Here is a 57671-nt window from a genome sequence, read left to right on the forward strand (position 1 = left end):
AGAAGCGCGCCCTTGCGGCGTTTGCGGAGGGCAAGCTCGACGTGCTGGTGGGCACGCATCGCCTGCTGTCGAGCGACGTGAACCCGGCGAATCTCGGTCTGGTGATTATCGACGAGGAGCAGCGCTTTGGCGTGCAGCACAAAGAGCAGCTCAAGAATCTGCGCGAGCAGATCGATGTGCTCACGCTCTCGGCGACGCCTATTCCGCGTACCATGCAGATGGCCATATCGGGCGTGCGCGATATGAGCCTCATCACCACGCCTCCCACGGGACGCCGTCCTGTGGCGGTACATGTGGGCGAGTACGATCCCGACGTGGTGAGCGCCGCCATTCGGTTGGAGCTTGGGCGCGGCGGGCAGGTCTACTACGTTTCCAACCGCGTGAAGACCATCGACGATGCGGTGGACCGCGTGCACGAGGCCGTTCCCGAGGCACGTGTGGCCGTGGCGCACGGCAAGATGAGCCCGCGCGAAGTCGAAGACGTCATGGTGCAGTTTGCGACGGGCAAGGTGGACGTGTTGGTGGCGACCACCATCATCGAGAGCGGCATCGACAACCCGCATACCAACACGCTCATCATCGAGGACTCGCAGCGTTTGGGCCTCGCGCAGCTCTACCAGCTCAAGGGGCGCGTGGGTCGTTCGGCGACACAGGCCTACGCCTACTTCATGTTCCCCGGCGAGATTCCTCTCACGCCGGAGGCGACCGAACGTCTGACGGCGCTCTCGGAGTTTCAGGACCTGGGCAGCGGCATGCGTATCGCCATGCGTGACCTCGAGATTCGCGGTGCCGGCTCGCTTGTGGGTGCCGAGCAGCATGGCAACCTGTCGAGTGTGGGCTTCGACCTGTTCACGCAGATGCTGGGGCAGGCCGTGGCCGAAGCGCGTGGCGATGCCGGGGCCGACGTCGAGGAGTCCGGTGTGACCATCAACCTGCCGGCCGACTTCTATTTGGACGAGGAGTATCTGCCGGCGGTGGACAAGCGCGTGCTCGTGTATCGAAAGCTTGCCGCGGCCGAGGACCTGGCGCAGGTGGATGAGGCGCAGGAAGAGCTGGAGCAGACCGCAGGCGCGTTGCCGTTGGCTGCGCAAAACCTGTTCGATCGCGCGCGCATTCGCATCCGCGGCGGGCGCCTGGGACTGGAGAGCGTGGCGCTTACCGGCGGACGGCTGGTCTTCCAGGGGGTCGACGTGCCTAAGAAGGTTGCGTTCGACCTGCGTGACCGTTTGGGAGCGGTGCATTTTCCCAAGACGCGGAAGCTCTCGATTCCCTACAAGGCCGGTGCCGGTGGAGGCTCCGGTGTAGGACGCGGGCTGAACGCCAACGACGAGCGCGGCCCGGTTGCGGCGGCGCTTATGGTGCTCGAGCAGCTTGGAGCTTCGGGCGACGATGACTAGCAACGAGGAGTAGCGCCGCGGCCGGCGCCGTCCCCTTGGCGCCTCATGGGCGTCTAGGGCGGTGTCGGTCGCAGCTGCTAGGGGCACGTGTCTGCGCGTGTCTGTTTGCTGTGGCGTGTCGATATGGGGCGGGCGGCGCCTTGCGAATGCTCTCGTTCGCAAGGCGCCGCCGTGCTCTAAAGAAAGATTTCGGCGATTTTGTTCCGATGTCTGCATATTGCCGATGCTAAAAGAAAGAATCAGCGATTTTTTTCTTTTAGACATGTCAAATTCAAACCTAAAAGAAAAAAATGGCGAATTCTTTCTTTTAGGGAGGATACAATGTGCGGTATCTGAAAAACGAGCAACAAGAGGCTCGCGATTAGGAGAAGGCCAATGGCGTACCGCACTCTTGAGAAAACGCTACATGCTGATCGTTCATCCGAGCGCTTTGAGCATCATGACGAACTGTTTCGACAGCGATTTACCAGTGAGTCGACGTTCAGGACGGGCATTTTGCTCGACACGGGAGAGCTTTTCCTTGCGGTGCCTCGTGAGTTGTCGGTCGTTAACGAGCAGGTACTTCGCCGAGAGCGTCGTGTCTCAGCACTTTGGCGTGGTCTGCCAACTGTGGCGCTCTGCCCATTCATTCGATCGCTCATTATGGACGAAGTTGTATACAGCAACGAAATCGAAGGGGTCCACAGTACACGTCGTGAAATAGAGCTGGCGCTCGACCAGGCGCAAAGAGACTCTTCTGTGTTAAAAAACGTTGCGACCAAAGAGCACGCGCCGTTTATAGAGTTTGCAAAGCTCTATTTGGGATTGACCGAGAATCCCAAGCCGCCGCAAACACTGCAGGATATTCGAAATATCTACGATGCGGTTGTGAGCGATGCTCTCGATTCGAGGGATCGGCTAGGCGACTCTTTGTTTCGTACGGGTCAGGTGGTAGTTGAGCGTGCAGATGGTAGAGTGCTCCATACGGGTGTTGCCCCCGAGCAGAAAATCGAGGACATGCTTACACAGTGGCTGGAGTTGTCTGAGCGCGACGATATGCCTGAAACCTACCGTGCGATTCTCTGCCACTTTCTCTTTGGGTACATTCATCCGTTCTACGATGGGAACGGGAGGACCGGCCGCTATCTGTTGTCGCTGCAGCTGAGTGAGCCGTTGTCACAGCCTACCGTTCTCTCGCTTTCACGGACTATTGCAGAAAATAAGGCTGCATATTATCGCGCTTTCGATACGACGGAAAGGCCGCTCAACCGCGCCGAAGGAACTCATTTTGTATTGACAATGCTGGGGCTTGTTGCCGAGGCCCAGGAAGACCTTATTGCCAATTTGGAGGAAAAACGCACGTTGCTGCAGCTGATCGAGGATAGGCTCAAAGCATGCGAGGGGAGGGTTTCTCAGCGAGCGCTGGACGTGCTGTATTACGCAGCGCAAATGGAGGTGTTCGACGCTTTTCAAGAGACGAGGATGTCTGAAGTTGTTACTTGGCTTGGCGTGAGCGTCCCGACCGTTCGTCGCGCATTTGACGAACTTGTCTCCGAAGGGTTGCTTGTTAGGGTGTCCAAGCGTCCGCCTGTGTTTCGTTTAACGGAACAAAGCAGGGGGCTGTTGGGACTTACGTCAAGGTAGCAGGGATCTATCCCGCGGCAAGCATGACCACGATAGGAATGGTTACGATTGCGCGCTCGATGCCGGAATGAGGGTACTGCGGCACATATGCTGAGGGCGTAGGCCCATTAATGCTTTCGCGCGCTTGACAGGCCGCTATTGGAGGACAGGATCAAATTCGGTACGGCGATTGGGCTGACGAGAATAAGGGCGCGGATGGCTGTCAGGAGGTCCGCGCCCTTCGGGAAAGGGGAGGTGTTAGATTTCGTCGATGGGGTACATGGGGCGCATGATGCGTTTGAACTTAATGAGCTTGGTGTTTTGCGGAGTGGCGCCGTCGGTAAGCGACATGACTGAAAGCGCGCCTGCTGCTTTAAGCTCGGGATGGATATAGCCCTGCTTCACCACAATCACCTCAAAGTCGCGCCAAGGAACGCCGCAGGCATCTAGTTGGTGCTCTTCAACAAAGGAATGATTGTTGTCGGTAATCACGATCCACACGGGTCGGTCAACTATTTTTACCGTGGCAAGTGGACCATAATCGCCATGCTCTCCGTACATGTGCGTGCCTTCTTGACGACCGTGTGCCACGATTTCCACGTCAAGTTCAATAGGGCTAGATAGCTCATCGAGCGCCATGCCCAGAGATATTTTGCAAGTTGTTCCAACCGCGAACTCACCGAGCTTATGGCAGGTGTTGTCATCATGAATTGCGGCGAATAGGACCTTTTGATCGAGGTTCTGAATTTCAAGTACCTGCTGCAGCACAAAGGTGTTTGCACCCATGGCTCCCGATGTTACGTTGTCCCCCGAATCGGTGATAAACGCGGGCCTCCCTTTGCAGGCAAGTGCCATGGCAAGGGCTTCGTCGGGTTCTGCGGTGGTGCCGGTGTAGTGGAACTCGTGACGGCGCTCCCATACAAAGGACGCGAGCTCATCCGCTGCATGTTCCGCCGTCTCGGCGTAACGCGGGTCGCTGGGGATTACTACGACACCGCAACCCGCTTCGGCACAGTCGTGACGCAGATATCCTACATGCCATGATGCCGAGAGGATGCGCGGGTCCTCTTCCAAATGGTTCATGAAATCGTTGATGGAGCGTACCGGTTCGTCCGTTGAAACGCTTTGCTCTCCTCCCAATATAAGGGGAAGCTTGCGATAGACAGGTGTCACGCGGCAGGGCTGTTCGATAAAGCGAATGAGCTCGCGGCAGGTGCGTTGGACGGTTTCGGCGATGTCGGTATGCGGAGCTTCACGATAGCTGCGGATGAAAGTGCAGTTGTGCACGTATTCCTCGGTAAGGTTGCCGTGCGGGTCACAGGCGACAGCTATGGGGAGATAGGGTCCTACCATCTGGCGAATGGCGGCAAGCAGGTGCATCTCTCCCGAGCCGATGCACTCAACGTAGCTCGCGCCGTGAAGGTGCAGGTAGATACCATCAAGGTCGGCGAGGTTCGTACGGATGCCATTTAGGATGGTCCCCTCGATATGGTCAAAGCAGCGTCGACGCATGACCCCAGAGCAGGCGGCGTCGGCGCAAATCGTGGGGACGACCTCGATGTCGTCACGATCGAAAACATCTCCCAGTTGCATGTGCGTGAGAGAATCTGCTCCATATGACATTGCCACGTCTTCGATATCACACATCATGGGTACGTGCTCGTTCGCTTCTAGGGTGAACTTTCCTACGAGAATTTTCATTTGCCGCCTTTCTCGCATGATTTCCAGCATGTTTGACATGATATAACAACAATTAACAAATTTGTGTTATCTCTCAAAGGTATTTTGATAGCCTTCTGTCTTGTTTGACGGGTACACTACACTTGAGCAACGGAATTCTGTACATCTCGGAGTATTGCGATGAAAATTGTTGAGCGTCGTCAAGCGATTATGCGCGAGCTGCGCGATAAAGGTCGGGCTGATATCGTTAAGCTGGCTGAAGAGCTCAATGTATCCAGCATGACGATCCGCCGAGACCTCAAACTTCTAGCAGAGAACGGCACGGTTTCGATATCGCAAGGTGAGGCCGTCTTGAGCGATGGGACGCTACAAGAATTCAATATGACCTTCAAGCATCAAATCAATCTTGAAGAAAAACGGCGGATAGCAAAAAAAGCAAGTGAATACGTTAAAGAGGGAGAGTCGGTGTTCCTTGATGCTGGTACGACCGTAAAGGAGTTGGCTCCGCATCTCAGTAGGTTTAAGAACATCAATATCGTGACAGACTCGCTACTCGCCGCTAATGCACTTACAAGAATTCACGACAGCTCAAGACTCATCATGTGTCCTGGTGAGTTTCGCGAGATGTCCATGGGTTTCTTTGGCCCGCTGACTGACGAATTCATTCGCAAATTCAAGATCGACGTCCTCTTCCTCAGTACCGAAGGGATTGATCTTGATGGGGGCATATCCCTGGTTGATGTTATAGATGGACATACAAAGCGCGTCTTGATTGAGCAGTCCAAGAAAGTGATTTGTCTTGCAGATAGCTGTAAGTTCGGGACGTCTTATTTCTATAGGGTGGTTCCACTCGATAAAATCGATGTCTTCATTACAGACTCTGCGCTCGACGACCATGTGTATGACGAATATGTCCAAGCTGGTCATGCCATTGTCCGTGTTTAAGAAACGTTGATGGATGTGACGAGTAACACCCTGAGAACAACCTAGAAACCGTTCACCGAGTTTTTCAAGTGCAATAAAAGCGCAGGTAATATCCAGTTGGCAACCGTTCGCCGACTTCATTAGCCATAGAGTTGAATTAACAAAATATAACAAGATAATAGTAAATGTCTGTTATAACCTGTTAATCATCAACGGGTTATTGGTCACAGATGTGGGGTGCTTGCGATATGCGGGCATCGGGCAACGGGACCTGTCAGAAAAGCTGGACAAGCTTGGAACGCGTCAATCCAGCGAAGGGCTACGAGAAGGGGGAGTGGCAGTTCCGAAATCGCAAGCAAGCTGCAACGCATCTAGATGTGACAGGAGGAATCATGGGCAAATATACCGAGATGTCCAAGCAAGTATTGGAAAAGGTTGGCGGCGTAGAGAACATCACGCTTGTGGAGCGGTGCACTACACGCCTGCGTATTCATTACGCCCAGAAGTCCAAGGTTGACGTTGAAGGTCTTAAGAAAATCGATGACGTATTGGGAGTAGTTGATAAGTCGGGCCAGGTTCAAATCATCATCGGTCCTAAAGTCAACGATGCCATGAACGACTTCCTTGAGGTGTCCGGTTGGCAGCCAGGTGAGGGTGGCGTGCGCGTTGTCGAGGACGAACCTGAAGATAAGAACTTCATGTACTACCTCAACAAGTTCGGTAATGCATGTGCGGCCGTTTTTATGCCCATCATTCCGGCGCTTATCACTGGCGGCTTGATTCTTGCCATCAAGAATCTTCTGGTTAACTATTTTGGCCTTGGAGTTGATTCGGGAACTGCGAAAGTCTGTCTTGCGATTTTCGATGCAGGCTTCTCAATGTTGCCGGTCTGGATTGGCTGGACGCTCGCCAACCAGCTTAAGATGGAGCCCATTATGGGCGGCTTCTTGGGCGCCGTGCTTGTCAATGCGTCGATTAGTGGCGTTGAGGGCTTGGATTTCTTGGGCATTTCAATTCCCACGGTGACATACACTTCAAGCGTTATGCCTGTCGTGCTCGGCGTAATTTTTATGTATTGGGTCGACAAGATTTTGAAGAAGATCATTCCCGAGATGTTCATCTTCTTCTTGAAGCCGCTCCTCACGATGATTATTGTCGTTCCGATTACCCTGATTGTTCTTGGTCCGCTGGGTACTGAGTTTTCTGGTGCGGTTGGCGCGGCCATTATGTGGCTTTTCAATACTGCTGGTATTATCGCTCTTCCAATTTGTTCTGCTCTGTATCCATACATGGTCATGCTCGGCCTCGACAAAGCTCTTACTCCGCTTATGGCCGAGAGCATCAACGTGCTTGGTTATGATCTGTTCGCTATGCCTATGGGTTTCATTTCGAACATTGCAATTGGCGGTACCGCTCTTGCTGTGGCATTGGCCCAGAAAGATAAGGGTATGCGTGGCATGATTGCTTCCTTTGGAGTCACGGCGCTCTGCGGAGTTACCGAACCTGCATTCTACGGATCGCTGATTATGCGTCCTCGCGTTCTTGTCGGTACGGCTATCGGCGCACTTGCCGGTGGCGTTGTCGGTGGCATTTTTGTTCTGAAGAATTATGTGGTCGGTGGCTGCCCTGGTTTCCTGTCCTTCCTGTATTTCCTGCCGCCAGACGGATCGATGAACAACGTGATTCTGGCGATTATCGCGGGAGTAATCGCCATGGTGGTGGCTTTCCTGGCAACAACGGTCATCATCAAGAAATTCGGCGGTGCTGAGGTCGCTAAGTAGCTTCTTCGGAATCTTTTTTTATTGAGTTACCTAGAGTTTTATCTAAGCCATCTATTTATACGATACACGGCATCTTCGGACAGGATGATGGTCATGAACGTGTTGGTTGCACAATTTGTTACTGAGTCAAACGAACACATTCCACAGATGACGACGCTTGATTCCTATGATTTGCGATTCGGTGCTGATGCAACTTCGCAAATGAATATGGGGTCAGTGTTTGAAGATGCCGGCGTCGGTGTCATTCAATCGGTGTATGCAAACGGTTTTTCCGGTGGGGTGGTTGAGCGCTGTGCTTTCGATTACATCGAAGGGAGAATTCTTGCAGATGTTCGAGAGCATATTCAGGAAATTGATGGCATGTTTCTTCACCTCCATGGAGCAAGTGAGGTTGAGGGGATAGGGTCCGGTGACCATCATATTCTGCATGCAATTAGGGATATCGTGGGGCCGTATCTTCCCATTGTGGTTGCGTGCGACCCCCATGGCAATCTTTGCAAAAGCTATGTATATGACGCCACGGTAATTCGCAGCTATCGTGAGAGCCCGCACACCGATCTTGCAGATACAGTTAAACGGTGCTGCAGCATTCTTGTTGACCTGTTGAATCACCGTCAAAATATTCGTCCAGCCTACCGTAAGCTTCCGCTTATCTTGGGCGGCGAGCAGAGTGTTTCAGCTGATGAGCCAGTGCGTTCGATCAATGCTTACATGGACGAGATGGAGCAGGACCCACGTGTACTTTCTGCTTCTTGGCATGTTGGCTATATTCGTCACGATACTGACGTTGCTGGCTGTGGGGTCGTAGTGGTGCCAGCAACCGAGGCAGACCAGGGATACGCTGAAGAAAAGGCCGACGAGCTTGCGGCATATGTATGGGATCGTCGGCACGTGTTTCATTACACTGGGCTTACCCAAGAACCCGGTGAAGCTCTTTCCACTGCCTGCTCATGTTTGACAGGGACAGCGTTCCTGACCGATTCCGGTGACAATGTGACTTCCGGCGCTATGGGAGCGAATACGCTAGTGCTCCGGCAGGTGCTTGCGAGCAAGGAAGCTGTTGGAAAGAAAGTTCTGTTCGGCGGTATCACCGATGCAAAAACAGCTGCCCAGATTGCTTTTGCAAATATTGGCGATCGAATGCACATTTCGCTCGGTGCAGGATATGACGAGCTTTCGGCACCTGTAGAGCTTGACATCCAAATTAGATCGCGTGGAAGGCTCGAGGGTTTCATGGGCTATATGGGCGATTACGGAGAGGGCGAGGTCGTATCCGTTGAAGGTGCCGACGGTCCCTCTATTGACATAATCGTGCTTCCCTATGGGCACACCATGGTTGAACTTCATCAATTTGCCTCGCTAGGGGTTGAGTGTTCAGATTATGACCTCGTGGTTGTCAAACAGGGGTACATTTTCCCTGAATTAAAGGAGCTGGCCGAGCGTAGTGGGGCTCTCAGTGTAATGTCGCTTACTGAAGGGGCTACGTATCAAAACACCGCGAAGCTTCCGCTTAAGCGCATCATGCGTCCAATGTTTCCCATAGATGACATGTAATTGAATGATAGTCCGCTGCGTGCCTCCCAATTCATTTGGGAGGCGTCGCTGGGGGCAACTTGGCTCCCCGTTGCTCGCTGAGTTGCCCCTATCGACGCCTTGTGTCGCAACGGTTTGCGAAAGCTTTAGAAGAAAGGAACCGCTATGTCTGCAGACGCATTTCTCTGGGGAGGCGCTACTGCTTCGTATCAGTGCGAGGGAGCATGGAACGAAGATGGTAAAGGCCTGGGTGAGTGGGATGTGTTCTCTCATGGGAATCCGCTGAATATTAACGGGGCAACGGGGGACGTTTCGTGCGACTTCTACCATCATTTTCGAGAGGATATCGATATGATGGCTTCAGGTTCCCAGAACACATTTCGTTTCTCCATCTCCTGGTCGCGCATCTTGCCGGAGGGAACCGGAAAGGTGAACGAGAAAGGGATCGATTTTTATAACAGCGTTATCGACTATTGCCTGGAGAAGGGTCTAGAGCCGAATGTAACGTTGTTCCACTACGATCTTCCCAATGCCATTGCCGAAAAAGGTGGTTTTGCGAACCGTGAGACCATCGATGATTTTGTGGCGTACGCAAGGGTGTGTTTTGAGGCGTTTGGCGATCGCGTGAAGCTTTGGGCAACTATCAACGAGCCACGCTACTACGCTTACTGTTCAAATATGGTCGGAAATTACCCGCCCAATCACAGCCTTGATTTTGATCGCTATTTTAAGGTGTGCTATCACGAGGCCGTGGCAAGCGCAAAGGCCGTTGCACTGTACCATTCTATGGGCCTTACGGGTCAGATTGGTATTGTAATTGATTCATGTAACGTAGAGACTTCTCCGGAGACGCGAGAGCCAGAGCTTATCAAGCTTAAGGCGGATCTGTTTTATGATCAGCTCGTTCTGGATACCTCCATTCGAGGCGAGCTTCCTGGAGCACTCGTTCCTTTCCTGCGTGAAAACGATATCGACACCTCGTATATCAAGTTTGAGGATATGCTCACCTTCCAGCGCGGCAAAATCGATTTCCTTGGTCTAAATGTTTACAACCGTATGTACCTCACCGATTACTCGGAAGGCGAGACAGAAGTCTTTCACAACAATCGAGGTGCCTGGTCCAAGAAAAAGGAAGGCATTCGAATTAAGGATTGGTTTGAAACGACAGACGATCCGAATACCAAGAGAAATCTTTGGGGCCGTGAAATTTATCCCAAGTGTATGTATAACGCTCTGATGGAGATAAGGGGTCGTTACGGCGACATCCCGGTCTATATCACCGAAAACGGACATGGCTGCTATGAGACGCCTGGTCCTGATGGTCGTGTAGAAGATGATGACCGCATTGATATGATGCAGGGCTACATAGATAACATGATTAAGGCGATGGATGACGGTTGTAATGTGAAGGGATATTACGCTTGGTCGCCCATGGATTTGTATAGTTGGGTCAATGGATATGAAAAGCGATACGGCCTGGTTTATGTTGACTTTGATGACCCGGCGCGTCCGCGAACTCCCAAGAAAAGTTATTACTGGTATAAGCAGCTCATTGAAGATTACCGTCATGATCGCGAATCGCAGTAAATAAACGAATCAAGCAAAGCGCCCGCCGGCTAATCTTTGCTTGTTGGTCGGCGGGCTTCTCAGGAGATGGCTGGTGGATGGAGGTGCGATGCGATGAAGGTGCTGGTCGGTCAGTTCATCACCGAATCGAACGCGAACATTCCTCTTAAGAATAATGTCGGCTCTTTCAAGATGCTGTTTGGAGACGATTGTATTGACGGAATGCATATTCGTGAGGTGTTTGAGCAAAGGGACGTTGAAATTGTCCCCTCTATCCTTGCCGATGCGGGCGCTTCTGGCGTGATCGAGCGGGCGGCTTTTGAATATATAGAGCATGAATTCGTAAATGCGGTGCGCACCCACATCCACGAGATTGATGGCATGCTGCTTATGCTGCATGGCGCGAGCGAGGTGGACGGTGTTGGTTCTGGCGACCATCACATCCTCAACGCTATTCGTGAGGTGGTTGGAGAGTACTTGCCTATTTTTGTGGTGTGTGACCCACATGGAAATTTGTGCGAGAGCTACGTTCGTCAGACCACGCTCATCAGAAGTTATCGTGAGAGTCCCCACACAGATAGCATTGCTACCTTACAGAAGGTGGCAGGCTGGCTCTGTGATTTCTTGCTCAATCGTCAGAATATCCATTCGGTCTACCGAAAGCTTCCTCTCATTCTGGGGGGCGAGCAGAGTGTTTCGACTGATGAGCCTGTTCGTTCTATTAATTCCTACATGGACAAGATGGAGAAAGATCCCCGAATCCGCAGTTGCTCATGGCATGTGGGTTATATTCGCCATGATTCAGATGTTGCGGGTTGTGGCATTGTAGTGGTTCCCCAGAACGAAGCGGACCAGGGATATGCCGAGCAGAAGGCAGATGAGCTTGCGGCATATGTGTGGGATCGTCGACACGAGTTTCATTACACTGGAGTGGCCGCAATGCCGGATAGAGCGTTCGAAATGGCGCTGGCATTCGGTGGCCAACCAGTGTTTATTACCGATTCTGGCGACAATGTGACTTCAGGCGCTACAGGATGGAATACATATATCCTCCGTCAAGCAATCGAGCGTGCAGAAAGCAATGTAGGCCTAAATAGGCGTTTGCTTTTTGCCAATATATGCGATCCAGTCTGCTATGACGTTTTGAGTGGGCTTGACGAAGGGGATTCGGCACACATCTCGCTTGGTGTGGGGTTTGATGACATGTCTCAGCCGGTCGAACTTGATGTTCACGTTAGGTCGCGCGGACCTTTGCGGGGATATCTGCATCACCCTCATGATGCCCACTACGGTGATGCGGTGGTGGTATCTGTTGACGGGATGCCGATTGATGTGTCTGTAGCCAGTACGCGTCAGGCAATGTGCGAGCGTCATCAGTTCGAGGCTGTTGGACTCAACTGGGGAGACTATGATGTCGTGGTAGTGAAGCAGGGATATTTGTTCCCAGAGCTCAAGGAGGCTGCAGCGTTTTCTGTAATGTCGCTTACCTTGGGCACCACGCCCCAGGATACGAAAATCATACCGTTCAAACGCATATTGCGTCCCATGTACCCAATAGACGATATCTGAGTTACGTCAGTGCCTGCTCCGCGATACCGGGAGAGATGCGGGCGTACGAGTGATAACAACCCGGCGTACTGCGTCGGCGAGTGCTGCACAGAAAGGAAACCTTATGGGAACGTATAACGTCGAGCTCAAAAAGGTCGAAGAGCCCGCGCGTGATTGCACGTTGCAGCCGGTGATGCTCACCGACGAAACGATGAACGAGCGTGTGGAAAAGGTTCTCGCCGGCATGCGCGAGCGCTCCCTTGATCAGCTGGTTGTGTATTGCGACGTTGAGCATTCTGGCAATTTCGCCTACCTTACCGGCTTTTTCTCGCGGTTCGAAGAGTCACTGCTGATCATTCGTGCCGACGGGACCATGAACCTTGTGCTGGGAAATGAGAACCTCAACAAGGCGTCGAAGGCACGTGTTTCTGCCTCGGCGACGCACGCGCCGATGCTGTCCTTGCCCAACCAGCCGGATTCCGTGCAGAGGCCTCTGAGCGATCTGCTGCGTGAGGCGGGCATAGCTCCAGGATGCCGCATGGGCGTTGTGGGATGGAAGCACTTCACGTCTCCCGCCGTAGACACCGACGAGGCGTTTGACGTGCCGGAATTCATCATGCGGGCCCTGCGCGACGCGGTCGGTCCAGAGGGTCGGCTGATTCCCGCATCCGATATCTTTATCGGCGAGGGTGGAGCGCGCACAACAAACAATGCCAACGAGATTGCGCATTACGAGTTCGGCGCGTCGCTTGCGTCCGACTGCATGCTGGATGCTCTGGATGCCCTTGAGCCCGGTGTGACCGAGATGCAGCTGGGCGATAAGCTCGCGCGGTTTGGCCAGCATACGAGTGTCGTGACCATCGCTGCGAGCGGTCCTCGCTTCGTGAAGGCAAACATGTTCCCAACCCAAAACGAGGTCAAGGTCGGCGACCCCATTTCGCTGACGGTTGGCTATGCCGGCGGGCTGTCCAGCCGTTCCGGCTTTGCCGTTGCGGACAACGATCAGCTGCCGGCGGACCAGGGCTCGTGGCTCGAGCGAGTAGCAAAGCCGTATTTCGCCGCCTACGCGCATTGGCTTAAGACCATTTGCATCGGCATGACGGGCGGCGAGCTGTTTGCCGAGGTCGACCGGGTATTGCCACGCTCGGAGTTCGGCTGGACGCTTTGCCCGGGGCACCTGACGGCCGAGGAGGAATGGCTCTCATCCCCGGTCTACGAAGGGTCCACCGAGACGCTGCGAAGCGGCATGCTGTTCCAGATCGATATCATCCCTTCGGTTCCGGGGCTTGGTGGCGTGAGTGCCGAGAGCACCGTCGCGCTGGCGGACGCGGGGCTGCAAGATAGCATTCGCGAGCAATACCCCGCCCTATGGGAGCGCATCCAGAGCCGTCGCCAGTATCTGGAGAGCGTTCTGGGTCTCACGCTTTCGGCCGACGTGCTGCCCCTTTGCTCGACGGTTGGATATCTGCGCCCCTTCATGCTCGATCACGAGAGGGCATTCGTTCTGAGCTAAAAACTACGGTACGATGTATTTTGACGCCGCCCGCCCGACACCAGCGTGACGTGCCGGACGGGTGGCGTCTAGGCATCGACGATGGATGAACGGGCGGTGTGACCGCCATATCGAAAGGATGTAGCCATGGGGCTGTTCGACAAATTGATGGGTAAGGCGAAGACCTCGGGCGCCCCACAGGCAAGCTCCGCGCCTGAGCCGGTGAGTACTCAGACGGCGCAGGACGTGTTGTGCGCTCCGGTGTCGGGACGACTCGTTGCGCTCGAAACCGTTCCTGACCCCGTGTTTGCCCAGGGCATGTTGGGCAAGGGGTGTGCAATCTGGCCGGACGGACATGTGGTGTATGCTCCTGCGGCGGGCGAAGTGACGGTCGCCATGGGCCACGCCATGGGACTCAAGACGGACGACGGCATCGAGGTGCTGGTGCACGTTGGCGTGGACACGGTGGGGCTGCAGGGCGAGGGTTTTACGGCCCATGTCTCGCAGGGTGATCACGTAGTTGCAGGCCAGCCGCTCTTCTCCTTCGACCGCAAGGTCATCGCCGACGCTGGTTACGAGGACTGCGTGATGCTTCTCGTCTCCAATACCGCAGAGTTCTCGGACGTTATCGTCACGGTGGACCTGGAGCCTTCCGTGGCCGCCGGTGACGCCGTGGTCAAGGTCGTTCGGTAGACGTCCTGCGCGCTGGTCGACAGCTGTAGCTGCGATCGCTTCCCGGCAGTTACGTGCGTCGAACGGAAGTTACGTGCGCCAGCTGGCAGTTACGAGCACCGGACGGAAGTTGCGTGCGCCGTTTTGAAGTTGATAGAGCTTTGGGGCCATTTTCAGGCCTTCAAAGGGTCAAAAATGGACGAATCCCTCTATCAACTTTCATTTGCCGTACGCAACTGCGATTCAACGTACGTAACTACAATTCGGCGCACGTAACTGATCGGTGCTCGCTCGGCCGATTGACACGGGCATAGTCGATGAACGTCCATATAGTCTGCCGCTGCGTTCCTAACCGACCTACGTTTGCTCAGCCGACCGATATCCACCCAGCCGACCCACCTTCGCTCAGCCGACCGATATTCACCCAGCCGACCTACGTTCACCCCGCCGGTTGACGTTCAGAATCCCGCGGGGAACATAACATGCTTGTTGCGACGCCCTCCCTGCCTCGGCGGGGAGGGCGCGCTGCGTATAATGGTGGACATTCTGATCAGACGGCAGGGGGAGTGACGGTACGAGCCCCTGCCTTGTAGCATGCAGGTCCGCCGCGCCCATGCGCTGCGGGCGAAAGGAGCGCCCATGGCACTCACCGAAACAGATGTGCGCGGTATTGCCGACTATGCGCGCATAGCCCTGGAAGGGGATGAGCTCGCCCAGATGACGTCGTATATGAACGACGCCGTGGACATGCTTGAGCCCATCCTTGCGTATAACCTTCCCGACGTGGACCCAACGTTTCATCCCATTGGCGGGCTGTCGAACGTGATGCGCGAGGACGTGTGCGATTCCGAGCGCGGTCTGTCCATCGACGCCGCCCTGGACAACGCGGGAAGCTCGCGCGATCGCTATTTCCGCGTCCCGTCGATCTTGGGAGAGGGGGATGAGGCGTAATGGCCAACATCGATACGCTTTCCGCCCGCCAGATCGCGAGCGCCGTCGCAAGCGGCGAGCTCTCTGCCCTCGAGGTTGCCCAGGCGGCGCTCGACGCCGTCGAGGCTCGCGAGGGCGAGGTCCAGGCGTTCCTGCAGGTGACGCCCGAGCTCGCGTTGGCGGCTGCCGACCGCGTAGACGCTGCGCGCGCCGCCGGGGAGGCCCTGCCGCCGCTCGCCGGCGTGCCGGTTGCCGTGAAGGACAACATGAACCTTGTGGGAACGCGCACCACCTGCGCATCCCGCATGCTCGAGTCCTATGAGTCTCCCTACACCGCAACCTGCGTGCAGCGCATGCTTGACGCCGGATGCGTTCCGGTGGGCAAGACCAACATGGACGAGTTCGCGTTCGGTTCATCGACCGACACCTCGGCATTCCATCCCACGAACAACCCGTGGAACACATCGTGCGTTCCCGGCGGTTCGTCGGGCGGCTCGGCTGCTGCAGTCGCAGCGGGCGAGGTGCCGCTTGCACTGGGTTCCGACACCGGTGGCTCTATCCGTCAGCCGGCGGCACTCTGCGGCGTGGTGGGCATGAAGCCGACCTATGGCGCCGTGTCGCGCTACGGCGTGGTGGCATTCGGCAGCTCGCTCGACCAGGTCGGCCCGTTTGGGCGTACGGTCGAGGACGTGGCGCTTGCCATGGACGCGCTCGTCACAGGTGGGCATGACCGCTGCGATTCGACTTCGCAGGAGGTCGCTCCCGTCTTCGCGCAGCATCTGGATGCAAGCATCGAGGGTCGTCGCGTGGGCATCATCCCCTCGTTTATGGAGGCTGAGGGCCTGTCTCCCGAGGTCCGCAGCGCCGTCGAGTCTGCAGCGAAGGCGCTCGAGGCCGCAGGTGCAGAGCTCGTCGAGGTCGATCTTCCTCACCTGGATGCGGCCATCGCCGCTTACTACGTCATCGGCCCTGCCGAGGCGTTCTCCAACCTTGCTCGCTTCGACGGCGTGCGTTACGGATACCAGGAGCCCAACTGCCGCAACCTTGCCGACCAAAGCTCGCTGTCGCGCGCGCATGGCTTTGGAGCCGAGGCGAAGCGCCGCCAGATGCTCGGCGCCTACCTGCTTTCAAGCGGCATCTACGACAAGTATTACTACGCGGCTCAGAAGGCACGCACCCTCATCACGGCCGATTACGCCGCCGCCTACGAGAAGGTCGATGTGATCATCATGCCGGCAAGTCCTCAGGTGGCTTTCGAGCATGGCGCCATTTCCGACCCTACGCAGATGTACCTTTCCGACATGTACACCATCTCGATCAACATCGCTGGCAACGGCGGCATGACGGTCCCGGTGGGGCTGGGGACGGACTCGGGCATGCCGGTGGCCGCCCAGCTGGTGGCGCCTGCGTTTAAAGACGAGCGCCTCATCACGTTCGGCGCCGCGCTCGAGCGCGCCTTTGCGTCCGACGGCGCGCCGATCATGGGCGTCGCCCCTGCATTTTCCGGGAAAGGGGGTGAGCTCGCATGAAAGAGCTCACAGAGGTCTTGCGCGATTGGGAGGCTGTAATCGGCCTCGAGATCCACACCGAGCTCACCACGCTCGATACCAAGATGTTCTGCGGCTGCAAGCTCAGCCATGACGACGAGCCCAACACGAATGTCTGCCCTGTGTGCCTGGGTCTTCCTGGCGCGCTGCCGGTACCCAACAAACGCGCCATCGAGTACATCGTGAAAGCGGGTCTTTCTACCAACTGCGAGATCCAGAAGCATTCGATGTTCTACCGTAAGCACTACTTCTATCCCGACATGGCTAAGAACTTCCAGACCACGCAGGGTCCGGTGGCATTTGCCATGCATGGGCGGCTTGACCTTGAGGTCACGGGCCGCGGTGCAGCCGAGCGACCGGAGTGTGCCTTTGGAGCTGCCGAGGCCGAAAGTCTCGCCAGTGCGAGCGCCGGTGCCGTGGGTCTATCCACCGAGATGGCGCGAAACCTCCCGGAGCACATGGCTCATGGTGGCACCGGGAAGGACGTGGCTCAAAACGGCTCCGACCCGGAGAGCGCCAAGACGTCGGCGCTGGCGGGGCTTTCGGGCTACGACACGCACGGCCTCGCTGTTCCCGAGCGCCACGACGACGGCTCATACACGGTGCCCATTCGCATCCTGCGCATCCACATGGAAGAGGACGCGGCCAAGATGGTGCACGTGGGCGGCGAAGAAGGCCGTATTGGCGGCGCTGCGGAATCGCTCATCGACTACAACCGCTGCGGCACCCCGCTTATCGAGCTCGTTACCGAGCCCGACCTGCGCACGCCCGAGGAGGCGCGCCTCTTCATGGAGAAGCTGCGCCGCATCTTCGTGACGCTCGGCATCTCCGACTGCTCCATGGAGAAGGGCTCGATGCGCTGCGACGGCAACGTAAGCCTGCGCCGCCGCGGTGAGACGCGCCTGGGCACCAAGACGGAGCTCAAGAACCTCAACTCCTTCAAGGCGCTGCACGACGGCCTCGCCTACGAGATCTGCCGTCAGGCAGAGGTGCTCGAGGAGGGCGGCATCATCTATCAGGAGACCCGCCACTGGGAGCCCAGCCGCAAGCGCACCGTGGTCATGCGTACCAAGGAGACGGCGGACGATTATCGCTTCTTCCCCGATCCCGACTTGGCTCCGTTTGACCTTACGGACGAGTTTATCGAGCACTGCCGCTCCGAGATTCCCGAGCTTCCCGACGCCAAGCGCGACCGCTATGAGCGTGACTTTGGCATCAAGCGTGCCGATGCCGAGCAGATTGCCGGCGATCCGGCGACGGCGGCCTTCTTCGAGAAAGCGGCTGCGGGCCTGTCTGGCAAGGAGGCCCAGACGGTAGCAAACCTGGTGGTAAACGAGCTGCCTGCCTACCTTAAGTCTGTCGCGGCGACGCTTGAGGACAGCGGGCTGACGCCCGAGCAGGTGACGACGCTGGCAAAGCTTTTGGCGAGCGACGCCATCAGCTCCAACCAGGGCCACGAGGTGTTTGTTGCCATGGCAGAGACGGGCGAAGACCCCGAGAAGATCGTCGACGAGCGCGGTATGCGTCAGGTGAGCGATACCGGCGCGCTGCAGCCCATCGTCGACGAGGTGCTTGCCGCCTGCGCCGACCAGGCTCAGCAGTATCGCGACGGCAACCAGAAGGTGCTTGGCTTTTTGGTGGGTCAGTGCATGAAGGCGAGTCGCGGCAAGGGCAACCCGAAGCTCTTTAACGAGCTGCTTCGTCAAGCGCTGTCATAGGCGATTCGTATAGTCGAGTAAGCAGGACCCGGGGCGCACGCGCGCTCCGGGCTCGCTTTGTCTTAAGAGGCGCCCATCTCTTAAAGGGTGCTCGCCCTCCTTCGGGGCTCGCGTCCATGTTCGAGTTGTGCGCGCACTTTCAAAGTTGATAGAGGATTTCGGCCAGAATCACTCTCAAAAGTGAGGGGTTTTGGACGAATCGCGCACGCAATTCCAGTCGGGCGTACGCAACTTTCGCCAGGTGCACGTAACCCGAAAACAGGGCACGTGTTCCGCACGCGGAAGGCAAACGACCCGTGCGGGGCTGTGATACAACGCGTTCAAGTTTCGTAACGTCCCTTGAGGCGGCGCTACCTTTGAGGGCCGGCAGCGACCCTCTCTAACGACGACTTCCTGTCGTTAGGGCGATTGAGCGGATTCTAACGACGGGAAAAACAGTTTTCCCGTCGTTAGAATGATATACTCCATGTTCAATTCACTGGTTGAAAAGGGGAGAGAGGATGCAGATTCAGGGGACACGTCAGGGAGTGCTCGTGGGCAATCTCAGCGGGAAGATGGCGTACAGGTCGTTTAAGCCGGCACGACTCGACTCCATCATGCCCCTTGCCCTTTCGAACGACTGTCAGCTTCTACTGTCCGCCTGCTCGCGCAAGTTCGGCGAGATATCGGGCATGGCCCGCTTCGTGCCTCATGCCGATATGTACCTGGCGATGTACGTTCGAAAGGAAGCGCTCCTATCGGCACAGATTGAGGGCACTCAGTGCACTTTTGACGACATCTTGGATCCAAACAACCAAGAGGCGGTCCATAAGGATATTTCCGAGGTGGTGAGCTATGTCGATGCGCTCGATTATGCGGTGAAGCGGCTGAACGATCTACCGCTGTGCACGCGCCTTCTTCGCGAAACGCATGCCCGGCTGCTGCGCGGTACGCGAGGCGAAGACAAGACCCCTGGAGAACTCCGCGTAACTCAAAACTGGATCGGCCCGCGAGGATGCACGCTCAACGAGGCGCCGTATGTTCCGCCCAATGTGGCCGACATGCAGGAGGCGCTGGCTGATCTCGATAAGTTCATCAACAACGGGGTGGGTCTCGACCCGATTGTCAAAGTGGCGCTTATTCACTATCAGTTCGAGACAATTCATCCATTCCTCGACGGAAACGGTAGGCTGGGGCGTCTGCTAATCACGCTGTCGCTTATCAACGACGGGGTGCTTTCAAGCGCGGTGTTCTATCCCTCGTATCAGCTGAAGATGCGTCGGAGCGAGTACTACCAAAAGCTCTCGGCAGTGCGAGAGCGAGGGGATTACGAGGGTTGGATTGAGTTTTTCTGCGAGTGTCTGCTGGTGAGTGCGGAGGATGCCATCGATTCGATGGATATGCTGGTCGAGGTTCATCAATCCGCAGAGCGTGCCCTGAGGGAACATATGGGCAAGAACCTCCAGAACGGCTACCGCATGCTTGAGCTCATCGAGGAGCATCCCATTGTGGATGTCGGTTTTGCCGTTCAGAGGCTGGGGTTGTCCCGCACCACGGTCGCGTCGCTCATAAAGGAGTTCTGCTCGCTGGGGATTCTGTCGCAGCGGGATGACGGTCGTCAGCGTTACCGGACGTATCTGTTCAATCCGTATCTTGATGTCTTGAGGGCTGGTAGTGATCCTCTCTAATAACGACTTCCCGTCGTTAGAGCGATTAAGCGGATTTTAACGACGGAAAAAACAGTTTTTCCGTCGTTAAAAGGTAATGGGGTCTTCAATAGGCGCAATATGGGCGTCGTCGGCTGTGTTCCATTGCCCTTCTCTGTGCGCGGTCGAGCGACTCGGCGTGCGCAAGGTCGTTCACTCGGAAGCTGGTTGCCTTCTCACTTTGTGTGCCGTTACTTCCGATTCCTTCCCTCGAATTGCGCGTCCCAAATCCGAATTACGTACCTCATGTCCGAGTGCGTGCCCTGTTCTCGAGTTACGTGCGCGCTTTCAAAGTTGATAGAGGATTTCGGCCAGAATCACTCTCAAAAGTGAGGGGTTTTGGACGAATCGCGCACGCAATTCCCGTCGGGCGTACGCAACTTTCACCAGGCGCACGTAATCCGGGAACGGCGCACGTGTTCCGCATGCGGAAGGCAAGCAGCCCCGTCTAGGGGAGGGGCCGCAGTGTGTCAGGTACGTTGCAAGCGGGTTTCTCTCGAGTAAGCACTCTACGACGGTAAAGTTAATTAACCTAGGTGAGAAGTATGGAAAAGTCCCTCGCTCCTCGGATGCTAACAGGCCGTAGCGACGCATTCGCGAGGCATCAGCCTGTGCGGCGAACGTTATACAGTCGACGCGCAGACATACCTAGCCTATCTTCGCGGATGCGTCCCACGGTCCGAAGCATCACGACGGAATTGGGGGATGATATGTCCGCATTGTCAGAGATGTCGGTTTCGCGCCGCCGGTTTGTGGAGGCGATGGGCGCGGCAACCATGGCCACGGCTTTCGGCATGGTGGGCTGCACAAGTCAGCGTGCAAGCGAGGCCGGTTCGAGCACTGGTGCTACCGCTACGGGCTCTACCGATACCATCACGTTCTCGCAGGGCGCCGAGCCCCGCGGCCTTGACCCGGCATATGTTGACGACGGCGAGTCCGCAAAGATCATGTGCAACATCTACGAGACGCTCCTGCGCTATGCAGACGATTCGTGCGACCTGCTTCCGGGCCTGGCGAGCGACTACACCGTCTCCGACGACGGCCTTACCTATGTATTCACCCTGGAAGAGGGCGTGACCTTCCAGGACGGTACCGACTTCAATGCCGACGCCGTGGTGACCAACATCGAGCGCCAGCTCGAGCCCAACTGCACCGAGGACATGCCGTACGCGTCGTTCGTTTACGGCTCCGAAGCCGACGGCAACGGCGTCGAGTCCGTCGAGGCCACGGGCGACTACGAGGTCACCATCACCATGCGCTCCGCGTCCACGCCGTTCCTCAAGAACCTTGCCATGGCACTCGCCTCGCCTATCGTGAGCCCCAAGGCGATCGAGGACAACAACGGCAACGTGAACGAGCATCCGGTGGGAACGGGCCCCTACGAGTTCGTTTCGTGGTCGCGCAACCAGAACGTCGTGCTCAAGGCCTACGACAAGTACTGGAACTCCGAGCGTGCCGCCAAGACCCCGAACATCATCTTTGTTTGCGGGCATCCTGCACGTGTTGCCGTCTACAGGGCGCATCGATCCCATGTTGCAGCCGGTAGGGGGCACGGGCCTGTACCTTATCGACACGCTTTTCTCGGGTGACTTTGAAGCCTTTATCGACGCGGTTCGACACATCATCTTGCCGGCGCTTGCGCTCTCCATGTATTCGATGGCGGTCATCACGCGCATGACGCGCTCGAGCATGATCGACACCCTCAACGAGGACTACGTGCGCACCGCCCGCGCCAAGGGCCTGACCAAGCGTCGCGTGGGTGTCCACCACGCGCTGCGCTGCGCCATGCTGCCTGTGACGACGGTCATTGGATTGCAACTGGGCAGCCTGCTTTCGGGCGCCATGCTCACCGAGACCGTCTTTGCATGGCCAGGCATCGGCAGCTACGTCATCGACTCCATCATGCGGTCGGACTTCCCGGTGGTGCAGGGAGCCGTGCTGCTCATAGGCGCCATCTTTGTCGTCATCAATCTCATCGTGGATATCATCTACGCCTACCTTGATCCGCGTATTTCCTATTCCAAGGAAGAGAGGTGATCGCATGGCGGTCTCAACGTCCACAGCGACGGTGCGCGGCGGCGCGCCGCAGCCCGCGCCTGAGCGCGACGACGCGCGCACGGCACAGAAGCAGGACTCGCTCTGGCGCGATATGTGGTATTCGCTGTCGCAGAACAAGGCCGCTATGGTGAGCCTTGTGGTCATCGCGCTGCTTGCCGTCGTGGCCATCATCACCGCGGTCGCTCCCGGCGTCCTGCCATACGACCCCTACCAGCAGAACATGGCGGAGTCCTTCCAGCCTCCCAGCGCCGCCCACTGGTTTGGCACCGACCAGCAGGGCCGTGACATCTTCTGCCGCATCCTTGTGGGCACGCAGATCACGCTCACGGTGGGCATTCTCGCCGTGGCCATCTCGCTGTCCATCGGCGTGACGCTCGGCGCCATCGCCGGCTATAAGGGCGGCAAGGTCGATCTCATCATCATGCGCATCATGGACATCATGCTGTCGGTGCCGTCCATCCTGCTCGCCATCGCCTTTATGGCGGCGCTCGGCCAGGGCATCGACAAGGCCGTGGTGGCTATCGGCCTGGTGCCCATTCCCGAGTATGCGCGCATCGTGCGCAGCCAGATTCTTTCGGTCAAAGAGAACGACTATGTGGCGGCGGCGCGCGTGATCGGCGATTCCGACGCCGCCATCATCTTCCGGCACATCCTGCCCAACGTGCTGCCCTCGATCATCGTACGCGCGACGCTGGGCATCTCGTCGGCCATTCTGGATACCGCGGCCCTGGGCTTCCTTGGCCTGGGCGTTCAGCCGCCGGCGGCCGAGTGGGGCGATATGCTCGGGCGCGGACGCAACTTCATCTTCTCGGCCCCCTACACGATGATCTTCCCTGGTCTGGCGATCACCATCACCGTGCTCGCCTTCAATCTGCTGGGCGACGGCCTGCGCGACGCGGTCGACCCCAAGGCAAGGAGGCGGTGAGCGCATGGCATTGCTTGAAGTGAAAGACTTGGTTACCGAGTTCCCCACGCGCAAAGGTATCGTGCGCGCCGTCGACGGCGTGACGTTCTCGATCGAACAGGGCGAGATCTTGGCCGTGGTGGGCGAGTCGGGCTCGGGTAAGAGCGTGACCTCGCTTTCCATCATGGGGCTTCTGCAGGAGCCGGGCCACGTGACGGGCGGTTCCATCGTCTTCGATGGCAAAGACCTGCTGGCGGCGAGCGAGCGCGAGATGGAGTCGATTCGCGGCGACCAGATCTCGATGATCTTCCAGGAGCCCATGACGAGCTTGAACCCCGTGTATCGTGTGGGCGACCAGATCGTCGAGGCTATCCAGACGCATACAAGCATGAACAAGAAGGACGCGTGGGCGCGTGCGGTCGAAATGCTTCGCGTGGTGGGCATCCCGAGCCCCGAGGAGCGGGCGCACGACTTCCCGCACCAGATGTCGGGCGGCATGCGCCAGCGCGTGATGATCGCCATGGCGCTCGCCTGTGACCCCAAGCTGCTCATTGCCGACGAGCCCGCCACGGCGCTCGACGTGACCATCCAGGCGCAGGTGTTCAACCTGCTCGACGACCTGAAGGACCAGCTTGGCCTCACCTACCTGTTCATCGCGCACGGCCTGAACGTGGTGAAGCATATCTCGGACCGCGTGGGCGTTATGTACCTGGGTCGTTTGATGGAGATCGCATCCAAAAACGCGCTCTACCACGAGCCGCTCTGCCCGTATACGCAGGCGCTGCTCTCGGCCATTCCCAGTCCCGATCCGCATCTGCAGCGGCGGCGTATCATCCTGGAGGGCGACGTGCCGAGTCCCATCGACCCGCCTGCGGGGTGCCGTTTTGCAGGGCGCTGCTTTGCCAAGGTCGGGGCGTGTGACGTGGGGGCGCCCGAGCTTGCCGAGGTGCTGCCCGATCACTGGTGCGCATGCCATCGGTATGCAAATATCTCGGGCGATGAGGCGCGGAAGGTCGCGCGCGAGATCCAGTACGACGCCGCTCGCCCATCCTACGGGTGCGGCTCAAGCGAAACCAACGCCGACCCGGTCGTGGTGCCCGACTCGGCGGCATAACAGAAACGAGTGCCTGCCGCCGGCTACGTGCGTTGCCGGCGGTGCGGCGCCTGATTCGATTCTTTCCTGGTCCGGGGCGCGTCTTCGTCATGCCATTCTCGCGCGCCCTTGGACATTTTCCCTATGGCTGCCCCGCCGTCCGCGTTCCCGCGCTCGGCGGGGCCGCGTGTGCTACGGTCCCCATGGGGTCGTACGTGGTACGCTACCGTTGAGTGTTTTGAGTACCGCCCGCATCCGGGGAGGCGGTTTGCATGACGTTTAGTCCGTTTCGAGACGAGCACGGCGTTCCCAAAGAGCTCGCCGATGTGACCTATGACGACCTGGCGCAGCTTGTCAGCATGGACGAGGGCTACGTGCTTGAGTTCAAGCGGTCCCTGACGGCGGGCGTAAAGAACAAGATTCCTAAGATCATCGCGTCGTTTGCCAACTCGCGCGGCGGATGGCTGGTGATCGGCATCGCCGATGACGACCACGCCATATGTCCTGTGTCGCGCATCCCTGCCGACTACAGCCAGATGATCGGCGAGCTTTGTCGGCGCCACGTTTCGCCCGCGCCTCCGTTTGACGTGCGCTTTATTACCGATCCGGCAGCTCCCGACCAGGGCGTGATCGTGGTGCGTGTGGATGAGGGGCGCTTCCCGCCGTATGTTGCCGACGGGGTGGTTGAGATTCGCGAAGGGTCGACGTCTGGCCCCGCGACGGGCTCGGCACTTGTGGAGCTGTACGACAAGGCCACGCGTCGGGCGGTGCAGATCACCGACTTCTGCCGGAGGACCGTCTACGTGGCCGACCCCGTTCCGCTGTTCGACCTGTATCTGTTCCGGACGGGCTCGGTGAGGGCGACGTCATCGCGCGACGAGATCAACGCACGTGCGGATGTCATGAGCCGCGCGTTTGAGGCGCAGGGCTTTGCCTGCCATATACAGCACGCGCATGACTCGCTGATCTTCCGTGCGTCGGTGGCCTTCGACGGCGTGGTCCCGCATTCCGCCATCGAGCTGTTTCCCGACGAGTCCATGAAGCTTACGGTTCCCGCGGTGTTGCTGGCGGGGGAGGAGCGCGCGCAGGCGCTTGCGGCCCTGGGCGAAGCATGCGGGCTTGTGGCGATCGAGGGCACGAGCGTGATCTCGGCCGCGGACACGCTGCGGCGCGTGACCCGCATGGCGTCGGTGCTCGACCGGTACGTGCGCAATCGGGAAACGCGTTGGCGTGCCTATGCCACGGCGTATGAGCTGGAGAACATGGCAGGTGTGCTGCTGTGGTCCGATGAGCCGCTGTATCTGGATTACGTGCGCAGCCATGGGCCGCTCTTCTGCGGGACGACGGACTGTCGGAGCCGCGTGCGCTATCTGGACGATGGAGAGCACGACTCGTTTCGTGCGCGGCAGTTTGCGGGCAGCCATTTCTTTGAGGCCTGCGGCTTGCCGCTGGGCTCTCCCGACGAGGACGACAACCGCCTTGTCGATGCGCTGCTGCGGACATCGCCGGGTGCGCGGCGCTAAGTGGTGCGGCGGGGCGTGGGACTGTGCTCGGTGCTGCGTCGAGGGCGCTGCCTCGCCGGCGGTGCGTCGAGGGCGCTGCCTCGCCGGCGGTGCGTCGCCAGCGCCGTGCCTCACCGTCGTGCCGTGCCGCCGCGTGTCGCGTATGTCGCCATATGGCGGTGATGAGGCGTCGCCGGCATAGGATGCGTCCAGCGTGGTAGAATACCGTTCCCTGGCAGATTGGTTGCCAGGTTGTACCTTGACAGGTCGAGTTGGGAGGCGCCGACACGGCGTTCGTCCCACCAGACCGTCCTTTGGGGCCGACTGGTTTCGACACGATAGCTCTGAGAGAGGAAGCAGGCCGTGGTCTCCTCGCCACGTTAAACAGGGGTACTGTCAAAATGAATTGACAAGAATTCTTCTTACGAGCCTCAGCTGGCTCTTGCCGCTTAATTTATAGCAGGCACGCCTAACCCGGGAATTCCCCGCCCCGGGCGCGGTGTCATGTTAGGGGAATGCTCCCGTGCACGTAATCGGTATGGCGCGGGCTAAGACCGAACCGGTTGGGACGCCGCGAGCGTGTCGCTGCGCGCAACGCGTCCGAGATAAAATCAGCGACTGAGCCTGGAGATGCCGATCAGGGGGCTTTCGTGGACCGGAGTTCGATTCTCCGCGGCTCCACCACAAGAGAATGGGGCGAACACCTCGCTGGAGGGTTCGCCCTTTTTGCTATCGAGCTTCGTGACATGTGTGAGCTACGCGCCCCGCGTCTGAGTTGCGTGCGTCGTGTCCGAGTTACGTGCCCTATGTACGAGTTGCGTGCGTCGTGTCCGATTTGCGTGCGCGCTTTAAAAGTTGATGGAGGGTTTCGGCCAAAATCCCCCAAAACGGACTGGGAATGGCCGAATCGCGCACGCAATTTTCATCGGGCGCACGTAACTTCCGTTGGGCGCACGTAACTTTAAAACGAGGTACGTAACCCGAAAGCGGGGTGCGCAACCTGCGAACAGCGCACGCAACTGTTGCACGTGTTGGGCGTGGGATGTGTTGTCGCGGGCCCGGCGAATGAACCGTTGTAAGAAGTGGTAGATAAGGTTGCAAGGAGATGACCGGGGAGCCGCGCACGGCGGCGGGCGCCCCGCGGAGTTTGGAGTTACGAAGCGAGAGGTGCGACATGGAGAACAGCGTTCAGACGCAGGTGGACAATCACGACAAGGTCGCCCTGATCCTCGAGGGCGGAAGCTTCCGCTGCCAGTTTTCCGCGGGCGTCACCGATGTCATGCTGGAGCACGGGCTGAACTTCGATGCGTGCTATGGCGTCTCGGCCGGCGCCCTCACCGGGTTGAGCTTCAAGTCTCGCCAGATTGGCCGTGTGAACCGCGTGAACCTTACGTTTTGCGGTGACAGCCGCTATATGGGCGCCGAGGCGGTGGCCACGAGCGGCAGCCTCGTAGGCTACGACTTCATGCTCAACGACGTTCAAGATCGTCTCGACCCCTTTGACAACGATACGTTTACGGCAAATCCGCTCAGGCTCTTTGCCACGGCGACGGACATCGTGTTCGGAACACCGGATTACCTTGAAGTCAAAAACGCCACGCTGGATATCGATGCCGTGCGCGCCTCGACGTCCATGCCGCTTGTGACCCCGCCGGTCGAGATCGACGGCCACTTTTACCTGGACGGTGGCGTCGCGGATTCTGTTCCGGTGGAGCACGTGCTTGAGGACGAGGGCTACGGGCGCGCGATCGTGGTGCTCACCCAGGACCGCTCCTATCAAAAGGGCCCCTATGAGCTCATGGGCGCCGCCCGCGCACGCTACGCGAAGTACCCTTATCTGCTCGATGCCCTTGAGTCGCGCCACGAGCGCTACAACGAGCAGCGTGAACATATCTGGGAGTACGAGCGCGCGGGTCGCATCATGGTGATCGCGCCGCCTCGTCCCGTCGAGGTCGGTCACATGGAGCGCGACCGCGAGAAGCTTCTGGCGCTCTACATCCAGGGCAGGCAGGAGATGGTCCGCGCTCTCGACGGCGTCCGTGCATTTGCTGCGAAGGCTTAATCGCTGCACAGCTGTGCACCACCTGGCAAGTCAGCGCGGTCGCCGCAAGCATAAGTGTTGAAGACTCTGCGAAGAACCTCGACGGTACCTGCGAAAGGTAGTTGACGCGCGCATTCGGCGCGGTATACTCATCAGGTTACTTTTCAGAGCCCCGTGAATCTCTGTCAAGACACGTATTATTGGAGGAGTCCGAAGTGATTCAGAAGTCGACTCACTATGCCAAGCAGGGTGAGGTTGCCCGCAACTGGGTCCTCATCGATGCCGAGGGTGCTGTCCTGGGTCGTCTTGCCACTCAGATCGCTATGATCCTGCGCGGCAAGAACAAGCCCCAGTTCACGCCTAACTCCGACTGCGGCGACTTCGTGGTGGTCATCAACGCCGATAAGGTCCAGCTTACCGGTAACAAGGCCGCTCACAAGACCTACTATCGCCACACTGGCTACAACGGCGGCCTCAAGGCTGAGAGCTTCCGTACCGCCATGGAGAAGCATCCCGAGACGGTCATCGAGCGCGCCGTGCGCGGCATGCTGCCCAAGACCACCCTTGGTCGCAAGCAGCTCACCAAGCTCAAGGTCTATGCTGGCCCCGAGCATCCGCACGCTGCTCAGAACCCCGTCAAGATCGAGCTGGAGGCATAAGCTATGGCTGAGAACACCGTTGTCTACCAGGGCACCGGCCGTCGCAAGAACGCCGTGGCCCGTGTCCGTCTCGTTCCCGGTACCGGCAAGGTGACCGTCAACAAGCGCGATGCAGCCGAGTACTTCGGCCGTCAGCAGCTGCTCGATGGTGCCCTTGCTCCCTTCAAGGTGACCGATACCATGGGTTCCTTCGATGTCATCGCTCTCTGCGATGGCGGCGGCATCTCCGGCCAGGCTGGCGCTCTGCGCCTGGGCATCGCTCGCGCGCTGCTCAACGCCGGTGACTACCGTGCCGACCTCAAGAAGGCCGGATTCCTTACGCGCGATGCGCGCGTCGTCGAGCGCAAGAAGTACGGTCTCAAGAAGGCCCGTCGCGCTCCGCAGTTCTCCAAGCGTTAATCGTATCTTTACCTTGGATGTTCAAGGGCCTGTCGACCTGGTCGGCAGGCCCTTTTCGCATATGGCGATGTCCCGGCGCGCGTATGCGAGGCGGCCTTGGGCCCTTTGACCCCACTGGCTCGGAAGGCTGCAAAGGTGCTCGTTGATTTAACGGCACCCTCCATATCAAAACGGGTTGAGTTGAGGTACGATAGAGAGGGCCGCGCTATGCGGCTTGTATTCTCTTGCACGGGTGATCTAGGGGAGTCATGTTCCAACGAGCTTTGAAGTCTTTTGGGTTACACAGGAGAAGAAACGTTTTGCTTTCCCCCTTAGCGGGCAAGGTGATCCCGCTCTCCGAGGTAGATGATCCCACGTTTGCGTCCGGTTCACTGGGCGAGGGCGTGGCCATCATTCCTACGGGCAGCAAGGTCGTCGCACCGTCCGATGCTAAGGTCAAGGCGATTTTTCCCACCGGCCATGCCGTCGCGCTCCACACCAACGAGGGGCTCGATGTCCTGATTCACGTGGGTCTCGACACCTATAAGCTCGAGGGCCGCCATTTTAAGGTTCATGCGTCCGTGGGCGACGAGGTCAAGAAGGGCGACGTGCTCATCGAGTTCGACCGTGAGGCCATCAGCTCGGAGGGTTACGACGTGACCGCTCCCATCCTCATCTGCAATGCCGTCGAGTTTTCAAGCATCAAGGGCAACGTGGGAGACACGGTGTCGGAGCTGGAGAAACTCATCACCGCTCGCGAGCGGTGAGGTTTGATCGGGGCGGCTGTCGTCGGGGCGGCCGCCGCAATGAGCATCCATAGAAAGGGGTCCACATGCTCAAGATCGTACGTGCCCGGGATTACCAGGACATGAGCCGCAAGGCGGCGAACATCATCTCCGCGCAGATTATTCTGAAGCCTGATTGTGTTCTTGGCCTTGCCACCGGTACCACGCCCATCGGCACCTACAAGCAGCTTATTGAGTGGTACGAGAAGGGTGACCTCGATTTCGCCAAGGTAAGCACCTACAACCTGGACGAGTATCGCGGCCTTTCGCACGACGATCCCCAGAGCTACCACTACTTCATGCGTGAGAACCTCTTCAACCATGTCAACATCGACCTGGCCAACACGCATGTGCCCGACGGCTCCAATCCCGATGCCGAAGCTGCCTGCTCTGAGTACGACAAGATTGTCGCTGCCGCTGGGTATCCCGATCTTCAGCTGCTGGGCATCGGCAACAACGGCCACATTGGCTTCAACGAGCCCGACGACCACTTCTCGAAGGGTACGCATTGCGTTGACCTGACGGAGTCCACCATCAAGGCGAACAGCCGTCTGTTCGAGCACGAGGAAGATGTGCCGCGCCAGGCGTACACCATGGGTACGCAGACCATCATGTATGCTCGCATGATCCTTGTGGTCGCCAACGGCGAGGCCAAAGCGCAGGCTGTACACGACATGTGCTTCGGTCCGGTTACGCCGTCGTGCCCCGCTTCCATCCTGCAGCTGCATCCCAACGTCGTGGTGGTTGCCGACGAGGCTGCGCTCTCACTCTGCGAGTAGCTCGCTCATCGCAACAACATGTGCGGCGGTATTCCCGTCGTCCACTCGAGCCCCGGTGAAGTCCACCGGGGCTTTTTAATGGGCATTTTAGAGTGGGGCGCATTACGAGTACCCCTCATGTTCGAGTTGCGTGCGCGCTTCCAAAGTTGATAGAGGGTTTCGGCCAGAATTACCTTTAAAACGGGCTGGAGATGGCCGAATTGCGCTCGCGATTTCCATCGGGCGCTCGTAACTTCCATCGGGCGCACGCAACTCGAGGACGGGGCACGCGACTCGCATGGAGTGCCCCGGAGGCGCCGCCGAGGCCCTTCCGGAGCGTCCCGCTGCGGCCCGGCTCCGTCCCTCCCGGCGCGACGTCTCGCACGGTTCCCGGCATGCATAATATCGCGCCCGACTTGCATAGGATTTGGGGCGGCCGTGTTGCCCGTTCAGCTTGCCGGCAACGAGAGAATCGGCGTGAAGAAGGCCGCGTAGCTAAGAAGTGCGCCCGTGGTGTCGGTCGGGGCATGGCTGAACGCGAGCTCGAGCACGGGTAGCAGCGCCGTTGCCATGCACACGACCCAGCGCCCGATGCAGCAGATCGCCGGCCAGTTGCCATTTTAGACACGCTCGGGGGCGCCGGGGTTCATGTGGAAGGCCCTGCGCTACGAAAGAGAGACGATCGTCGAGCGTCATGGCGGGACAATCGGGGCATCGAGCGAAGACGAGAGAGCCGTCTTCACGGTCCGTCTTCCCTGCGAGGCGCCGCGCGATTCCGTGCGTTAACGATTCCTTAAACAAGCGTTTCAACCATCTTCAGCTACCCCGTCTCGGGCGTTAAGGACGTGGCCCCCCTTGCCTCGTAGGCTTGTGTGCAGGCTAGAGGCGAGGAGGTTCCCATCATGAAGCGCAAATGCATCGCCGTGCTGTTCGGCGGCAGGTCGAGTGAATATGACGTCTCGCTCGAGACCGCCGCGGCGGTTCTGGCGAACATAGACCGCACGGCATTCGAGGTTGTGCCAGTGTGGATCGAACGCGAGAGCGGCGCCTGGAACATCGTGCCCGACGGCGTACCGGCCGAGGAGACTGCTCGGTGGCTGGAGGCGGCCCCTCGCACCCGCGCGGTCCTCTCCCCGGACCGTTTCACGCGCGGACTCGTGCTGCTCGCGGGGAGGAGCCCGCTTCGGGCCGTGCGGCTCGACGCGGCGCTGCCGCTCCTGCACGGCAAAAACGGCGAGGACGGCACGGTGCAGGGCGCCTTCGAGCTCGCCGGCATCCCGGTGGTAGGCTGCGGGTCGGAGTGCTCGGCCATCTGCATGGACAAGCGGCTTGCACATCTTGTCGCCGAGGCGGCCGGGGTGCCCGCCCCGCGCTCGTTCCTGGTGCACAAGCGGGACTTCGAGCGTACGGGTGCGCCGGACGGAGCCTCCTCGGTCGGGTTCCCCTGCCTCGTGAAGCCGGTTCGGTCCGGGTCGTCGATCGGCATCTCGCTTGTCGAGAGCGCGTCCGGGCTCGACGCGGCGTTGACGCTCGCCTTTGAGCGTGACGACGAGGCGCTCGTCGAGGAGCGCATCGAAGGGTTCGAGGTGGGCGTCGCCGTCCTCGAGCGGCGGGGCGAGCTCGTGTGCGGCGAGCCGGACGAGATCGAGATTTCCGGGGGATTCTTCGACTTCCACGAGAAGTACTCGCTCGAGACGTCGAGCATACACGTTCCGGCGCGCATCCCCGCACCGGAGCGGGCCGGGGTCCAGGCGCTCGCCCGGCGCGTGTTCCGCGGCCTCGGCTGCCGCGGGTTCGCGCGGGTCGATTTCTTCCGCGCCGCGGACGGACGCCTCCTCTTCAACGAGGTGAACACGGTTCCCGGGTTCACGGCGCACAGCAGGTTCCCGATGATGATGGCGGCGGCCGGGTGGTCGTTCGAGCGCGCCGTGAACGAGATCCTCTCCGAGGGAGTGGCCCGATGAACGGGCGGAACGCGTCAGTCGGGCGCTCCTTGATTCTGGTCAACGCCGCGCATCCGGTGCCGACGAGCGCGCTCCCCGAGCGCCTTGAGCGTGTGCGGGGCGTGAGCGGCGACATCCTGCTGGAGCGCGACGCCGCCCGCGCGCTGCGCGGGCTGGTCTCGGCCGTCGACGGGGACGGTTCCGTCCTGGCGGTCAGCGGGTTCAGGGGCCGCGAGGAGCAGGCAGCCATCTGGGACGAGGCCGTCGCCGAGAGCGGCGCCTCCTTCGCGCGGTCGTACGTCGCGCGGCCGGGATGCAGCGAGCACGAGACGGGGCTCGCGGTCGACGTGACGCTCGCGACGGAGCCGTATGACTTCATCCGGCCGAGCTTCCCGGACGAGGGCGTCGGACGCGAGTTCAGGAGGCGCGCCGCCCAATTCGGCTTCATCGAGCGCTACCGCGCGGGGGAGGAACCCGTGACGGGCATCGCCGCCGAGCCCTGGCACTTTCGCTACGTCGGGGTGCACGCGTCGGTGATCGAGCAGCTCGACCTCCCTCTCGAGGCGTACGTGGCGCGCCTCAGGAGGGGGACCTCGGTGGGGCGACCGCTGCGTGCGCGCGGGCTGCTCATATGGTGGCAGCCGGAGGGCGAGCCGATTCCGCGGACGCCCTTTCCGCTGATCGGGGCGTCTGTCACCAACGAGGGCGGCATCGTCGTGGTCGGGCGCGGCGGCCATGGGGCGTGACGCAGGGCGCGACGTGTGGGTGGACCGGTTCCGCCCCGTCGCCGCCTCCATGGTCGTCGCCATCCACACCGCCCCTCTCTCGGGAATCTCGCCGGCGCTGGACGAAGCGGCGACCTACGGGGCCTTTCGCGTTGCCGTGCCGTTCTTCCTCATGGTCGCGGGGCGCTACGTCCTGGCCCCTTTCCTGAGGCACCTTCCCGGATCGCGAGAGCGGGTGCGCCGCTACGCGCGGCGCGCGGTCGCGACCTACCTTCTGGCGACGGCAGCCTACCTCCCGCTCATGGCGTACGCGGGCAACCTTCCCGCAAGCGTCCCGGCGTTCCTGCGCTGGCTCCTCGTCGACGGCACCGCCTATCACCTATGGTATTTCCCGGCGCTCGTCCTCGGGCTGGCGGTCTGCTGCGCGCTATCCCGCCTTGGCCTGCGGGCGGCGCTCGCGGCGGCTGCAGCGCTCTATCTCGTGGGCACCGGAGGTGACAGCTACTTCGGCGCCGTCGCGGCGGCTGGCCCTCTTGAACCTCTATACGGCGCCCTGTTCTCCTGCGTGGGGTACGCGCGCAACGGGCTGTTCTACGTCCCACTGTTCCTGATGCTCGGGGCTGCGAGCCGGTCTGCCGAGGAGGGGGTTCGCGCCTGTGACGGCGCGTTGCTCGCCGCGTCGCTGCTCGCCGTCGCGACGGAGGCGTGCCTCACATCCGCGCTCGGGTGGCAGCGACATGACAGCATGTATCTCTCCCTCCCGCTCGCGTCGTGGACTCTGTTCCGCATCCTGCTGTCCGCCCGCCCGCGGGCCCGGTGCCCTCTCGATGCGGCGGCGCCGGCATCAGAGGCCGTCTACCTCGCCCATCCCTATGCCATCGTGGCGGTTCGCGGCGCGGCGCGCCTCGTCCCGGTCCTCGCGTCTCCTGCGCCGCTTTTCTCCGCAGCGCTCGTGCTCTCGTTCACAGCCGCCATGGGAGCATCGCGTGCCGCGCCCGCCGTCGGTTCCGCCGCCGCGAAGGCTCTGAAAGCGGCCAGAGGCATTGTCCGCTGAGTACGAAAGGGGTCTCCATGGTCACTGTCGCCATTCTCTTCGGTGGCATCTCCACCGAGCACGATATATCGCTGAGGTCCGCCGACAACGTGATTTCCCAGCTTCCACGCGACCGGTTCCGTCCGGTGCTCATCGGCATCACGCGCTCAGGCGCGTGGTTCCATTACACGGGCGATGCGGCGGACGTGGTCACCGGTGTCTGGGAGCGGCACGACTGCGCCCCGGTGGCGCTCGTGCCCGGCCGCGGCCCCGAGGCGCGCGGCGGCTTGATGGAGCGCGCCGGGGACGGCTGGCGCCGCCTCGACGTCGACGTCGCGCTGCCGGTGCTCCACGGCCGAGGCGGCGAGGACGGCACGGTGCAGGGGGCGCTCGAAGCCTGCGGAATCCCGTACGTGGGGTGCGGCGTGCTGGCGTCGGCGGTCTGCATGGACAAGGACGTCTCGCACCGCCTGGCCTCCGCCGCGGGCGTGCGCTCCCCGCGCTGCGCCGTGCTCTATCGCGGCGCCCCGGACGCGGCGCGCCGCGAGGCGGTGGCGCGCTGCGGCGGGTTTCCCGTGTTCGTGAAGCCTGCGCGCGGTGGCTCGTCCATCGGCGTCTCGAGGGCGGTGGACGAGGCCTCGTATGAGGAGGCGCTCGGGGCCGCCTTCGCCCTCGACGAGAAGGTCGCCGTCGAGGAGGCCGTCGCGGGCATCGAGGTGGGGTGCGCGGTCGTGGGCGACGCGGCCCGCGGCGTCCGGATGGGCGCGATCGACGAGATCGTCGTTCCGGACAATGGCTTCTTCCGCATCCACCTGGAGAAGAACCCGGACGCCAACACCGAGCTTCGCTGCCCGGCGGACCTGCCGGACGATGTGCTCGAGCGCGTGCGCGCGGCGGGGCGCACGGTGTACGAGGCGCTCGGATGCTCGGGCTTCGCGCGCGTCGACCTCTTCGTGACGCCCGAGGGCGAGGTCGTGTTCAACGAGGTCAACTCGACGCCGGGCCTCACGCGCTATTCCCGCTTTCCCCGGATGATGCGCGCCGCCGGCCATGAGCTGGGCGACGTGCTGGCAGAGATGGTCACAGCAAAGATTGACCGCCGACCGCGGTGAAGGAGTGATTATGGGCTGTAACGAAGGCCGCTCCGCCACGGCGGAACCACTAGGAATCCCAGCGGATGCCCGGGCGTGGGTCGAGGTCGACCCCTCCGCCCTTGCGGCCAACTATAGGCGCATCGTTCGCGTGCTGCCATGCGGCTGCGAGGCGATGGCCGTGCTCAAGGCCGACGCCTACGGGCACGGCGCCGCGGCGGCGGCGCGGGCGCTCGGGGGCGCGGGGTGCCGATCGGCATGCGTCGCCACCCTTCAGGAGGCCGTCCAGCTGAGGGAAGCGGGGTTCCCCGGCTCCGTCCTCGTGCTCGGGTGGACCCCGCCCGAGCTCGTCCCCGTCGCCGTTCGGTACCGCGTCGCGCTCGCCGCGGCGGACGAGGAGCACGCCCGGGCGCTGGCGGCCTCTGCGGAGCGGTCGGACGTCGAGGCGGTCGTCCATCTCGCCGTCGACACGGGCATGCACCGACTCGGGATCGCCTGGGACGACCCTGATGCTGTCATCCGCGCGTTCCGCCTGCCCGGCGCGCGGGTTCGCGGCGTGTTCTCGCACCTCGCTGCGGCAGACGGGGCTACCGCGCGCGACCAGCGGGCCACGACCGTCCAGATTCAAAGGTTCTCGCGGCTCGCGAGCGAGCTTAGACGCCGCGGGCTCACCTTCTGCGCGCATCTGGCGAGCAGCTACGGAACCCTGCGCTATCCCTGCGCGTGCTTCGACGCCGTGCGCGTCGGCATCGCCCTCTATGGGGTCTCGAGCGCGCCTGATGAGCCCCTGCCGGCGGAGCTCGGCCTCGAGCCCGTCCTCTCCCTGCGCGCCCGCGTGGCGTGCGTGCGTCGCGTCCCGGCGGGCGAGGGCGTGGGATACGGGCTGCTGGACTCCACGCCGGCCGAGCGCTGCATCGCGACCGTCGCCATCGGCTATGCTGACGGCGTCCCTCGCTCCCTCTCCGGTTCTGCGTCGGTTCTCGTTTCCGGCGCGCGCTGCCCGGTGGTCGGCCGCATATGCATGGACCAGCTGATGGTCGACGTGACCGGCGTCGGGGGCGTGTCGCCCGGAGACGTCGCGACCCTGATTGGCCGCGACGGTGCGGGCGAGATTCGCGTCGAGGAGGTCGCCAAGGCCGCGGGAACCATCAGCAATGAGGTGCTCTCTCGTTTGGGAGAACGTCTTCCGAGGGTTGTCGCCGCTTCTGCCGTTTCTGGTTGAGATGCTGCCGGACGCCTGGACTTCTCCCAACAGACAGCCATAGCGTGGCGCCGCCGTGTTCATTACATCCGGCGGAATACGACGTCTCGGTGGCACGACACGGGCCTCGAGATTGAACCTGTATAGCGCACACCCTGTCAGGCCGCCGGGGCCCATGCGTGCGTCGCACTCGTAGCGCGAGATGCCTATGGAGAGCCCCACGGTTCCATCTCTCCCATTTCTTTCGCATTTCTAACACGGGCATGTGCCGAGTGCCTGGTTTTCATAAGCACATAGCGAGAGCAACATGCTCGAGAAATCTGCAAACGGTCGCGACAACTCTGTAGAAGGAGCACTGCGGTAGGGCATGAACGTCTCCCTTTTGGTATGAATGAGTGGAGGGGACAACGGTATGTCGCTGAGCAGCGTGTCTTTGCGAATAACGCCCCTGGTAGTCCGCCCTGGTCGAAAAAATCGATGAATCTTGTCCATTTCTGACACGGCCTTTTAATGGCGGACATTTTGCACGGTTTGGTTTATGGCGCGCGCATATGGTGGAGGTGGGGGAGGAATGGACGATGACAACGAGAAGACAATCGACCGGGAAAGCTGGCAGGGGAGAGCAAATCAAGCGACTCGGTGGCGCTTCCTCCGCCGACCGGCCGGTGAAAGGCGTAGATGCGCTTCCTATGGGAGCGGGTTTCACCGTACGTAGAACGCGGCTTCTTGACGAGGTTCTGACATACGACGCGAGCGGCAAGGCGATTGTGGTCTGTGCTCCGGACAATTTTGGGAAGACGGCGTTGGTACTGCAGATCGTCGACGAGGTGCGTACAGATCCCAAGCGCGGCGCCGCTTTGCTGATCGATGCACACGATGCGCAGGTAGATGAGCTGCTGATGCAGTTCGATGATGCGGAGGGCCTTTTCGAGCAGTCCGACCATCCGCTTGTTGCCATCGACGGCCTCCCCCGCTTTGAAAAGAAGCAGGCGCGCATGATTGCAGCGCGGCTTCGAGAGCTGCGCAGCCGTGGCTGCGGAATCGTCGTGGCGTGCGGGCCGTCCAACCAGGCCTTTCTGAAGGCGTTTGGAGATTCGGTCAAAATAACGCCCCGGGCGCTGCTGGTTGGACCGCATGAGTACTCAGACTGGGCACGCGCGTTCTCGTTGCCCATCGACCTTGACATATATCGGCTGACTCAAGGGGTCCCGGCGTTGGTCGCGGGCCTTAGGGGGACAAAGGCAGGCGCGCAGGAACTTCCCCGGCAGTTCAATGCGTGCGTATTTGACGTCTATCAGGCGGTTCTAAAAGATCTGGCAGGCTGGAACAAACAGCTGCTGGGCATGGCGTCGCTCATGATGTTGCTTGGTAACGGGTCGCTGGCAGACATGGGGCGCTGCGGCCCAGGCCTCTCGACGCAGCAGGTATCGGCATTCATGCATGACTATCCAGTGTTTGGGGTCGACCCCGCGCTTCAAACCTTTGCGTGTGTGGACGGGGCTCCCGAGGCGATGCGTCGTCTGTGTGCCTCGATCGTGCGGGACGAGCCCCGGTTGGCGCGGCGGGCGGTCAAGACGCTGGTGAAGCTGGGCCGCATCGACCGTGCGACCGCGTTGGTTGCGCGCCTGTTAGAGCCGGACGAAGCGCTCAAGACGGTGCTGGCGTTTCCGACGGACTTTTCCCTTGCTGGACACGCGCAGCTGGTGATGAGGCTGCTCGCTGTTCCTAGGGACCGGCATGAGCCCGCCCGTCCACGTGAGCTTACCGCGCTCTATGTGGCGTCGATCATGACGGGAGACCTGAGGTCGGCGCGCTCCGCGGCCTCGCGGCTCAGCCGGCTGGCCGAGGACATTGAGGCGGAGGTCGACCGGCTCGACTGGCAGCGGGCGGAGGCAGTCAATGCGGCGTGGGGAGGCTCCGACGGCCTGGGGCTGCCGAGTCTGCCTGGCGATGCTGCAGAGGAGCGGGACGCTGCGAGCGACCTTCTGCTTTTGCACGCGCAACTGCTGCGCGCCGTGGTGCGCCATGAGGACTTGCCGGATGTGATTCCCGCCGAGAGGGCGCAACCTGCCGGCGTGGAACTGGACCTGCCGCGTCTTTTGGTTGCGGCGGACCGCCTGCTGGGCGAGGCGATGCTGGGCGTCACCCTGAGGCTGGACGACCGAGATGACAAGATGGAGAAAAGCCTCGAGGGCCTGGCGGCAGGCGAGCTCTCCTGGGTCGGGGCTCAGGTGCGTCTTGCCGTCGAGGTGAGGCGCTTGCTGTTGGGCATTCCGGTGACCGACAAACAGGCCTTTGCCGACGTGGGCACCGTCTTCGTTCGTGCGACGAACCAGGAGATGCAGTTGTTCTGTCTTGTCCTCGAGGGCTGGCAGTCGCTTCTGGACGGGGAGGTGGCAAACGCCGGGTTTCGAGGACGGCAGGTCGCCCGCCTTGCCGGGGAAGACCTGCAGTTCTTGTTCGACTGGGCAAAGCTGCTCGAGCAGGTGGCGTACCTCAGAAACACTTCGCGCGTTACGGTTCGCGAGGAGGCCGCCCTGCTTGACCTGCAGCAGCAGAGCGTCACGCCTCTCTATGCATGGCGGGTCGCGTTGACGCTCGCGGCGGCGCGCATGGATGCCGAGCTCTCGGCGTGGTACTCGCTGCAGCGCCCTGCGCTCATGGAGCCGTCGGTTCGCCTACTGGCACGGCTGGCGCTCGATGCGCTGGGAGATCGTTCGGACGCGATGCGCCGGCTCATACCGCACGGCCTGCTTTCGAGCTATAGCAACCTTGCGCCTGCGGGGGTGAGAAACGACAGCCTGTTTCAGCTGGTTGAGCGACCGCCGGCCGATGACGACCAGGTTGAGATCAGGCTCTTCGGAGGATTTCGGGCCGAGCGCGGCGGCCACATCATGCTCGACGACCTGTGGCGGCGCAAGAAGACGAGCATCCTGGCCGCCCGCCTTGTTCTGGCGGAGGGGTCGTTCGTGCGGCGCGATGTGCTGGCCGCCGAATTTTGGCCGCAGCTGTCGGAAGAGCGGGGGCGATGTAACCTGTATACGGCTCTTTCCGCCTTACGCCATGCGTTAGGACAGCGAAAGGAGGGCGTGAGCTACCTCATCACCCAAGGGGACGGCATTGCAATCAACACAGAGTACATCTCATCCGATGTGATGGTCTTCAATGCCCTCGCGCGCCAAGTGTTGCTAAGAAGAACGGGCGTGAGCGCGCCGCAGCTTATCGAGCTCTGCCTCAAGATTGAAGAGGTCTACTGTGGCCCGCTCTATGTGCCCGACCGGGATGCTCCGGCGTTCTTTCGCAACATGCGCAAGGTGATGCAGAGCAAGTTTATCGACTGCATGATGCGCGGCGTCGATTTGGCGATTGACGAGCAGAACGTGACGGCGGCAATCTGGATGGCCGAATCGGCCTTGCGCCACGATCCAGGGCGTGAGGACGTGGTGCGTGCGGCGATGCGCGTGTACGACATGGATGGTCGCAGGCGCGAGGTCGAAGAACTCTACAAGCGCCACGGACTCTACCTGAGCGAACATGGGGACGGCCTTCCCGAGCCGGAGACGAGAGCGCTTTACGAGCGGATTATGCAGCGCTTGAGCCGGCGCAGCTCGGCGTCGTAGACGAGACGCATCGGCTTGGTTTGGAAGGAAGGGCAAACAGAAGGCGCGCCGCCGCGGTCGTGCGACGGCGCGCCTGCAAAGACGCCAAGAAGCCCTCGTCTTCAACGGATTAGACGAGCTTGATGTGCTCGATATCCTTGCGCTGGGACAGGCGGTACAGCGAGAACTTGCGGCCGATAACCTGGACGACCTCCGCCTGGCAGCGCTCGGCGAGCTCCTGGGCCGCCTCGCGCGCCTCGAGGCTCGAGGTGTCCAGGACGGAGCACTTGACGAGCTCATGCGCCTCAAGCGCCTCGTTTGCCTGCTCGACGGTGCCGTCGTTCACATCGCCCTTGCCGACGATGATCACGGGGTTCAGGTGATGGGCGAGGCTGCGGAGCTGTCGCACCTGCTTGCCGGTCAGTGCCATGGGTATCCTCCTTCTTGGGCGATGTCGCGCCCTGGTTCCTTGTAGGTATCGCCGCGAGATGCGCGGCCGGATTCGTCGCGCCCAACCTTACCGCATGCCCTATGCAACATGTGACCCCGCCTGCCGGCTTCGTAAAGAAAGCGGAATGCATGTGACGCGTCGCTGAGCTGCGGGACTGTGTCCGCGCTGTGCATGTCGTACGGTAATGTGACTCAAGAAAAGCAATATATAGTGTAACCGTTTGCAGAAAAACACAAGATATTGGATTGACGCTTGCTAGAATCGACATCGGCTGCTGTTTCTGACCGCGTCTCCCGCAGCGCGTCCACCTCCCCTTGGCGTGTCCGCGCGGGATGAGACACTTGACCCAACCGATGGAAAGCGAGGACCGCTATGGCAACAAAGATCGAAGAGCTTGTCCAGCGTCGGTTCACCCGTGCCCTCGAAGAGCCTCAAAACGCTGACAAGACGGTGTACGACTTATTCGAGTGGACGAAGCGTGACGTGCACCTGACCGATTACAAGACCGGCAAGGTGCTGTGCGACATGCACGACCTTGAGTTTCCTGCCCAGTATTCGCAAAACGCCGTGGACATCATTGCCTCGAAGTACTTCCGGCGCGCCGGGGTTCCCGGTGAGGGACACGAGACCTCGATGCGCCAGGTCGCGCATCGCATGGTCGACTTCTGGGTCGCGGCACTCATCGACGAAGGTCTGATCGAGGAGGGGGAGCAGTCGCAGATTCTCTACGACGAGCTCGTCTACATGCTGCTTGACCAGCGTTTTGCCCCCAACTCTCCCCAGTGGTTCAACACCGGCCTCAAGCGTGCCTATGGCATTTCGGGAGAGCCGCAGGGCATGTACTATGTGGATCCCGATTCCGGCGAGGTGGTTGAATCCTCCGACCAGTACACGCGCACCCAGGCGAGCGCCTGCTTCATCGTGTCGGTCGAGGACAAGCTGCTCGGCGAGCACTCGATCTCGGACGAATATGTGACCGAGACCAAGCTGTTCAAAGGCGGCTCGGGAACCGGTTCGAACTTCTCCGCCCTGCGTGCGGAGGGCGAGAAGCTGTCGGGCGGCGGCGTCTCAAGCGGCGTCATGAGCTTCCTGCGCGGCTTCGACCGCAATGCCGACGCCATCAAGAGCGGCGGCACGACGCGTCGCGCCGCTAAGATGGTCTGCCTGGACATCGACCATCCCGACATCGAGAAGTTCATCACCTGGAAGGCGCGCGAGGAAGACAAGGCCCTTGCCCTCATGAAGATGGGCTACGACGGCGACATCAACGGCGAGGCCTATGCCACCGTGTCGGGTCAGAACTCCAACAACTCGCTGCGCATCGATAACGAGTTCATGGCCAAGGTGATGTCGCTCGATGAGCATCCGGATGCGACCTACATGCTCAAGGGGCGCGTGGACTCGTCGCTTGACCGCGAGGTTTCGGTGGCGCACATCTGGGACATCTTCAACGAGAGCGCCTGGCGCTGCGCCGACCCCGCACCGCAGTTCTCCGACACGTTCAACGAGTGGCACACCTGCCCCGGCGGCGAGGACGGTGTGGTGGGCGCGAGCTACAACCGCCTGAACTCCACGAATCCCTGCGGCGAGTACGCCTTCCTGGACGATTCCAGCTGCAACCTGGCATCCATCAACGTCTATCGCTTCTATGACCCGGAGACCGACACCTTTGACGTCAAGGGGTACGAGCATGCGATCGACCTTATCCAGCTGGCGCTTGAGGCGTCCATTGCATGGGGGCAGTTCCCCACGGAGGATATCGCGCGCAAGACGTATCGTTTCCGCGCCACGGGCCTGGGTATGTCGAACCTCGCGAGCCTGCTCATGGCGAAGGGCATGCCCTACGATTCTCCCGAGGCTCGCGCGCTGGCCTCGGCGCTTGCCGGCGTGCTTACCGGCCGGAGCTATGCGGCGTCGGCCATCATGGCGCGCAAGATCGGTCCGTTCGACTGCTATGCCATCAACAAGCGCTACATGGCGCGCGTGATACGCAACCATGCCCGCGTTGCCGGAGCGCGCACAGATGCTTTCGAGGATCTTACCGTCGAGCCTCCGATTGTCGACTTCGATTTGCTGTCGCAGGCAGGGGAAAGCGAGCTTGCGAGCGCCCTTATCGAGTCGTGGACGTTCGCCGAAGAGCTGGGCGAGCGCTATGGCTATCGCAACGCCCAGGTGAGCGTCATGGCGCCCACCGGGACCATTTCGTTTGCCATGGATTGCGCCGCGACTTCGATTGAGCCGTTCTTCAGCCACATGGCGTACAAGAAGCTCGCCGGCGGCGGGTTCATGACCATCGCGAACCCCGTGATTGGGGACGCCCTGCGGCATCTGGGATACACGGAGGATGAGGTGCAGGACATCCTCGCGTACGTTCAGGCCACCGACGAGAACGGCATGATCGTCGACGGCAAGATCGAGGGCGCGCCTCATCTCAAGCCTGAGCATCTGCCCATCTTCGATACGGCGAACATCTGCGGCAGCGGCGAGCGGTATATCTCGCCGCGCGGCCATGTGCTCATGGTCGCCGCGCTCACGCCGCTCGTGTCGGGTGCCATTTCCAAGACGGTCAACCTGCCCCACTCCGCGACGGTGCAGGACTTCAAGGACGTCATCATGCTGGCGTGGCAGACCGGCGTGAAGGGCATCACCCTGTATCGTGACGGCTCCAAGAACGCGCAGCCGCTGAATACCACCCTGGCCGACGATCACGACGAGAAGGACCTGGGCGAGCTTTCCTATGCGGCGTTGCTCGACTATGCGCGCGACGCCCAACGCCAGCTGTCCCAGGCGGTGCGGCCGGCACAGCGCAAGCGTATCGTGGGAATTCGCAACGGGCGGACCCATCTGGCGCAGATCGATGGCGTGAAGATCTACACGACGGTGAATCGCAACGAGGAGGGAAAGATCTCGGAGCTGTTCGTGACCACCGATCGCGAGGGCACGACCATCATGGGTCTGCTGAACTCCCTGTCAAAGACCATCTCGGTCATGTTGCAGTATGGCATCCCCGCCGAGAGCATTTCCAAGATGCTACGAGGCCAGATGTACGAGCCGTATGGTTTCGTCCAGAGCCATCCCAACATCAAGTACGTGACGAGCATCTCTGACCTCATCTCCAAGGTCATCGACATTGAGCTGGGGGATTACACCCGCGTGCAGGTGAAGCCTGAGGGCTGGGGGCAGATTGCAGGGGCTACTCCGGCACCCCCTGCGGCCGTGCCCCGTGTGGCGGCATCCGATCCGGATGCGGAGCCCGTGGCGACCGAGGAAGAGATGACGCGTCTCACCGCGATTAAGGAGCAGGAACTTCAGGAGGAGACCGGTTCGGTCGATACCGGCGACATGTATACCGTCGCATTCATTTCTGAAGCGGCGCACGATGCGGCGCTGCACGGAGAGCGCCTGTACGACGGCAGCACGTGTCCGACCTGCGGCAGCTCGCGCATGGTGCAGAACGGGACGTGCAAGGTGTGTATGGATTGTGGCACCACCACCGGTTGCTCCTGATGCGGCCTGCCGTAGCACCCGACCTTGCCCTTCAATCGTCGGTCGCCGCCGCTAGGCGTGCTCCCTCCTCTTTCAGGGCAATCTCGGGCGCTACGGCAGTCCGCGCACGGGGCGCTCCTCTTTCGGGCGAATCTGCGGCACCTGGGAAAGCCGCGGCTAGGGGGAGGGCGCGTCTCTCCTCTGGCGTTGTTCGCCTCCGTTGGGTGCGCTCCCTCCTCTTTCGGGGTGATTTCGGGCGCTACGGCGGATCGCACGCGGGATGACGTCTCTCGTGTCCGGTTTTAGTCCTCTCCGGCTTGGCATCTGCGCCGGCCGCATCCGGCGTTCGCCCTGTTTTGCGGCAATGCACACGCATGCATCCTATATGGTGGCAATCCACACGCTCAGGCCCCCTTTTAAGGCCTTTGAGCGTGTGGATTGCCACAATTCTTACGTTGGGCGTGTGAATTGCCACAGTTTGCGTGCCTGCGTGAATCGCTTCCACTTGTCTTGCCGCATGTCGAACGGTCCGAAACAAACGAACGCGTGCAGTCTCCAAAAGACCTGCTCTCACCACCTATTTGACAGAAAAGGAAAAAAAGGAAAAGATAGGAAAAAAAGGAAAAGACTGCCTGGGCGAAAGGGGACGCTGTGATTCGCGATACGATTTTTTCACCGTCGTTCGGCAATCGTCCCGCTTATCTCGTGGGACGTGAACAGATCCTGCAAGGTTTTCTTAATGGACTGTTATCGATGCCGGGAAGCAAAGACCGCGCTGTTGTAATGCTTGGGCAGCGAGGAAGCGGCAAGACGGTTCTGCTCTGGGAGCTTGCTGATCGTGCTGCCGAGCGCGGATATGTGGTGGCAACGCCGACTATTGTTTCTGAAGGCATGCTCGAGCGTATCGTGGAAAAGATTCAAGAGCACGGCTCTCGTTACGTTGGAACGCCAACGCAAGCCCATATTTCCGGTGCGACCGTTGGTGCTTTTGGTTTTTCAGCTGGACTTGAATTTACCCACGAGGTGCAGGAAACCAAAACGCCCGAGTTTAAGCTGACCATGCTAGCTCGTCGGCTTTCTCGCCAAGGGCATGGCATTCTCATACTTATCGATGAGCTGCAGGCAAACTCTCAGGAGGTGCGCAAGCTCGTCTCTGTATATCAAGAGATGGTGGGAGAGCGCCTTGATGTTGCAATTGTGCTGGCGGGGCTACCAGGGGCGGTTTCGGCAACACTGAATGACCGAGTTTTGACGTTTCTCAACAGGGCTCGTAAAGTAAGTCTTCCACCGCTCGCCCTAAACGATGTGGATGCGTTTTATCAGCGGGCATTTAGGGAGCTTGGTGTGAAACTGAGCGGCGAGTTGCGTGAACAAGCGGTCGAAGCAACTCAGGGTTCACCTTATATGCTGCAGCTGGTTGGTCACGGGATTGTTACGCGCGCATCGTCAGATGGAAGCATTTCTGATGACGGGCTGCGTGCCGCGCTCGAGTTTGCTCGACGCGATTTTGAAAATGATGTTTGTGAAACAACGCTCGCGACGTTGTCCGAACAAGATATTGCGTTTATTCATGCAATGAGTTTGGACAAAGGCCCGAGCGCTATGAAAGATGTGGCCGAACGTATGAGTGTCACGTCGGATTATGCGCAGAAATATCGTCGGCGGCTTATCGATGCCGGAGTCATCGAATCGGCTGGCAGAGGACGTGTCGTATTTGCCGTTCCATATCTGGATGATTATCTCAAGCGTCCTGAGTGACATGCGAGTTGACCGTACGCTTCGGGGGAGGCAACGGTATCGAATCCTTCAACTCTTCTGCGGTTGAGTCGCGCATGTGGGGCGTTTGAGGGGGTTGTGAGAAACCTCGTACAGGCAGGGCGGGGTGGTAAGCTGAGGGCGCGGTGCTTCTAAAATGTGCAGCGCTGTCTTTCACGGTAAGGAGCCGCCATGCCCGATAGCAACAGTCGTCCCTCCCGTAGTTCGTCGACCAACCAAAGTCCCACGCCTCGTCCTGCGGGCAGGCGTTTTCGTTCGTCAGACGCGCCATCTTCGGCAGAGACATCGGGTGTGCATGCGCCCATCAATGCGGCGGCTGCGGCAAAACATGCGGCCCATGCAACGCGGCCCGAGGATGAAGCCCGTGCACGTCGTGCCGCTTCGGGAACGCAAGAGCCAGCAGTTCCTGCAGCCGCGCGTCGGCAGAACGGCAAACGAACCGTCGCCATTGCGGTGTTGGTCGGCTGCGCGCTTGCGGCCCTCCTGCTGTTTGTGCTGGGCAACGCGCTACTTGGTGTCATGCTGTACGACGACCGGGCGGATTCGCTGGACACGGCTGCCCTCGTCGATGGAAATACCTCGGCAAACGGTGGCGATGCATCTGCGGAGGAGCCTCAGGGCGTGGCACGCTATGCCGATGGCGATACCATCGATGCAATGTCCTATACCTACTCCATCGCAACCTCCGAAGACGGACGCACGATCTTCGGTTATCAAATTCAAGGCTCCTCGGCGGCACCGATTGAGCTGCTCGAGGTCGCGGGCGACCCCGTGGGCTTTGTGATGAAGGACTACGTGTTCTACATCGTTTCCAATACGGAGGACGGTTTCTGCGTCCAGAGCATTCTCCACGCCGACGGCGGGGTCGCGTCCATCTATCGAACGGGCGATGTTACGGTCGAGGACATCGATCTGGATGGTTCGGACCTGGTGCTTACGGGAGCGGACGGCAACGTATACACCGTTGCGCTCGGCGGCACGGAATAGAGGATATGAAACGAGCAGCCGCCTCGTGCGGGGACGGCTGCTCAGATAGCGTATCTGCAAGACGGTGGGTGTCAAGGAACGCGGGTCGAGCGCTATGCTTTTAAACTCTGCAGCTCTTCTTGCATGTCGATGAACTTCTCGCAGACGATCTTCATCGTTTCGGCGCTCATCAGCTGATCTTCTGCATGGATGATCAGTGGCAAATACTTCACATCATCGGGTCCAAGTTCGCGGCTGAACAGCTTGAGGTGCGCGTCGTGTCCCTCCACGAAGCACTGTTCGCCCTCAGTGATCATTGCGCGTGCTCCCTCGATGTTGCCGCGTTCGGCCTCTTCGACCGCTTCCACGTACATCGAACGCGCCGTGCCGACGTTCGCGATGATTTGAAAGGGGAGCATCTCCATGTTGATGGTCTCTGCCGTGCCATCGGCCGTTGCCGAGGTGTCTGCTGGGCTGTTCGCCGAGGTGTCCATCGTTTCGTTCTCCGCAGTCGTTGCCATGTCTAGTCACCCAGCTTCTCTTTGACGAACTCGATGATCGCTGCGCCGTCCATCATGCCGTAGGCGCGCATGTCGATGACCTCGACGGGCTTTCCCGGGAGCTGCTTGCGCACCTTGTTGAGGTTGAAGCGAATCTGCGGGCCAAGCAGCACGATGTCGGCGTCAGGTCCATAGGTCCCGACTTCCGCCACGGAATATGCGGCAATCTCGCACGGGTATCCCTGGGCATCTGCCGCCTCCTGCATCTTCTGGACCATAACGCTCGTCGACATTCCCGCTGCGCAGAACAGTACGATCTTTCTCATGGTGCATCTTCCTTTCTATCTGCTGGTTGGAGCAGGTCGATGTGTTTCCCTGCAGAACAGGGTTTCTTCTGGTGTATGGAGCCTGTGCTATCTGTAACTCATTCGCTTTGGGTCGGCGCTCGGCGTCACTCGAACAGAGCGGCACCATTGGTTGCAATGACCCGCTTGTAGTAATCAAAGCTCTTCTTCTTGCGGCGTTCGAGCGTGCCGTGACCCTCGTCATCGCGGTCGACGTAGACGAATCCGTAGCGCTTCGACATTTGCGCGGTGCCCGCGCTCACGATGTCGAACGGTCCCCAGTACGTATAGCCCATAATGTCGCAGCCGTCCTGAATCGCCTCGTAAATCGCCTGCAGATGACGCCGCAGGAAGTCGATGCGATAGTCGTCATCGATGGTGCCATCGTCGTTCATGACGTCGTAGGTCCCCATGCCGTTTTCGGCAATGAGCAGAGGCTTATGGAACAGATCGGTGATCTCGTTGCAAACATAGCGCAGCCCCAGCGGGTCAATCTGCCATCCAAACGCCGTGCGCTCAAGGTAGGGATTCGGCTCCGAAATGAATCCGCCCGTGTCGCTGCCAGACTGCTTGCCGTGCTCGTAGGTGTTGCTGCGGTAGTAGCTAAACGAGATGAAGTCCACGGTGTTTGCCGCGAGCGCCTCAAAGTCCTCAGGCCGAGTTTCCAGGTGCACGTCGTTGTCTCGCCAGATGCGATGGATATAGGCGGGGTAGCGCCCGTTCACCTGCACGTCCATGAAGAAGTATTTCCGCCGGCGTCCGCAGTACGCTCCAAACACGTCCTCGGGGTTGCACGTTGCCGGATAGAGCGTGCTTGAATTCACCATGCAACCGTATTTGCAGGTAGGGTCGATGCTGCGCAGCATGGCCATGGCGTGGGCGCTTGCGACGAACATATAGTGCGCCGCCTGGTACATGGCTTCGGCCTCGTTCTCCCCTTCGGCGATACGGAAGCCACCTGCTACAAAGTAGTAATCCAGCAGGTTGTTCATCTCGTTGAACGATAGCCAATACTTGACCTTGTTGTGATAGCGCTTGAACACGGCCTGGCAGTAGTTAAGGAAAAAGTCGATAGTCTTGCGGTTACGCCAGCCGCCATACTGATCAACGAGGTAGAGAGGCGTCTCGTAGTGGGAGAGCGTGACGATGGGCTGAATCCCATGCTCGAGCATGCGGTCGAAGAGGCGATCGTAGAACGCCAGGCCCTCCTCGGACGGTTCGGCCTCGTCGCCTTTGGGGAAAATGCGGCTCCAGGCAATGGAGATGCGGAAGCAGTTCATGCCCATCTCGGCCATAAGATCCATGTCGTCGAGATAATGGTGGTAACAGTCGACGGCAACCTGGTGGGGATAGTACTCACCTGGAACCTGTTTGTCGATGTAGGGGCCGCGCACGCCATGAGGGGCCATGTCGGATACGCAGGGGCCTCGGCCTTCGGCTCCCTCACATTGATTGGCGGCGACGGCACCGCCCCACATGAAACCAGCCGGGAAAGTTTTGACAGCAGACATGATGAACTCCTTGGGAAGAGCAATGGATGTACGGGGGAACGTTGTGATGGGTGTGTCTGGGACGACGGACGGTCCAAGGTGGGGGGCGATGACCTTGGCGGTATCGCCCCGCGGAAATAGCGCTAGGCTGCCTGGTCCTGGCCTGATTCGGCTTCAAACGACTCTTTGTCCTGCTTGCGGAAGAAGGGGTAGTAGCCCAGGAACGAGATGACGACGATGACAAGCTGCAGCACCAGACCCTGCCATCCGCCAAGGATGAAACCGCTGATGAGGGGAGGCGTGGTCCAGGGGACCTCGATGGCTCCGAATGGCTGCACAAATCCCGTGAAGCAAGCAAAGTAGGTGAGCAGGGCGGCAGCGATGGGCACGAGGAACACGGGCACGATCATGCGGAAGTTGAGCACGATGGGGAAGCCGAAGAGCACGGGCTCATTGACGTTGAAGAGACTGGGGACGAGTGCAAGTCGGCCGAGGCTCTTATACCGCTTGGAGCGCGCAATGAAGGCCATGGCAAGCACCAGGCCGATGGTGCAGCAGGCGCCGGACATCGTGATGAAGTTCGATCGCGTCTGATAGGTGACCATGTAGGCGCCGTTCGCCGCGGTGAGTGCCATGCCGGCGTCGATAAGTGCCTGGTTGGCAAGGCCGTTGGCGCGCAAAATCGGGTTGGCGATGGAGTTGATGACCGAGCTGTGAATGCCGAATACCCAGAAGAGCGAGATGAGAATGGTGAGCACGAGCAGGCCGGGGAGCGAGCCCAGACCGATCTGAAGCGGTGCCTGCAACAGACTTACGAGCACCTCCGCCAAGGTTGTGGCAAGCCCAAAGCGCAGGATGGCGCATACGACGAAGGCGGTAACAATCGACAGGAAGCCGGGGATGAGTGCGCTGAAGGTGTTAGCAACACCGGCCGGAACGCTGTCCGGCATCTTGATGCGCCACCCGCGGTTGAGGACAGAGGTGTAGATCCAGCCCGTAATAAGGCCGACGATAATGGCCGTTGCCATACCACTGCCGCCCGACCACGTCTTGGAGATGACTCCGGTCACCTCGACGTCGCCGCTCGTAACAACCGAGGGGATGAGTACGAGGAAGTTGACGAGGCCGATGAGGCCGCACGCGAAAGGCTCGACGCCCTTGAGCTTGGCGTACTGATAGGCAATGCTCGCCGCCGACGCCATAGCGATGATGTCGAAGGTGTTGCTTGACACCTGGGTGAAGGGATATTGCCAGTCGGGTCCAAGAATGCCGGACATGATCTCGTTCCAGTTGCTGATAGGGAACGACGAGATGAGCAGGAAGATAGAGCCCAGCATCGTTAGGGGCAGGGTAGCGATGACGCCGTTTTTGAGCGCGTTGATTGCGGTGGTTGCGGCAAAGCGACCGATGAGCTCTTCTAACGTGGAGCGTATCTTTTCGAATGACTCCATGACGGTAACCTCCGATCGTGTGTGGATGCCAGGCGCGCTTCTGGTTTGACATCCTTGTTATAGCAAGCACGGAGGGTTGCCGTCTGCCGTTTTCGACAGCGTGGGAGCTGTTCCAGAGCGTGGAACCGCTTTCATGCCATGCGCCGCGCGCATGTCAATCGGATGGCTCTTGCAGCGTGTTGGATGTGGACTGGTTGGGCAGCAGAGATGCAAGTTGTGTAGCGGTGGGCTGCCGGGACCGGCTAGACGCAGAGATCTTGCGGGCTGCCTTGAGGGGTCGACACCTTGTTTGTCTCGAGGAGCTTACTGAGATGCATGACGGCAAGGTTGGCAAAGAGCTGCAGCGAGAGCGGTCGGCTGGCGGTGTTGTTGGCACAAGGAACCACAAAGACTCGGTCGTACGGGACGCACCGTGTGAGGCGTCGGTTGTTTGTGATGAGCACAAGATAGGGACGGTCGCTTGACAGGTAGTCAAAATGCGATTGGAAGTCCTGGAAGTACTTTCCGCCCGACGAGATGATGATGGCCATGCTGTCTTTTCCAGAGTTCAGGATGAACTCCTCCTGTTCGGGCATCATGCTGAAGCAAGAAACGTATTTGCCCAGCGAAGCGAGCTCGTATTGGAAATTGAGTGCGACCGAATGCGACTGCATCTGGCCGAAGATGCCGATGGTGTCGTGGCTAAACAGCAGCTGCGCCAGCTCTCCCAGGATTTCGGGCGTAGCATATTCACGCACTTTGAGCATGCAGTCAATCGCTTGGTCGAGGTAGGCGTCGGTCATCTCCTGCGCGTCGAAGCCGAGGTATTCGTCGAAGCGTTTGTAATCGCGCATCTGCACGTTTCGGATGCTTTGGACCACAGCGTTGAAGTCGGCAAAGCCGATGCGTCTGCAAAAGCGGCTGACCGTCGATTTGGAGACGAAACAGGCGTCGGCTACATCCTGAATGCCGAAGTTCGCGATGCTGTAGATGTTTCTGATGAGGTAGTCGGCGATGCGATAGTCGGCGGAGTCGACGTCGCTGGAGTTCAGGATGGCATAGAGTGCGTGGCGGAGTTTTTTCATAGGAGCCCTTCTCGTCAAAACGGCATCTATTGTGACACCGTCGTGGCTGAGCACCGACGATGAACTCGGCGGACAGGGATGAGTTTTCTGTCAGCGTTATCCGCGCCACGCGATTGGCTGCGATCGTGTGCGCTCTGCTTTGTCGGGGCGTTGCGGGCCGTACGCGGCTCGCGCTCTGCCAGCTGGCGTGTTGACGCAGTAGGGATGCCGGATGCGACGCCTATATACGACTGCTTATCGGCGTCCAGGCGATGAATGCCCAGCGAACAAGCCGGCGATGGTCTAGCATATAGCGGCCCTGCGGCCGTCCCTTCTCGCCCGGTTCTCCCGCTTGTGGGTTTTCAACCATATGCTCGGCGATGTAGGCGCGAAGCTCGGGCAGGCGGTCTTCGTTGCCTCCCTCAAGCATGCGCGCGAAGTCGGCGACGCCTGCCTCTAGAGAGTCAAAGGTGTCACGTCGCCAGGACTCGATGTAGCGCACCTCGGGACATGCGCCGAGGCCGATCAAGATGTTGAAGGCATACACGTAGTCGCGACTTTCGGTGACCGAGGCCCCGATCGCGTCCATGATATGTCGGTCCACGCGAGGGCTTGCGTTTGCAACGAGCGTGATGCAGCAGCGCCTGCGCGCGACGTGGTCAAGCTTGAGAAGAGCGGCTTTGAGGTCGTGCGTGGCGATCGACCGGCTGGCAACGGCCACGTCAACGCATTTTGGCGCAACGCCGGCAGCCTCCCAGTTTTCATCCCATGCAAGCAACTTGGGTTCAATGAGGTCATCGAGACCGTAGTGCTGCATTCCCTCTCGCAAAACTTCGAGCATGCGGGGCGAAAAATCGCAGGCGAGCACGGGGTGTCCGGCACGCGCGAACGGGATAGCAAGCGAGCCCGCGCCACACCCCATGTCAAGAACGGTCTTCCCGGTACCTACCTGGGCAAGTTCGATAAAGTCCCGGGCGTAGGGATGTGTCTCGCGCGGCTGAAAATGCCGGGCGCGCGCGTCCCAGAACGCGGGGCTGTCGGCGCTTCGCCGTTCTGCCTGCAGCGCCTTCCACTCCTCGTTCCAGTCTGTCGTAAGCAAGGTCGCCGTTGGTGATGGCATGCGCCCATCCTTCCCTGCTCGGTATTTCTCTATACGCTGACAGCACCTATGATACGGCGGCATGTTCTACGTCCGTGGCGGCAATTCTTTTGCCGGGGCGTGCGGGTGGTCAATTTGGTTGTGGCGTGGGCGCGCCGTTGGTAGGCTGCGGGCTGCTGTGGTCAATGTACCGGCGCTCTGGGCACGGCTTGCGTGGGAGATGGGTACCCGTGGTCAATTTCATAGAGTGCTGGGTAGGCTTTCGGCTTCGATATGCCTCTTGCAGGGGATGTTGTGAGGAGATGATGCCCAGTGGAAGCGCATTTTGACCAAAAGGCGCCGAACGGGTCGCGGGGCGTACCCAGACGGCGCCCATATTGACCAAGGGGTCATGCCGTGCGCATCGGGCGTGCCCAGCGGGCATTCATTTTGACCATCGTCGCGCCCGTTCTATGGCATGTGCAAAGAATGGCGCCCGTCTCGGTAGACACAAGACGGGCGCCGTGGCAAGTAGCTAGTTCTTAAGCGAGTTCAGCGGGGCGGGGAAGCGTCCTCCGCGGTGCGCGAACACCGAGCCAGCAAACTGGTTGACCGGCATGATCGGCGCGCGCCCAAAGAGGCCGCCGTACTCCACCGCGTCACCCACGCCCTTGCCGATGGCCGGGATGATGCGGACCGCCGTGGTCTTGTTGTTGATGACGCCGATTGCCATCTCGTCGGCGATGATACCAGCAATGGTCTCGACGCTCGTGTCGCCGGGGATGGCGATCATGTCCAGGCCCACCGAGCACACGCAGGTCATGGCTTCGAGCTTCTCAAGCGAGAGCGCGCCTGCTTCGACGGCGGCAATCATGCCGGCGTCCTCGGATACGGGGATGAAGGCACCGGAGAGGCCGCCGACCGAAGAGGTGGCCATGACGCCGCCCTTCTTCACGCAGTCGTTAAGCAGGGCGAGCGCTGCGGTAGTGCCGGGGCCGCCGCAGGTACCCACGCCGATGATCTCGAGGATGCGCGCGACAGAGTCGCCGATGGCGGGGGTCGGCGCAAGCGACAGGTCGACGATGCCCTTCTCGACGCCCAGACGGCGTGCAGCCTCGCGGCTCATGAGCTCGCCGGCGCGGGTGATCTTGAAGGCGGTCTGCTTGATCTTCTCCGCGACGTCCATCATGCTTGCCGAATCGGGCAGCTCCTCCAGAGCCGCCGCCATAACGCCGGGGCCAGAGACGCCCACGTTGATGACGGCATCGGCCTCGCCGCCGCCATGCACGGCGCCGGCCATGAAGGGGGAGTCCTCGACCATGTTGGCAAAGACCACGAACTTCGATGCGCCCACGGAGTCTTGGTCGGCAGTGAGCTCGGCGGAGCGACGCACGACCTTGGCAACCTCCAGCACGGCATCCATGTTGATGCCCGCTCGCAGGCTTGCCACGTTCACGCTCGAGCAGACGCGGCTCGTGCCCGCCAGCGCCTCGGGGATGGACGCGATGAGCCGGCGGTCGCTGCTGCCGATGCCCTTGTGCACGAGCGCAGAGAAGCCGCCCAGGTAGTCGATGCCGAGCGTCTCGGCCGCGCGGTCGAGCGCATGGGCGAGCGGCGTTAGGTCCTCGTCGGGACAGGCAGCAGCGATCTGCGCGACCGGGGTCACCGACACGCGCTTGTTCACAATGGGGATGCCGTACTCGCGCTCAAGGTTCTGCGCGGTTTCCACCAGGTGCTCTGCCGTGGTGGTCACGCGGTCGTAGACCTTGGTGCACATGCGGTCGAGGTTCTCATCGGCGCAGCTCATGAGCGAGATGCCCATGGTGATGGTACGGATGTCGAGGTTCTGCTCCGCGACCATGCCGCGGGTCTCAGCGATTTCTTGGGGCGTGATCGCCATGGCGCTCCTTATGTCGAGGTGGTGCGGCATCTACCTGCCGTCGTGGCACCTATTCTAACGTCCAGGACAGGTGACCGACGCGACAAGGAGAACGTGTCCGCAGCGTTTACAGGGAGTGAGGCAGCTCGAGGGCAACTTGGTCGGTTTAGGTCGTGTCCCAGTGCTCAGTGAGGTGGCTTGACCGGTTTAGGTCGTGTCACGGTGCTTGGCAAGAGTGCCCATGTCGTGTCGCATTGCGAATGCGGTATTCGAGTTGCGTGCGCAGTTCCAAAGTTGATAGAGGTTTTCGGCCATTTTCACCCTCTAAAGTGAGGGTTTTTGGACGAATCGTTCCCGCAACTTTTAGAGAGCGCACGCAACTTGCGTCGAGCGTACGTAACGTGAAAGAGGGGTACGCAACTCGCATTGAGGGTACGCAACTTGCACCGAGCGTATGCGACTTGCGGCTTACGAGAACAGCTCCTCGCAGATGCGGGCCGTCTCGGCGGCATCCTTGGCGTAGTAGTCGGCTCCGATCTCGCGCGCGTATTCGGGGGTGAGCACGGCACCTCCCACAATGACCTTTACGTCGGGCACCTCAGCATGCAGAAGCTCGACTGTCTTGCGCATAGCAGGCACCGTCGTGGTCATGAGAGCCGAAAGCCCCACCACGCGCACGCCGCGTTCGCGCACGCAGGCGAGCACGTCTTCGGGGTCTACGTCGCGTCCCAGGTCGAAGACCGCGTATCCGTAGTTTTCCAGCAGCATGCGCACGATGTTCTTACCGATGTCGTGGATGTCTCCCTTCACGGTGGCCAGGCACACGGCGCCCTTGCTAGTCACATCGTCCGCCGGCATGACGTCGCGGATGGTGTCAAAGCCGGCGCGTGCGGCCTCGGCCGATGCCATGAGCTGCGGAAGGAAGTACTTTCCCTGGTCAAAGAGGCGTCCGACCTCGTCGAGCGCGGGGATGAGAATCCCGTTCACCACGTCCATGGGATCGTTGGTGGCAAGGAGGCGCTCGACCGCCTCGCGCATGCCGTCGCGTCGTCCGGTAAGGATGAGGTGCTGCGCAAGCTCGGTGTCGCTTTGGGGCACGTCGGCCGCGGCCGTGGACGCGCCCGTGGACGTCGAGGCGTCCGCCGTGGCGCGGCCATCGCCCGCAGGCGCGGGCGAGGAGGCAGCGGCAGGAACCGCGCCGGAGGCGACCTTGTACGGGTCTGCCCAGGTGCCATAGCGCTCGATAAAGGCGCTCGACCCCTCGTCCTCGGCGTTGAGCACGCGGAAAGAGCGAACGACATCCATGTAGCGCGCAGACCCGGGATTCATGATGGGGGCATCAAGGCCCGCTCCGAAGGCTGCGGACAAAAACGTTGCGTTCATGAGCTCGCGTGCCGGCAGGCCAAAGCTGATGTTCGAGACGCCGAGCGTGCAGCGTACGCCCAAGCGAGCTCGGCAAAGCGCCACGGCGCGCAGAATCTCAAGCGCCTGGTTCTGGTTGGTCGATGCGGTCATGACCAGGCAGTCGATGAGGATGCGCTCCGGTCCAATGCCGTAGCCGGCGGCTTCATTCACGATGCGCTGGGCAATCTCGAAGCGGGCCTTGGCCGTTTCGGGTATGCCGCGCTCGTCAAGCGTAAGGCCGACGACGTCGGCTCCGTAGTGGGCGGCGATGGGCAGGATCGCGTCCAGGCTCTCGCGCTTGCCGTTGACGGAGTTGATGATCGGCTTGCCGGCATAGCGGCGCACGGCCGCCTCTACGGCGACAGGATCGGTCGAGTCGATCTGCAGGGGAAGCGAGACGGCTCCCGAGAGCTGCTCGCAGACCCGGCAGATCGTGTCGGCCTCATCGATACCGGGCAGGCCCACGTTCACATCCAGCACGTCGGCGCCCTGCTCCTGTTGGCTGATGCCCTGTCCAACCACGTAGTCCAGGTCGCCGTCGCGAAGCGCACGCTGCAGGCGTTTCTTGCCGGTGGGGTTGATGCGCTCGCCAATGACCGCAATGCGCTGCTCGTCTTGGGGGAGGGCCACCAGACGCTGGGCGCTCGTCGTCGTGAAGACGGGGTCCATGCTGCGGGCGATGGGCTCGTGGTTCTGCAGCACTTCGGCCAGCAGACGCATGTATTCGGGCGTGGTGCCGCAGCATCCGCCGACGATGGTCACACCGTCATCGACCATGCCGCGCACCGCCTGCGCATAGGCCTCGGGAGCGATGTCGTAGACGGTGCGTCCGTCTTCGATGCGAGGGAGTCCGGCATTCGCCTGCACGATGATGGGTTTTGCGGTGACGGCGAGCATGCGGCGGGCAAGCGGATGCAGCTCTGCGGGGCCGAGCGAACAGTTGATGCCGAGGGCGTCCACGCCCAGCGCGTCGAGCGTGACCGCCGCCACCTCGGGCGAGGTGCCCAGGAAGGTGCGCCCGTCGCCCTCAAAGGTCATGGTGGCAAAGATGGGGAGGTCGCTGTTCTCGCGGCATGCGAGTACGGCCGCCTTGATTTCTGCCAGGTCGGTCATGGTCTCGATGATGAAGAGGTCCACGCCTGCCGCTGCGGCGGCGCGTACCTGTTCGGCGAAGAGCTCGTAGGCCTCGTCAAACGAAAGCGTCCCCATGGGGCGCAGCAGGGCGCCGATGGGCCCGATGTCGCCGGCAACATAGCGGGCTCCCGACGCGCGGGCAATGCGGACCGCGGCGTCGAAAACCTCCTGGACCGTGGCAGCTCCGTCCAGCTTGTGCGCGTTGGCACCAAAGGTGTTTGTGGTCACGACCTCACAGCCGGCGGCGACGTAGGCCTCATGGACGCGACGGATAGCGTCGGGATGGGTGAGGTTGAGAAGCTCCGGCCGCTCGCCCGCCTTGAGGCCTGCTGCCTGGAGCATCGTTCCCATACCTCCGTCAAAGAGCAGGTGGCGCCTGCCCTCGAGCACGGCGCGCAGGTCGTCGTCTGCACGCACACGGTCGAGTGATCGCGGGGTGTAGGCGTAGCCCGCCTCGCGCGCGGCGGTGACAGGAGCGGCGGTATCAAGCGAGAAATCCATGTCGGACGTGCCTTTCTGTAGGTAGAGGCGAGACGTGCGCGGCGGATGCGGGCACCTGGCGGAGGCGACCGGAGTGACCGAGGGGGCAGGTCGACCAGGGCAACCGAGGCGACCAAGTCGGCCGAGGCGGCCAGGCCGACCCGGGCAACCAAGGCAACCAGGACAACCAAGGCAACCAGGTCTATGCGGCCTCCGGAGCCCCAATGCCATTATGAGCGGTAACAGGTGGTACCGCGAGCGCGATAGGCGCAGCTGCCCCGCAGGCGGCACGTGCTGCACCCGGGACGATCGTTGGCGCTTGCCGGCTCGCCCTCGAAAAGCCC

Annotated in this window: 44 protein-coding genes and 1 other RNA gene (2 of these 45 only partly in view); 33 read left to right on the top strand and 12 right to left on the bottom strand. The window is 60.4% G+C overall.

From position 1 onward, the window contains the following. Positions 1–1397, top strand: the final stretch of a protein-coding gene (mfd, locus tag B5F33_RS00510) for a transcription-repair coupling factor (RefSeq protein WP_087409839.1). It extends 2245 nt beyond the left edge of the window; 1397 of the gene's 3642 nt are visible here — the last part of the coding sequence; the start codon falls outside the window, past its left edge; it ends in the stop codon at positions 1395–1397. Positions 1398–1772: 375 nt separating this feature from the next. Then, positions 1773–3020 (top strand): Fic family protein, encoded by a 1248-nt coding sequence (locus B5F33_RS00515; RefSeq protein ID WP_087409840.1) that lies wholly within the window; start codon positions 1773–1775, stop codon positions 3018–3020. Positions 3021–3257: 237 nt separating this feature from the next. Here B5F33_RS00515 and B5F33_RS00520 read toward each other — a convergent pair whose 3' ends face one another. Beyond that, the gene (locus B5F33_RS00520; RefSeq protein WP_204214316.1) at positions 3258–4739 is read right to left on the bottom strand and encodes a M81 family metallopeptidase; all 1482 of its coding nucleotides are present in this window, start codon (positions 4737–4739) and stop codon (positions 3258–3260) included. Positions 4740–4859: 120 nt separating this feature from the next. Between B5F33_RS00520 and B5F33_RS00525 the strand changes: the two genes are divergently transcribed. From B5F33_RS00525 to nagB, 22 genes are all read left to right on the top strand, one after another. Next, positions 4860–5624, top strand: coding sequence for a DeoR/GlpR family DNA-binding transcription regulator (locus B5F33_RS00525; protein WP_087409842.1), 765 nt, complete (start codon positions 4860–4862; stop codon positions 5622–5624). A 371-nt stretch (positions 5625–5995) separates the two neighbouring features. Then, on the top strand, positions 5996–7384 hold the full coding sequence (locus B5F33_RS00530) for a PTS transporter subunit EIIC (RefSeq protein WP_087409843.1): 1389 nt from the start codon (positions 5996–5998) through the stop codon (positions 7382–7384). A 93-nt stretch (positions 7385–7477) separates the two neighbouring features. Beyond that, positions 7478–8938: a M81 family metallopeptidase gene (locus tag B5F33_RS00535; protein WP_087409844.1), complete on the top strand. Its 1461-nt coding sequence runs from the start codon at positions 7478–7480 to the stop codon at positions 8936–8938. A 144-nt stretch (positions 8939–9082) separates the two neighbouring features. Beyond that, entirely contained in the window at positions 9083–10504 is a 1422-nt protein-coding gene (locus tag B5F33_RS00540; protein ID WP_087409845.1) for a glycoside hydrolase family 1 protein, read from the top strand. Positions 10505–10597: 93 nt separating this feature from the next. Then, a complete protein-coding gene (locus tag B5F33_RS00545; RefSeq protein ID WP_087409846.1) occupies positions 10598–12052 on the top strand; it encodes a M81 family metallopeptidase in 1455 nt (484 codons plus the stop codon). Positions 12053–12155: 103 nt separating this feature from the next. Next, complete coding sequence (locus tag B5F33_RS00550; RefSeq protein ID WP_087409847.1) at positions 12156–13544, top strand: aminopeptidase P family protein; 1389 nt, start codon at positions 12156–12158, stop codon at positions 13542–13544. A 126-nt stretch (positions 13545–13670) separates the two neighbouring features. Further along, positions 13671–14216 carry a PTS glucose transporter subunit IIA gene (locus B5F33_RS00555; protein ID WP_087409848.1) on the top strand — a complete coding sequence of 182 codons (546 nt, stop codon included), beginning with the start codon at positions 13671–13673 and terminating at the stop codon, positions 14214–14216. 618 nt (positions 14217–14834) lie between these two features. Beyond that, the gene (gene gatC, locus B5F33_RS00560) at positions 14835–15146 is read left to right on the top strand and encodes an Asp-tRNA(Asn)/Glu-tRNA(Gln) amidotransferase subunit GatC (RefSeq protein WP_087409849.1); all 312 of its coding nucleotides are present in this window, start codon (positions 14835–14837) and stop codon (positions 15144–15146) included. Then, a complete protein-coding gene (gatA, locus tag B5F33_RS00565; RefSeq protein ID WP_087409850.1) occupies positions 15146–16654 on the top strand; it encodes an Asp-tRNA(Asn)/Glu-tRNA(Gln) amidotransferase subunit GatA in 1509 nt (502 codons plus the stop codon). Before gatC ends, gatA begins: the two co-directional genes overlap by 1 nt. After that, a complete protein-coding gene (gene gatB / locus B5F33_RS00570; RefSeq protein ID WP_087409851.1) occupies positions 16651–18390 on the top strand; it encodes an Asp-tRNA(Asn)/Glu-tRNA(Gln) amidotransferase subunit GatB in 1740 nt (579 codons plus the stop codon). The genes gatA and gatB overlap by 4 nt, the downstream gene beginning before the upstream one ends. A gap of 500 nt (positions 18391–18890) precedes the next feature. After that, complete coding sequence (locus B5F33_RS00575; RefSeq protein ID WP_087409852.1) at positions 18891–20057, top strand: Fic family protein; 1167 nt, start codon at positions 18891–18893, stop codon at positions 20055–20057. A gap of 728 nt (positions 20058–20785) precedes the next feature. Beyond that, the gene (locus B5F33_RS00580) at positions 20786–21664 is read left to right on the top strand and encodes an ABC transporter substrate-binding protein (RefSeq protein ID WP_087409853.1); all 879 of its coding nucleotides are present in this window, start codon (positions 20786–20788) and stop codon (positions 21662–21664) included. Further along, a complete protein-coding gene (locus B5F33_RS00585; RefSeq protein WP_239284635.1) occupies positions 21606–22112 on the top strand; it encodes an ABC transporter permease in 507 nt (168 codons plus the stop codon). Before B5F33_RS00580 ends, B5F33_RS00585 begins: the two co-directional genes overlap by 59 nt. Positions 22113–22116: 4 nt before the next feature. Further along, positions 22117–23058 (top strand): nickel transporter permease, encoded by a 942-nt coding sequence (gene nikC / locus B5F33_RS00590; RefSeq protein WP_087409854.1) that lies wholly within the window; start codon positions 22117–22119, stop codon positions 23056–23058. A 4-nt stretch (positions 23059–23062) separates the two neighbouring features. After that, entirely contained in the window at positions 23063–24151 is a 1089-nt protein-coding gene (locus tag B5F33_RS00595) for an ABC transporter ATP-binding protein (protein WP_087409855.1), read from the top strand. A 251-nt stretch (positions 24152–24402) separates the two neighbouring features. Then, a complete protein-coding gene (locus B5F33_RS00600; RefSeq protein WP_087409856.1) occupies positions 24403–25653 on the top strand; it encodes an ATP-binding protein in 1251 nt (416 codons plus the stop codon). A gap of 295 nt (positions 25654–25948) precedes the next feature. After that, positions 25949–26316: a transfer-messenger RNA gene (ssrA, locus tag B5F33_RS00605) on the top strand. A gap of 490 nt (positions 26317–26806) precedes the next feature. Then, complete coding sequence (locus tag B5F33_RS00610) at positions 26807–27694, top strand: patatin family protein (RefSeq protein ID WP_087409857.1); 888 nt, start codon at positions 26807–26809, stop codon at positions 27692–27694. A gap of 194 nt (positions 27695–27888) precedes the next feature. Then, positions 27889–28332: a 50S ribosomal protein L13 gene (rplM, locus tag B5F33_RS00615; RefSeq protein ID WP_087409858.1), complete on the top strand. Its 444-nt coding sequence runs from the start codon at positions 27889–27891 to the stop codon at positions 28330–28332. Between the two features lie 3 nt (positions 28333–28335). Next, positions 28336–28731 (top strand): 30S ribosomal protein S9, encoded by a 396-nt coding sequence (gene rpsI, locus B5F33_RS00620; protein ID WP_087409859.1) that lies wholly within the window; start codon positions 28336–28338, stop codon positions 28729–28731. 299 nt (positions 28732–29030) lie between these two features. Next, positions 29031–29477: a PTS glucose transporter subunit IIA gene (locus B5F33_RS00625; protein WP_343215916.1), complete on the top strand. Its 447-nt coding sequence runs from the start codon at positions 29031–29033 to the stop codon at positions 29475–29477. Positions 29478–29542: 65 nt separating this feature from the next. Next, on the top strand, positions 29543–30274 hold the full coding sequence (gene nagB / locus B5F33_RS00630) for a glucosamine-6-phosphate deaminase (RefSeq protein ID WP_087409861.1): 732 nt from the start codon (positions 29543–29545) through the stop codon (positions 30272–30274). A 428-nt stretch (positions 30275–30702) separates the two neighbouring features. On the opposite strand, the gene B5F33_RS11055 is transcribed toward nagB, so the two are convergent. Continuing rightward, positions 30703–30825: a hypothetical protein gene (locus tag B5F33_RS11055; protein WP_255376231.1), complete on the bottom strand. Its 123-nt coding sequence runs from the start codon at positions 30823–30825 to the stop codon at positions 30703–30705. 330 nt (positions 30826–31155) lie between these two features. Here B5F33_RS11055 and B5F33_RS00635 point away from each other — a divergent pair, with 330 nt between their 5' ends. The 6 genes from B5F33_RS00635 (at position 31156) to B5F33_RS00660 (ending at position 39866) form a co-directional block, all read left to right on the top strand. After that, positions 31156–32217, top strand: coding sequence for a D-alanine--D-alanine ligase family protein (locus B5F33_RS00635; RefSeq protein ID WP_087409862.1), 1062 nt, complete (start codon positions 31156–31158; stop codon positions 32215–32217). Next, positions 32214–32942 carry a D-alanyl-D-alanine carboxypeptidase family protein gene (locus B5F33_RS00640; RefSeq protein WP_087409863.1) on the top strand — a complete coding sequence of 243 codons (729 nt, stop codon included), beginning with the start codon at positions 32214–32216 and terminating at the stop codon, positions 32940–32942. The genes B5F33_RS00635 and B5F33_RS00640 overlap by 4 nt, the downstream gene beginning before the upstream one ends. Beyond that, positions 32932–33975: an acyltransferase family protein gene (locus tag B5F33_RS00645; protein ID WP_087409864.1), complete on the top strand. Its 1044-nt coding sequence runs from the start codon at positions 32932–32934 to the stop codon at positions 33973–33975. Before B5F33_RS00640 ends, B5F33_RS00645 begins: the two co-directional genes overlap by 11 nt. Before the next feature lie 17 nt (positions 33976–33992). Continuing rightward, a complete protein-coding gene (locus B5F33_RS00650; RefSeq protein ID WP_087409865.1) occupies positions 33993–35066 on the top strand; it encodes a D-alanine--D-alanine ligase family protein in 1074 nt (357 codons plus the stop codon). A gap of 10 nt (positions 35067–35076) precedes the next feature. Next, positions 35077–36267: an alanine racemase gene (alr, locus tag B5F33_RS00655; RefSeq protein ID WP_158095264.1), complete on the top strand. Its 1191-nt coding sequence runs from the start codon at positions 35077–35079 to the stop codon at positions 36265–36267. 557 nt (positions 36268–36824) lie between these two features. Next, a complete protein-coding gene (locus B5F33_RS00660) occupies positions 36825–39866 on the top strand; it encodes a BTAD domain-containing putative transcriptional regulator (RefSeq protein ID WP_158095265.1) in 3042 nt (1013 codons plus the stop codon). A gap of 109 nt (positions 39867–39975) precedes the next feature. Here B5F33_RS00660 and yhbY read toward each other — a convergent pair whose 3' ends face one another. Further along, a complete protein-coding gene (gene yhbY, locus B5F33_RS00665) occupies positions 39976–40275 on the bottom strand; it encodes a ribosome assembly RNA-binding protein YhbY (RefSeq protein ID WP_087409868.1) in 300 nt (99 codons plus the stop codon). Between the two features lie 393 nt (positions 40276–40668). On the opposite strand from yhbY, the gene B5F33_RS00670 reads away from it, so the two are divergent. The 3 genes from B5F33_RS00670 (at position 40669) to B5F33_RS00680 (ending at position 46545) form a co-directional block, all read left to right on the top strand. Continuing rightward, a complete protein-coding gene (locus B5F33_RS00670) occupies positions 40669–43803 on the top strand; it encodes a vitamin B12-dependent ribonucleotide reductase (protein WP_087409869.1) in 3135 nt (1044 codons plus the stop codon). 630 nt (positions 43804–44433) lie between these two features. Continuing rightward, a complete protein-coding gene (locus B5F33_RS00675) occupies positions 44434–45540 on the top strand; it encodes an ATP-binding protein (RefSeq protein WP_239284637.1) in 1107 nt (368 codons plus the stop codon). Positions 45541–45729: 189 nt separating this feature from the next. Further along, entirely contained in the window at positions 45730–46545 is an 816-nt protein-coding gene (locus tag B5F33_RS00680; protein WP_143757905.1) for a hypothetical protein, read from the top strand. A 92-nt stretch (positions 46546–46637) separates the two neighbouring features. On the opposite strand, the gene B5F33_RS00685 is transcribed toward B5F33_RS00680, so the two are convergent. The 9 genes from B5F33_RS00685 to B5F33_RS00725 all read right to left on the bottom strand — a co-directional run. Continuing rightward, a complete protein-coding gene (locus tag B5F33_RS00685; RefSeq protein ID WP_239284639.1) occupies positions 46638–47045 on the bottom strand; it encodes a PTS lactose/cellobiose transporter subunit IIA in 408 nt (135 codons plus the stop codon). Positions 47046–47047: 2 nt separating this feature from the next. Beyond that, positions 47048–47350 (bottom strand): PTS sugar transporter subunit IIB, encoded by a 303-nt coding sequence (locus B5F33_RS00690; protein WP_087409871.1) that lies wholly within the window; start codon positions 47348–47350, stop codon positions 47048–47050. A 125-nt stretch (positions 47351–47475) separates the two neighbouring features. Then, positions 47476–48879 carry a family 1 glycosylhydrolase gene (locus tag B5F33_RS00695; protein ID WP_087409872.1) on the bottom strand — a complete coding sequence of 468 codons (1404 nt, stop codon included), beginning with the start codon at positions 48877–48879 and terminating at the stop codon, positions 47476–47478. 122 nt (positions 48880–49001) lie between these two features. After that, a complete protein-coding gene (locus tag B5F33_RS00700) occupies positions 49002–50309 on the bottom strand; it encodes a PTS transporter subunit EIIC (RefSeq protein ID WP_087409873.1) in 1308 nt (435 codons plus the stop codon). A gap of 242 nt (positions 50310–50551) precedes the next feature. Then, positions 50552–51373 (bottom strand): MurR/RpiR family transcriptional regulator, encoded by an 822-nt coding sequence (locus B5F33_RS00705; RefSeq protein ID WP_087409874.1) that lies wholly within the window; start codon positions 51371–51373, stop codon positions 50552–50554. A 220-nt stretch (positions 51374–51593) separates the two neighbouring features. Further along, the gene (locus B5F33_RS00710; RefSeq protein WP_087409875.1) at positions 51594–52472 is read right to left on the bottom strand and encodes a class I SAM-dependent methyltransferase; all 879 of its coding nucleotides are present in this window, start codon (positions 52470–52472) and stop codon (positions 51594–51596) included. Positions 52473–52965: 493 nt separating this feature from the next. Beyond that, positions 52966–54330, bottom strand: coding sequence for a PFL family protein (locus tag B5F33_RS00715; protein ID WP_087409876.1), 1365 nt, complete (start codon positions 54328–54330; stop codon positions 52966–52968). A 447-nt stretch (positions 54331–54777) separates the two neighbouring features. Further along, on the bottom strand, positions 54778–57348 hold the full coding sequence (locus B5F33_RS00720; protein WP_087409877.1) for a homocysteine S-methyltransferase family protein: 2571 nt from the start codon (positions 57346–57348) through the stop codon (positions 54778–54780). A 209-nt stretch (positions 57349–57557) separates the two neighbouring features. Beyond that, positions 57558–57671, bottom strand: partial view of a hypothetical protein gene (locus B5F33_RS00725; RefSeq protein ID WP_087409878.1) — the 3' portion only. It continues 660 nt past the right edge of the window; 114 of the gene's 774 nt are visible here — the last part of the coding sequence; its start codon lies off the right edge, out of view; its stop codon occupies positions 57558–57560.

Origin of the sequence: Collinsella sp. An2 (assembly GCF_002160065.1) — a bacterium.
GTDB lineage: Bacteria > Actinomycetota > Coriobacteriia > Coriobacteriales > Coriobacteriaceae > Limicola.

What these genes read in the sequence shown, in the direction of transcription:
- B5F33_RS00515 (WP_087409840.1), top strand. Translation starts at nt 1,773, where the DNA reads ATGGCGTACCGCACTCTTGAGAAAACGCTACATGCTGATCGTTCATCC.
- B5F33_RS00520 (WP_204214316.1), bottom strand. Translation starts at nt 4,739, where the DNA reads ATGTCAAACATGCTGGAAATCATGCGAGAAAGGCGGCAAATGAAAATT.
- B5F33_RS00525 (WP_087409842.1), top strand. Translation starts at nt 4,860, where the DNA reads ATGAAAATTGTTGAGCGTCGTCAAGCGATTATGCGCGAGCTGCGCGAT.
- B5F33_RS00530 (WP_087409843.1), top strand. Translation starts at nt 5,996, where the DNA reads ATGGGCAAATATACCGAGATGTCCAAGCAAGTATTGGAAAAGGTTGGC.
- B5F33_RS00535 (WP_087409844.1), top strand. Translation starts at nt 7,478, where the DNA reads ATGAACGTGTTGGTTGCACAATTTGTTACTGAGTCAAACGAACACATT.
- B5F33_RS00540 (WP_087409845.1), top strand. Translation starts at nt 9,083, where the DNA reads ATGTCTGCAGACGCATTTCTCTGGGGAGGCGCTACTGCTTCGTATCAG.
- B5F33_RS00545 (WP_087409846.1), top strand. Translation starts at nt 10,598, where the DNA reads ATGAAGGTGCTGGTCGGTCAGTTCATCACCGAATCGAACGCGAACATT.
- B5F33_RS00550 (WP_087409847.1), top strand. Translation starts at nt 12,156, where the DNA reads ATGGGAACGTATAACGTCGAGCTCAAAAAGGTCGAAGAGCCCGCGCGT.
- B5F33_RS00555 (WP_087409848.1), top strand. Translation starts at nt 13,671, where the DNA reads ATGGGGCTGTTCGACAAATTGATGGGTAAGGCGAAGACCTCGGGCGCC.
- gatC (WP_087409849.1), top strand. Translation starts at nt 14,835, where the DNA reads ATGGCACTCACCGAAACAGATGTGCGCGGTATTGCCGACTATGCGCGC.
- gatA (WP_087409850.1), top strand. Translation starts at nt 15,146, where the DNA reads ATGGCCAACATCGATACGCTTTCCGCCCGCCAGATCGCGAGCGCCGTC.
- gatB (WP_087409851.1), top strand. Translation starts at nt 16,651, where the DNA reads ATGAAAGAGCTCACAGAGGTCTTGCGCGATTGGGAGGCTGTAATCGGC.
- B5F33_RS00575 (WP_087409852.1), top strand. Translation starts at nt 18,891, where the DNA reads ATGCAGATTCAGGGGACACGTCAGGGAGTGCTCGTGGGCAATCTCAGC.
- B5F33_RS00580 (WP_087409853.1), top strand. Translation starts at nt 20,786, where the DNA reads ATGTCCGCATTGTCAGAGATGTCGGTTTCGCGCCGCCGGTTTGTGGAG.
- B5F33_RS00585 (WP_239284635.1), top strand. Translation starts at nt 21,606, where the DNA reads ATGTTGCAGCCGGTAGGGGGCACGGGCCTGTACCTTATCGACACGCTT.
- nikC (WP_087409854.1), top strand. Translation starts at nt 22,117, where the DNA reads ATGGCGGTCTCAACGTCCACAGCGACGGTGCGCGGCGGCGCGCCGCAG.
- B5F33_RS00595 (WP_087409855.1), top strand. Translation starts at nt 23,063, where the DNA reads ATGGCATTGCTTGAAGTGAAAGACTTGGTTACCGAGTTCCCCACGCGC.
- B5F33_RS00600 (WP_087409856.1), top strand. Translation starts at nt 24,403, where the DNA reads ATGACGTTTAGTCCGTTTCGAGACGAGCACGGCGTTCCCAAAGAGCTC.
- B5F33_RS00610 (WP_087409857.1), top strand. Translation starts at nt 26,807, where the DNA reads ATGGAGAACAGCGTTCAGACGCAGGTGGACAATCACGACAAGGTCGCC.
- rpsI (WP_087409859.1), top strand. Translation starts at nt 28,336, where the DNA reads ATGGCTGAGAACACCGTTGTCTACCAGGGCACCGGCCGTCGCAAGAAC.
- nagB (WP_087409861.1), top strand. Translation starts at nt 29,543, where the DNA reads ATGCTCAAGATCGTACGTGCCCGGGATTACCAGGACATGAGCCGCAAG.
- B5F33_RS11055 (WP_255376231.1), bottom strand. Translation starts at nt 30,825, where the DNA reads ATGGCAACGGCGCTGCTACCCGTGCTCGAGCTCGCGTTCAGCCATGCC.
- B5F33_RS00635 (WP_087409862.1), top strand. Translation starts at nt 31,156, where the DNA reads ATGAAGCGCAAATGCATCGCCGTGCTGTTCGGCGGCAGGTCGAGTGAA.
- B5F33_RS00640 (WP_087409863.1), top strand. Translation starts at nt 32,214, where the DNA reads ATGAACGGGCGGAACGCGTCAGTCGGGCGCTCCTTGATTCTGGTCAAC.
- B5F33_RS00645 (WP_087409864.1), top strand. Translation starts at nt 32,932, where the DNA reads ATGGGGCGTGACGCAGGGCGCGACGTGTGGGTGGACCGGTTCCGCCCC.
- B5F33_RS00650 (WP_087409865.1), top strand. Translation starts at nt 33,993, where the DNA reads ATGGTCACTGTCGCCATTCTCTTCGGTGGCATCTCCACCGAGCACGAT.
- alr (WP_158095264.1), top strand. Translation starts at nt 35,077, where the DNA reads ATGGGCTGTAACGAAGGCCGCTCCGCCACGGCGGAACCACTAGGAATC.
- B5F33_RS00660 (WP_158095265.1), top strand. Translation starts at nt 36,825, where the DNA reads ATGACAACGAGAAGACAATCGACCGGGAAAGCTGGCAGGGGAGAGCAA.
- yhbY (WP_087409868.1), bottom strand. Translation starts at nt 40,275, where the DNA reads ATGGCACTGACCGGCAAGCAGGTGCGACAGCTCCGCAGCCTCGCCCAT.
- B5F33_RS00670 (WP_087409869.1), top strand. Translation starts at nt 40,669, where the DNA reads ATGGCAACAAAGATCGAAGAGCTTGTCCAGCGTCGGTTCACCCGTGCC.
- B5F33_RS00680 (WP_143757905.1), top strand. Translation starts at nt 45,730, where the DNA reads ATGCCCGATAGCAACAGTCGTCCCTCCCGTAGTTCGTCGACCAACCAA.
- B5F33_RS00685 (WP_239284639.1), bottom strand. Translation starts at nt 47,045, where the DNA reads ATGGCAACGACTGCGGAGAACGAAACGATGGACACCTCGGCGAACAGC.
- B5F33_RS00690 (WP_087409871.1), bottom strand. Translation starts at nt 47,350, where the DNA reads ATGAGAAAGATCGTACTGTTCTGCGCAGCGGGAATGTCGACGAGCGTT.
- B5F33_RS00695 (WP_087409872.1), bottom strand. Translation starts at nt 48,879, where the DNA reads ATGTCTGCTGTCAAAACTTTCCCGGCTGGTTTCATGTGGGGCGGTGCC.
- B5F33_RS00700 (WP_087409873.1), bottom strand. Translation starts at nt 50,309, where the DNA reads ATGGAGTCATTCGAAAAGATACGCTCCACGTTAGAAGAGCTCATCGGT.
- B5F33_RS00705 (WP_087409874.1), bottom strand. Translation starts at nt 51,373, where the DNA reads ATGAAAAAACTCCGCCACGCACTCTATGCCATCCTGAACTCCAGCGAC.
- B5F33_RS00710 (WP_087409875.1), bottom strand. Translation starts at nt 52,472, where the DNA reads ATGCCATCACCAACGGCGACCTTGCTTACGACAGACTGGAACGAGGAG.
- B5F33_RS00715 (WP_087409876.1), bottom strand. Translation starts at nt 54,330, where the DNA reads ATGGCGATCACGCCCCAAGAAATCGCTGAGACCCGCGGCATGGTCGCG.
- B5F33_RS00720 (WP_087409877.1), bottom strand. Translation starts at nt 57,348, where the DNA reads ATGGATTTCTCGCTTGATACCGCCGCTCCTGTCACCGCCGCGCGCGAG.